A 57,671-nucleotide genomic window follows, 5' to 3' on the forward strand; every position below is an offset into this window, starting at 1 on the left:
AATGGAACACCGCCATGGAAGAACTCATCCGCGCCTACCGCGCCATGGGCAACACCCACGAAACCAACACCCTGTCCATGAACGCCCGCGACATGGCCGAAGGAGCCAAATGGGGCGCATAAACGCCGACTAGCAGCTCCACCGCATGAGGGCCAGAGATCCGGACAGGGTTTCTGGCCCTCATGCTGTCCGGCCCCGGGCTACTGTTGTACGGTCAAATGAGTTGTGTGTTCCATGATTTGGGCAAAGGGGGAGATATGCCCGATCCCTCCTCGGATGATGAGGATGCCACTCACCGCGGCGCGCAGCAGGGCCGGGGTGCCGTGCGATGGCAAGAACCGGGTATCACCAGGCCACGACCGCCTACTGTCGCTGAGGCCAGAGCCCGTGACAAGGCGCGGCGGACGCGCGAAGCCGAACGGAGAGTCGCGGAGGTCCGTGCCCAGAAGGCCGAGGACCGTCGTCGAGTGGGCGGAAACATCCTCATGGGATCTGTGGTCGTGGTGGGTATAGCGGCCGTGGTGGCAGTGGGGTACGCGATGATCGACCGCGACGAAGAAGTGGCGGCCACGTGTGTTCGCGATGGCTCGAACGCCGTTGCGCCCGAGGAGTACTGCGAACGGGGTACCGCATCCTCGGGTGGCATGTTCATTTATGCAGGCTCGCCCTACCGGTACTACTACGGCGGATCGAACCGGGGTATCGGCAGCATCGCTTCCGGTGGAAGTTTAGAGCTGCCGCGGGGCGCGACCGCTCGGAGCAGTTCGGGCACGTCGATCACCAAATCCGGTGGCTCGGGCGACGTAACGAGATCCACGTCGGTATCACGCGGCGGCTTCGGGTCCAGCAGCTCGGGAAGTTCGGGCAGCTGATGCGTCGCCAGCGTGGCCACCCGCGGCTCGGGTGGGAAGAAATCGTTGCTGCCCAAGGGATGTGCTACGGCACCCCGGCGCGGCTGGCGGACGGCAGCGACCGGCCCTATTGGGACGAGTCGGTCCACTATGTCTTCGACATGGATGAGGTGCTCTCCCTGGAGGCGACCGTCGAGGTGCTGCACTCCATGTGCCTGGGTGCCGTCGAACAGGTGATTCTCACCGGGCGCTACGGAGATTTCGGGCTACCGGAATGGACCTGGGAGCATATCGAAAAATCTTGGCGCAGAAGAGATCCACATCTATACGGCAGATTCGACCTGCGGTATGACGGGCAGCGGCCGCCGGTGCTGCTCGAGTACAACGCCGACACCCCCACCTCCCTGCTGGAAGCGGCCATCTTGCAGTGGCACTGGAAGACGGATGTCTTCCCCGATGACGATCAGTGGAACTCCCTGCACGAGCAGTTGGTGGGGCGCTGGAAGCAGATCGCCCAGCAACTCCCCAGTACTGAAACACATTTCACGTGGTCGTCGGCGGATCAGAGCGGCGAGGACAACGTGACCCTGGCCTATCTACAGGAATGCGCAGCTGAGGCCGGGCTGAACACGGTGGGTCTCCCGATCGAGGAGATCGGCTGGGATCACGACCTGAATCGCCTGGTGGATCTGGAAGAGGCGCCGATCGAATCGATCTTCAAGCTGTATCCCTGGGAGTGGGTACTCGATGACGACTTTGGCCGCCACGCGGTGGACCTGCTACCCGAGACTCTCTGGATAGAGCCGCTGTGGAAAACACTGTTGAGCAACAAGGCGATTCTTGCCGTCCTATGGGAGATGTACCCCGGCCACCCGAACCTGTTACCGGCCTACCTTGATGACCCGCACGAGCTGACGGAGTATGTCCGCAAGCCGAAACTTGGCCGTGAGGGTGCCAACATCACCGTGGTGGGAGCCGGGCACGAGACGGCCACGGGCGGGGTCTACGGCGAGGAAGGCTATGTCTATCAGCTGTTGGACCCGCTGCCCCAGTTCGACGGAATGAGGCCGGTCCTGGGCGCCTGGATTGTCGGTGACGAGTCGGCGGGGCTGGGAATCCGGGAGACCGCAGGCCTGATCACCGACGATGGCGCCGCGTTCGTTCCACACCGGATTCCACTGCGGTAGAGAAGAATAAGCACCGGCCTCGGGAAACCGAGTAACCCAGAGAGATCGGGATGGCAACCATGAACGCAGCAGGATATTGGTCGATCGTCGCGCACGGGGCGGCGGGAATCTGGTTGTACGCCGCGCTCGGCTTCGCATTGATGGTCGTCGGATTTCTAGTGTTGGACTGGACGACCCCAGGACCCCTGCGTCAGATGGTCCGCGCAGGCCTCCCCAATGCTGCCGTCGTCACCGCCGCCGGGCTGCTGTCGCAGGCGCTGGTGATTGTGCTGGCCATCTACAGTGCGTCGGGGAACATCGCCGAGGGCTTGTTCCGGACTCTGGTATTCGGGCTGATCGGCATTGCGGCCCAGACGATCTGCATCAGATTGATCGAGTGGGTAGTGGGAGTCGATGTCGGGGACTTGCTAGCGCACGAGAAGTTCGTGCCCGCAGCGGTCGTCGTCGCCGCCGCTTACCTGGCAGTCGGGCTGGTGATCGCAGCCGCCATCCTCTAGCCGGGTGCGACACGGTTCAGCTACGGCACCGTTCGCAGCATGTTTGTAACACCATTGTTCCAGTCAGTAACTTTCCGGTCGATACGGTCGCACGATGGCGTCTCCGGCAACATACGACACATCTGCCCAGGCACCTGAGGAACAGGGATATCACAAGGGGCTGAAGAACCGACAAGTCCAGATGATCGGTATCGGGGGAGCCATCGGCACCGGGCTGTTCATGGGAGCCGGTGGCCGGTTGCACAGCGCGGGACCGGGCTTGTTCTTGGTCTATGCGGTCTGCGGGGTATTCGTGTTCTTCATCCTGCGTGCGTTGGGCGAGCTGATCTTGCACCGCCCGTCCTCGGGGTCGTTCGTGTCGTACGCACGGGAATTCCTAGGCGAGAAGGCGGCATACGTCGCGGGCTGGATGTACTTCTTCAACTGGGCCGCCACCGCCATCGTCGACGTGACGGCCATCGCGCTGTACATGCACTACTGGAGTGCGTTCGAGGCGATACCGCAATGGCTCATCGCGCTCATCGCCTTGTTCATCGTGCTCACCATGAACACCATCAGCGTCAAGCTGTTCGGCGAGATGGAGTTCTGGGCGGCGCTGATCAAAGTGGTTGCCATCATGGGGTTCTTGGTCATCGGGACTGTCTTTTTGGCGGGTCGTTTCACGATCGAGGGCGCCAGCACGGGGCCATCGGTGATCGCAGACAACGGCGGCCTTTTGCCGGCCGGTCTCATGGCTTTGGTCATTGTCACCTCGGGAGTCGTCTTTGCGTACTCCGCCGTCGAGCTGGTCGGCATAGCCGCGGGTGAGACGGAGAACCCGGAGAAGGTGATGCCCCGCGCCATCAACTCGGTTGTGTTCCGCGTCGCGGTCTTCTATGTGGGTTCACTCATCCTGCTGGCGCTGCTGTTGCCCTATGGAACCTACAAAGCCGGGGAGAGCCCGTTCGTCACTTTCTTCTCCCGGATTGGCGTGCCGTACGCCGGTGACGTGATGAACTTCGTGGTGCTGACGGCGGCGCTGTCGAGCCTGAACGCGGGTCTTTACAGCACGGGGCGGATCCTGCGTTCCCTTGCGATGAACGGCAGTGCACCAAAGGTGTTGTCACGCATGACCTCCGGTGGCGTCCCATTTATGGGCATCGCGGTCACCGGCACTTTTACGCTCGTCGGGATATTCATGAACCTGGTCATCCCCGCCGAGGCTTTTGAAACCGCCCTGGATCTGGCGGCATTGGGAATCATCTCGTCGTGGGCCACCATCGTGATCTGCCAGATCCAGCTGTACCGGTGGTCGCAGCGGGGCATTCTGCAGCGAGGCAGCTTCCGGATGCCCGGAGCGCCGTACACCGGGTACCTGACGCTGGCGTTCCTGGCGGCCGTGGTGGTGCTGATGTGTTACGAGAACTGGTGGAACCTGATCGCGATCGTGGTACTCGTCCCCGTGCTGACCGCGGGGTGGTACCTCTGCCGGGGCCGCGTGCTGCAGCTCGCCCGCGACCGCATCGGGTACACCGGTGCCTATCCGGTGATCGCGCATACTCCCATGCTGGACGACCCGCCGGGCGGCAGGAACAGGTAGCACACCCGCTGCTCGCTGACGGCGCATGCGGTGCCGAGTTGGTGGGGCCATCGGAATCGTCGGCTCGCCCGGCAGGCATGCGAACCGACGCCGCTAGCGCTGCGCTTTGCAGACGTTGAGGATGGCTTGGCCCTCATTGAGTATCTGCTGTACGACCGCGTCATAGGCGGTGGCGTCGGCGCCTGCTTCACGGGTTCGTTTCACGATATCTACGGCTTGGTCGGCAAGGTCGGTCAGGTGCTGAACCCGCTCCGCGAGATTCTGATCGGACAGTTTGGGGTGGTTGCGCATACGGTTGGCCCAGTCCTGATAGGCGCTGAGCGGCGGTCCGTGGGGCCCAATCAGATCGCCTTTGGTGAGATCGCGATGCTCGTCGTCGACGTAGATCCCGAGCACGCTCAAGGCTGTGTCGCAGTCAGTGGGCTTCTCGCTGCCGTTGAAGGCAGTGAGGCCGCCGACGATGGCCCCGGCGACTGTGGCGGCGATCAGTAGACGTGACCGCGACGGGGGCTGATAGCGAGGCAGCACCGCGGGTGCGGCCTCGGGATGCGAACCTGCCGCGGCGTCGAGCAGTTGCATCTGATGCTGTACCCGGCGGAAGTGATACTCGCTCCAGCAGGTTAGTGCAGACACCGCGAGTGCGAGAAGTAAGTAGCCAGAACCCCGTCGAGCGCCGTCGCTGTAGAAGATCAACAAAGCTCCGCTGATCATCAGCAGGATCGGGAGCCACCAGAGGCGAATCAGCCAGCGGGGCATCTGCTTTCGTGTCTCGAGCATGACGCTGCCCATTTGGATCGCTGCCGCTAGCGCGGCCGGGTCGTCGGGCGGATCGCCGCGCCAGACAGCGGTGAGCGCCTGCGAACGTTGGTGCCTGTCGAGCCCGGCGACTGCAGCCGTGCAGTAGCGGTGCGGTCGTTGCTGAATACCGATCGCGAGGGCCGCGATGCCGACCACGACGGCGCCGGCCTGGAGTGCCAGCCAGCGGGGATCAGTATCGCGATCACCGAAGTACAGCAGCCAGAACGGAAGGTACAGCACCGCCGCAGCAGCCGCGGTAACCGCTAATCGCACCCACCACGGCTGCAGCAAGAATCTAGTCCCCATGGTTGCCAGTGTGCCAGATCGTCGATGCGGCCTGCACCGTGGGGCTACCACGGTATGTGGAAATGAAGTGGTCATTCAGCGATTCGGGCAAAGGTCGCGCCACCCAGTCTAGGAATCTGGCGGTGCCGTAGCCAGAAGCAGAGGCGGCGGAGCTAGAAGTGGACAAAGGCGGCTAGCGAGCAGCGTTGATCGCCTTGAGGATTCGTTGCTCGCTGACGGCACGCGCGGTACCGAGTTGTTGGGCCCACAGGCTCACCCGCAGCTCCTCGATGAACCAGGCGATATCCCGGATATCGGAATCATCGGATCGCCCGGCAGGTAGGTCACGCAGCAGGTCGTCAAAGGCGTCCTCGACGGCGTGCACTCGGTGCATCAGCCCGCGGTCGGTCTCCACCCCCTGCGACAGCCGCTCGAGTCGCTTGCCGATGGCGGTGACATAGCGCGCCAGGTCCAGCAGTCGCGCGGCGCCGGTGGCGGTGACGAACCCGATCGGGAGCAGTCCGCCGAGTTGTTCGCGCATATCGGCGATGGCATCGGATTGGGCGACAGGGGCTTTGGTGGGCAAAGCCACCTGCACCTCACTCCAGGCCGCCACTACCTTCTCGGCACGGCGCAGAATGTCGAGGGTAGTTGCCGCGAGACCCTGCGTGGCGTGGTCCCGCAGCGCGGTGAACTCTGCTCGGGTCCAGATCGGCGTGGGCGCCAGCAGATCGACCGCGGCGTCGGCACAGTCGTCGAGCAGGGCCGCAAGCGAGCCATCCGGATTTGACGAGAGCAGCAGTTTGGACCGTGGATCTAGGCCCCGTTCAACGGCTTTCATGGGTGACGGAATCGACAGGCGCAGCAGGCGCCGGGCGCCGGTGGCCATGGCGGCCCGCTGCTCGGCAGCGGTGGCGAACACCCGGATGTCCACCGAGGTACCCGCGTCGATCAGCGCCGGGAATCCGCGCACCGTGTGCCCGCCGCTGAGTTGTTCTACGGTACGGGGCAATTCGGTGAGATCCTCGGGCCAGGCGCGTAGACCGTTGCGTTCCCACTCCCCGGCCACCGCTGTTGCCACGGCCCGGCGTGTGGAGCCCGCGAGCCGTTCCTGCAATGTGTCGAGATTCTTGTCGCGCGCCACCTCGGTGCCGTCCGCGGATTCGACGACGAAAGTCATCCGCAGGTGCGGGGGCACCTTGTCGAGGTCGAAGGCATCGGTGGGCACACGGATGCCGCTGATCCGATGCAGCTCCCGGCCCAGCGCGTACACCAGGGGTTCGCTCCCGGGTTCAAGATTGGTGAGCACCGCGCGGGCGGTATCGGGTGCGGGAACGAAGTTGCGGCGCAGATCCTTGGGCAGGGAGCGGATGAGCGCGGTGATCAGCTCCTCGCGCAAGGCCGGTACGTGCCAGGCGAATTCGTTGCCTCCGAGACGGGCGAGCACCTCCACCGGGATATGCACGGACACGCCGTCGTCGGCGGCACCCGGTTCGAATCGATAGCTCACCGGCAGCGCCACATCGCCCGATCTCCACGTGTCGGGCATATCGGCGGCCGCGTCCTCGCTACGCAGCAGATCGTTGCGGGTGAACGTCAGTAGATCCGGCGTCTGGTGCCGTTGCTTGCGCCACCAGGCGTCGAAATGCCTCGCGGAGACGACATCCTCCGGAATCCGGGCCGCATAGAAGGAGTAGATCTCGTCATCGCCCACCAGGAGATCGCGTCGGCGTGCCTTGTCCTCCAGCTCGGACAGTTCCTGTAGCAGCTGGGCATTGTCGCGGACAAAGTGATGCTTGGTCTCCCAGTCGCCCTCGACGAGGGCGTGCCTGATGAACAGCTCGCGGGCGAGCTCGGGGTCGACCTCTGCGTAGCCCACACGGCGGCGCGGTACCAGCGGCAGTCCGTAGAGGGTTACCCGTTCGAAGGCCATGACGGCTCCGCGTTCGGCATCCCAATGCGGCTCACTGTGGTTGCGCTGCACCAGATCTCCAGCGATCCGCTCCACCGACTGGGGTTCGACGCGGGCCGCGATGCGCCCATAGAGCCTGCTGGTCTCCACCAGGTCTGCGACCACCACCCACCGGGGCGGCTTCTTGGTCAGCACCGACCCGGGAGCGAGCACGAACTTGGTGTTGCGCGCGCCCGAGTAGTCCCGGGTGTCGCCCTCGCGCAACCCGATATGGGATAGCAGACCGGCGGTTAAGGCGGCGTGGACGCGCGCCGGATCGGCCTGCTCTCCCGATTCCCGGATACCGAGGTCGCGCGCGATGCTGCGCAGCTGGCCCACCAGGTCCTGCCATTCCCGGATCCTCAGATAGTGCAGGAACTCGTCACGGCACGTGCGTCGAAACGCACTGCCCGAGAGCTGGCTTCGTTGCTCCTGGAGGTACCGCCAGAGATTGAGGTAGGCGCTGAAGTCGGAATGGTCATCGGCGAACCGGGCATGCTTTTGCCGCGCGGCCTCCTCACGATCTGCCGGACGCTCCCGCGGATCGGGAATCGACAGTGCGGCCGCGAGCACCAGGATTTCCCCGACGCAGCCCTCAGAATCGGCTTGCAGGATCATCCGTCCGATCCGTGGGTCGAGGGGCAGTCGCGCCAGCCGGCGCCCCAGCTCGGTGATGGCACCGTTCGCATCGAATGCGCCGAGCTCCTGCAGCAGCTGCACACCGTCGCGGATGCTGCGCTTGTCGGGCGGATCCAGGAATGGGAAGTTCTCGATATCGCCCAGCTGCAGGGCAGCCATCTGCAGGATGACGGCGGCGAGATTGGTGCGCAGGATCTCCGGATCGGTATAGCGCGGGCGAGCCTCAAAGTCCTGTTCGGAGTACAGCCGGATACACACACCCGGTGCGGTACGCCCGGACCGGCCTGACCGCTGCGCGGCCGAGGCCTGTGAGATGGGTTCGATCGGAAGGCGCTGCACCTTGGTACGCCGGCTGTAGCGGGAGATGCGTGCGGTACCGGGGTCGATGACGTACCGGATACCGGGAACCGTCAGCGAGGTCTCCGCGACATTGGTGGCCAGCACCACGCGCCTACCCGTGTGCGCCTGAAAGACCTTGTGCTGCTCGGCCGTTGCCAGCCGTGCGTACAGCGGAAGAATCTCGGTGTTATGGAAGGCGCCACGCAACGCCTCCGTGACGTCGCGGATCTCGCGCTCGCCGGACAGAAAGACCAGCACGTCTCCCGGCGGCTCGTCTTCTAGCTCGCGGACCGCATCGGAGATGGCCTCGGTTTGGTCGCGCATTTGGGTGCGGACGATCTCATGATCGGGGTCATCGGGATCGTCTCCGGAATCGCCGGGTACCGGAACCTCCAGCGGCCGGTACCGGATTTCGACCGGATACGTCCGACCCGAGACCTCCACGATGGGGGCGTCGTTGAAGTGCGCCGAGAAGCGTTGCGGCTCAATGGTGGCCGAGGTGACGATGACTTTCAGATCGGGCCGCTGCGGTAACAGCTCGCGCAGATAGCCGAGTAGGAAGTCGACGTTGAGGCTGCGTTCGTGCGCCTCATCGAGGATGAGGGTGTCGTAGCGCTGCAGCCGTCGGTCGCGCTGGATCTCCGCGAGCAGGATGCCGTCGGTCATCAGCTTGATCAGGGTGCGGTCGCTCGCCTGATCGGTGAATCTGACGGTGTAGCCGACGGTTTCGCCGAGCGGAGTGCCCAGCTCCTCAGCGATGCGCTCGGCGACGGTGCGTGCCGCCAGTCGGCGTGGCTGGGTGTGGCCGATGGTGCCGCGGATACCGCGTCCCAGTTCCAGGCAGATCTTGGGAAGCTGTGTGGTTTTCCCCGATCCGGTTGCTCCGGCGACGATGACCACCTGATGCGCGGAGATGGCTTTGGCGAGCTCCTCGCGATGTGCGCTGACGGGCAGATCCGGGTACGCGATCGTCGGGATCGCAGCGATCCGGGTGGCGACCAATGCTTCTGCCGCGGTGATCTGCTCAACAAGCTTCTCGGCATCGGCCGGGCTGCGCAGGTTCTTGATACGGCGGCCGAGCCGGGACGCGTCGCGAATCGTGAGTCCGTCGAGGCGTGCGCGCAGCTCGGCGCGGGACAATTCGGACACTCCGGCAACGATAGGCGGCGGCGTGCCCGGCCTTGGTGGCCGCCTCTAGATTCTGTCGGTAAAGCTGCCGTGAAATCCGGGAAAGTGGCGACCGGGAAGGATCGCAACGGCGAGCGCGGGGCCCTCGATGGCGGCGGCATCGAGGATATGCAGCTCTGTTCGATGTGCACCGCTGTTGTAGGCGACTGCGAGTATCCAGCCCTCGTCCTCCTCAGCACCTGGATTCTTCGGGACGAATATCGGCTCGCCTGCCACTACGCCGGGCGCGAACGTGTGGCCACGTTGCGTGTCGGTGGCGCGGTCGAGTTTCACGATCATGTTCTGATCGGCTTCCCGCTGGGCGGATAGATACGTATAGCGGTGTTCGTGGCCCGTTCGACGTTCGTCGTGCGTGGGAAATTCCGCAGGGGCCGTGGGGTAATCGGTAACATGCACTCTTCCGCCCTGAGTGATGCGCAGTCGCGTTGGCCAGCCCAGCGTGGGCGCCTGGGTGCGGAACTTCTTCAACCCGGCGGTGAGGAAGTCGAAGTCCTGGTGGCGCACGATATCCAGCACGACATCACCCCGGTCTTCGTAGGCGTTGTCGACGTGGACATAGACCAGGGGGTCGCATTCGACGATTCGGTGAGGGCCTCCCCGACGGGGGACCAACACGATTCTCATGCCCTGTTCAGGCCGGTAATCGGCACTGTCGCCCAGTGCCGTGAGGCCTAGGCCGGCCCATCCTGCGCGGATGGGATCCACGGTGATCGGTGCCAACGCGAACACCAAATATGTTGGGGTAATGGCAAAGTCGTGCTGAATGTAGATGTGATCGGTGGGGATCTTGGCGATCTGGGTCAGCCCTCCGTTTGGGTCAACCCGGAAACACCGCAGGCATGCGACGGTGGGCCCTGACAGTGAGGGCGAAACGTCCAGCCCGAAGTTGAACAGTTCGCCGGTATCCGGATCGATGCGTGGATGTGGCGAGAACCTGGAGAATCGCGGCAGCCGCCCGTCGAATGTGCAGGGCCCGATGGTGCTCAGGTCATCTCGGTCGATCTCCCAGGGCCGACCGGCGTCACTGAGTGCCAGTAACCGGTCGGCGTGGATGACGGCGTGAGTGTTCGCGGTGTCGGCGGGCTGCCGGCCCGTGTTGTCCCATAGGTGTTTTCCCTGGGTATAGACGCCGCGGATGTGCGCGCCCCGGCCGCGTGCTTCCTTGCGCCGCTTCGGTGTATCGACGAAGCGTGAGCGGAAACGCACCTCGCCGTCGGCGATCGTGAACTTCACGACTAGTCCGTCACCGTCGAACGGGTGGGCCGCACGGAACCCGCCGTGGTCCCAATCGGCGGGGCCGTTGCGATAGAGGGCGCCGCGGAGCTCCTGTGGCACTGATCCGGTCAGCGGCAGCACGGTCTCGTCGGGGGTTTCCTGTGCGGGCCGGTACATCTCGAGGGCGTCGGCCAGTTGGCTGTCGGCAAGGGTCATTACGAGCTCCTCGGGCTGAGAGTCGGGTCCATTCATATCTGCACACAGCTGTTCGCAGATATGAATGGATTGTTGCCTCGCGGCGGACCAGAAGTCAATGGCCATTCGGAAGCCATTCGGATCGCCGAGCGCCCAAGACGCGACTCGCCACCGTCCCGCGGGTAGCTTCGCACCGATGACCGCGTTCTTGTCCGAGACGGCCTTCACGGGTCGCACCGTTGTCTTGATCGGCGGGGGTACCGGCATCGGGCGGAGTGTGGCCGGGTTGGTGACCGCGGCGGGCGGCGATGTCGTGCTGGGCGGCCGTACCGCTGCCACCCTCGCCGCGGCCGCACGCGAGCTCGGGTCAAGGGCGCGTTGGCACCCGGTCGATACCTCAGAGCCGTCGAGCATCGACGAGTTCTTCACGGACATCGACGTGGTGCACGGGCTGTTCACCACCGCCGCGACCTACGTGACGGGATCGATCGCCGAGCTGTCCGTCGAGGAGGCCGCGACACCGTTCCAGTCGAAGTTCTGGGGCCAGTACCGCGCGGTGAAGACGGCGTTGCCGAAGCTTGCCGAGGATGCCTCGGTGGTGTTGATGTCGGGGGCGGCCGGCGTCCGGCCCGCCGGGAATGCCCCGGCGTATGTCGCGGCCAATGCGGCCATCGAGGGCCTGGCCCGTGGGCTCGCCCTCGAGCTGGCGCCCGTCCGGGTCAATGCGGTGTCCCCCGGCACCGTGGACGGGCACCTATGGAACCAGCGTGCGCCCGAGGTGCGCCGGCAGGCCTTTGAACACATCGCAGCGGCGTCCACCCTGGGCCGGGCCGTCACAGAAGACGAAGTGGCCCAGGCCGTCGTCTACCTGCTGCTGAACACCGGCACTACCGGCTCGACGTTGTACCCCGACGGCGGCTACTCGCTGCGCTGAGCCGGATTACACGCTCCACGCGCTCGCCAGGCCGGCCGAGACCGAAGCCGCCGCCGTCAACAAGCCGTGCCAGGTCTCCGGCTGCAGCTGTTGGATGTCCAGCGGGCCCGCGGTCGCGATATGTGGGTCATACGGAACGGCCACAATGTGGTTCGGCGAGATCCATCGGTGGAATCGGGCGACCATCGCCGCCACCAGACGTTCGGAGTTTCGGCGATCCTCGCGACTGTCATAGCCGCGGACATGGTTGATAACGACGACCATTCGGGGAATCAGGTACTCGTAGCCCTCGGAGATGAGCCATTCGATCGCCCGGACTGCGCCCTCGGCACCGACGGGGGTGGCGGCCGCCACGAGCACCACACCGTTGGCGCTGCGCAGCACGCCCGGCATCACCGGATGCCAGAAGTCCACGCCGGTATCGGTGATGAGCAGGCTGTAGAGCCGCTGCAGCCGATTGTGCGCCTGCGTGTAGATCTCCGAGTTGAGTTCCCCACGGGGACGCACCGAATGTGCGTTGGCGGCAAGCACATCCAGTCCGGTTTCCGAGTTCTGACCGACGAAGAAGCGCAGATCGAAGTTGCGCTCGGGTTCGTGCTGCGCCAGGACATCGGCGAAGGTTGAGGAGGCCGACGGGTCGATCCACGAGGCCAGGTTGGCCGACTGGCCCGGATCGGCGTCGGTGGCCAGCACCATGTCCTTGCGGCGCAGCTCGGACAGCACGGAGCCGAGGGCGGCGGTCATCATCGTCTTGCCGACGCCGCCGTTCCCGCCCAGGACCGCCAGAGAGTGGATACCCCGCCAGGGGGTGCGCACCACGGCGGTGAGCTCTCGAAGTTCGGTCTCTTCGCGGGACTCGCCGGGATTGATGGCGCCAAAACTTCCGCGGTACACCCACTTACGCCAACCAATGGAAGCAGGCCGACGCGGCGGGGGCAGCATCTCGGCACGAAGCTGGGCTCCCAAGGCGTCGCCGATGGCCGGAGGGGGATCGACACGCGGATCGTGGGGCGGGGCGGCATCGACGATGGACAAAGGGCCGCGGGGTAGCAGTTGGGGCGTCGGTTGCGGGGGCAGGGGTTCCTGTTGAGGCTGCTGCTGCGCGGCGGCTGCGGCGCGGAGTCGTTTGGCGTGCGCTCCTAGTTTGATCGGGATGATCGGGCCGGTGCGGTCGAGGATCTCGTCCTCGGAGCCGTCCGCCGGGGAATCGTTGGGCGCACTCACGGAATCTCCTCCTCCACCAGAAGCCGCTTGGCCCCAGCGTTCCGACTGCTCGTTATGAGACAGTTCGTTCTGCAGCGCGGGCAGCATGAAACCCGTTGGTCGCATACGAAAGTCTCTTATGCACGTTGGTCGGAAGGCGAGGGCTGTTACCCACCCGTGTCTGAATCGGCATCAAATGGAACGCGGTTGGTATGTACTCGGTATGGCCGCCGTATCAGCAGGTCACGTCCACGTACATGGTCTTGGTGGTCGTGGTGGTGGTGAAGACGCCCGGACGCTTGTTGCTCGGTAGGCCGTAATCGGACCGAGTGGTGCTCTGTCCGGGACGGACGCTGCTGGCGGTGCACTGGTTGAGGGCCTTGGACCCGGTCTTGCTGACGATCACGCTGTAACCCTGTGCCTGAAGCTCGCTGACGGTCTGCTGGGCGTTCGAGCCGTCGGTCTGGGCGGACGCGGTGCCCAGGGCGAAGCCGAGGGGCGCGAGTGCGAGAGCGGCGGCGGCGGTTCCGGCGATGATGTACTTCTTCATGATTTCTCCTGTGCCAGTAAGGCTTTGAGTTGGATCACCGGGCTGCTTGGTGATACTGCAACGATGCGGCGTGGCGGCGGGAAAGTCTGTCGGGCAAGTGGCCGATCAGGGGGATGATGTTGATGTCCACCAATTGGGGGACACGCCCCGATTTGGCGTGCCAAGCTTGCGTTTGTGCAGGTGAGCGCCGAGCTGGTGCGGGTAGTGGTGGGTGACGATCACCCGCTCTTCCGTGAGGGCGTGGTCCGGGCGCTGACCGGTAGCGGCCAGATAACGGTGGTGGCGGAGGCGGAGAACGGTGCCAGCGCGCTGGCGCTGATCAGAGAGCACCTGCCCGATGTCGCGCTTGTCGACTACCGGATGCCGGAGCTGGACGGGACCCAGGTGGCGGCCGCCGTACAACGCGATGAGCTGCCCACCCGGGTGCTGCTGCTCTCGGCTCACGATGACGCGGCGATCGTGTATCACGCCCTGGAACAGGGCGCCGCGGGTTTCCTGTCGAAGGAGTCCACGCGCGCAGAACTGGTCAGCGCGGTGCTCGAGTGCGCGCGGGGCCGCGATGTGGTGACAGCGAGTCTGACGACGGGCCTGGCCGGCGAGATCCGCAGGCGCGCACAGCGCACGGGCCCGTCGCTGAGTGCGCGGGAACGTGAGGTGCTGCGGATGATCGCGGACGGCAACACCGTGCCGGCAATGGCCAAGGTGCTGTTCCTGGCTCCGTCCACGGTGAAGACCCATGTGCAACGGTTGTACGAGAAACTCGGTGTCGGCGACCGCGCGGCGGCTGTGGCCGAGGCCATGCGTCGCGGGCTATTGGAGTAGCCATGGCGATCCAGCTGGACCGGGTGGCCGACTACTTCACCGCCGAACCCATGCGAGTGTCAGCCTGGCTGCGGCTTCCGTTGATAGTGCTGATCGTGCTGCTCGGGTCGAACCCCAATATCGAAATGTGGCATGACGGCGTGTATTACGGCGTGCTCGCTGTGTACACGGTGTCGGCGATCGTGTGGGTGGCAATCGCGGTTCGTGGACACGTCCCACTGTGGGTGGCCCCCGCCGCCACCGCCGTCGACATCGCCGCCGTGGTGGCGCTATGCGTTGCCTCCGGCTACGGCACCTCAGAATTGCTTCCGGTGTTCTTCCTGCTACCCGTTTCAGTGGCATTTCAAGAACGTCCGGCCGTGACGGCTATCCTTGGAACAATCACCGCTGCAGGGTATTTCGGCGTTCTGGTGTTCTACACCAGGAACGGCAACCTGGACAGCATTCCCGGCGACGAATACGTCACCGTCGCAACATTGTTGTGGTTGGCGATCGTCACCGCTGGGATGTGCTTTGTCCTCAAACGCCGTTCCGAACATGTAGGACAGCTGTTGCACACGCGTGAGCAGCTGGTACTGGAGGCAATGCGCGCCGACGAGCGCCATAACCGTGCAGTCGCCGAACAATTGCACGACGGCCCGCTGCAGAACCTGCTGGCGGCGCGGCTGGAGATCGAAGAAGTGCTTGAACGCCAACCGGATCCGGTGCTGGAGGCGGTGCATTCCTCGTTGCGGGAGACGGCTGCGGCGCTACGCGGGGCCGTGTCCTCGCTGCATCCGCAGGTGCTCTCCGAGCTGGGATTGTCGGCGGCGATTCGTGAGCTGGGGCGGCAGTATGCGGCGCGGGGCACAGTCGAGGTCAGCACCGAATTACAGGAGGTGGGCAGCCCCTCGGTGCAACCGCTGGTTTACCGCGCGGCCAAGGAGTTGTTAACCAATGCCGTGAAACACGGCCGTGCCAAGAACATCCACATGGAGCTCGCTCGGGATGGAAATCTCATCACCCTCGTCGTCGCGGACGACGGCAGCGGATTCGATCCCAGAGGCCTCACCGCATCGGTCGCCGACGGGCATATCGGACTAGCCTCGCTGACCGTTCCCATTGATGCCTCCGGTGGCAGTGTCACCATCACCTCGGCACTGGGCTCGGGCACCCGGGTATCCGTCGCGGTGCCCGCCGACATGGCCTCATGAACGAGGGTGCCCGGCGTCAAATTATGGCACCGTGAGGGAGGTGCCCCGGCCGCAAGAGATGGGGCCTCAAGAGATGGAGAACAGGTGTACGACCTCGTCATCATCGGTTCCGGCAGTGGAAACTCCTTACCCGACGACCGTTTTGCGGATCAGCAGATCGCGATCGTCGATCGCGGTGTGTACGGGGGCGCCTACGGCGGCACCTGCCTGAACGTCGGATGCATTCCCACTAAGATGTTCGTCTATCCGGCAGACCTGGCGGATGAGGCCCGAGACGGGCCCCGACTCGGTGTCGATAGCTCGGTGAGCGGGACCCGATGGGCCGATATCCGTGGACGCGTATTCGGCCGGATCGACCCGGTCGCGGAGGGTGGTCTGCGCTACCGCGTCGAGGACTGCCCGAATATCACCGTATTTCAGCAGGAAGCGCGGTTCATCGCGCCGGGATCCGATACCGAGGGCGACCCGATCCATCGTCTCCAACTGTCGGACGGGACGATTCTGGAGGCAGGGCAGGTGGTGATCGCCGCGGGCTCGCGTCCGGTCATCCCGCCGGTTATCGCCGACAGTGGCGTGTCCTTCCACACCAACGACGACATCATGCGTCTGCCGGAACTGCCCGGTCGGGTGGTGATCGTGGGCAGTGGCTTCATTGCCGCCGAGTTCGCGCATGTGTTCAGTGGCCTGGGGTCGGCGGTGACGGTGATCGCGCGCGGCCCGCGGTTGTTGCGGGCACAGGACGAGACGATCTCGCAGCGTTTCACCGATGTGGTGGCGGCGCGGTGGGACGTGCGCCTGAACACAGAAGTTGTGGCAGCCCGCGAGATCGATAGCGGCGGTGTCGAAGTGGACCTCACCGACGGGTCGACGGTGACGGGCGATGTCCTGCTGGTCGCGACCGGACGCTCCCCCAACGGAGACCAGCTGGATGTGGCGGCGGCGGGGTTGACGCTCGACGAGGAGGGACGCGTGCCGGTCGACCAGTACCAGCGCACACCGGTGCGCGGCATTTACGCCCTGGGCGACGTGAGCTCGCACTATCTGCTCAAGCACGTCGCCAACCACGAAGCCCGGGTGGTGCAGGCGAATCTGCTCGCCGGCTGGGATTCCCCGACCACGGCCAGCGACCATCGGTTCGTGCCGGGCGCGGTGTTCAGCCGCCCGCAGGTGGCGTCGGTGGGATTGTCGGAGGACCAGGCCCGGCAGCGCGGGATCGACGTGGCGGTCAAGGTCCAGGCCTACGGGGATATCGCGTACGGGTGGGCGATGGAGGACACCGAGGGTCTGTGCAAGCTGGTTGCGGACCGCGCGACGGGCCTGCTGGTCGGTGCGCACATCGTCGGTTACCAGGCGTCGGCGTTGATCCAATCGTTGATCACCGCGATGAGCTTCTCGATCCCGGTGCGCGATATGGCGCGCGGGCAGTACTGGATACACCCGGCACTGCCCGAGCTGATCGAGAACGCACTACTCGGACTGGAGCTCTAGACGAGCGTGACGAGGACTGCTCAACGCCCGTGGCTGGTTATCGGTTCAGCGGTGCCTCGTTGTTCATGGTGGAGTACCAGTAGGTGAGCGCGGCGGCAGCGAATTCTATGGCGGCGGCCGCAACGAAGACGTTGTGCGGAATGCCGTTTGCGACCATCGACACCACCCGGGCAGTGGCGAGCAGGCCCATGGTTAGTGCGAGATATTTCAGCAGGGCGGAAGGAATCGGCGAGGTGCGTACCGCCCAGACATACGCGGCGCCAAAGGCCACTAAAAGCGCTCCAGCAGCCCGGGTTTCGCTGTCGAGCGTGGCATTCATCGCTCCGCCTCCGGGGATCGTGGCGGCGGGGAACAGGATTCGCCCTGCGCCGAGTGCGATGAGCGCGAGACCGACTATCCAGCCGAGTGTCTTGAGGGTTCTGATGATCATGTGAGTCTCCTCGTCGGGTTGATATGTGTTGGCCGGGGCTGCCGCGGCTCGTCGCTCTGAACGCGGATCATCGCGGTGACCTCCGCGGCGCGGGCGATGTCAGCTGCATTGGGTTGTCGTTTCGGGTCGAGTTGCACGCTGTGGTACTTCGCGTCGCGGGGAACAAGCTTGATGTGACGTGTCAGATGTTCGGTGATGGCCGGGCCGTAGGTCACCTGTGCGGTGCCGTTGCGCCACCGGCCGCGGATTGTCGCTGCGACAGCTGCGCCGCCGCGCAGGTTGATCCACCAGGGGGAGTCGGTGAAACACACCAGATCGTTGTCATCGCGCGAATAACTGACCGGCACTCGATACGCCGTGCCCGTGCGGCGGCCAGTGATTGCCAACAGCATGGTGTTGTGGCTCATCGTCCAGTGCAGCGGACTTTGCAGCAATGCGCGGACTGCGATGTTGATGGGCTCGGGAATGGTGGGGTGATCGTTCACTCGGGGGTACCTCACTGAGTTGTCAGGATGGTTTTGAGAGCGTCTCCGTAGCAGTGCTCGCGTAGCGCGGCGGGGGCGTCGTCGAATGAAGCCTCGTTGGTGGTGACCAGCTCTGGCTGGAACCTGCCAGTCACCATGAGGTCAAGGACGTCGGGGATGTGCGAGCGGATGTGGCTGCGGCCGATGTGTAGCGTCAGATTGCGCATGTACCCCGCTTGAAGGGGTATGTTGCCGCGCCGGTGCATCGACCACACGCATGTGCAGATCCCATCGGGGGCGGTGTGCCGCAATACGTTTCGCAGTCCGGCTGGGGTGCCGGTGGCGTCCACCGTGAGCGCTGCCACGGGCCAGTCCCGCGGGTGTCGCGGATCGAGAGTCTGGAACCCCAGGGCCGCGGCGCGTTCTTGAAATGCGGGCCTGGCATCGACGACGCTGATATGCGTGGCGCCGAGCGCGCGGGCGAACAGGGCAGCGAACAGCACCGTGGCCGAGGTCAACGGATCCTTGTCGTCGATACGGCCCACGAGCAGAACCTGCGTGTCGGGGTCCGCCGCTAGTAGCCCGGGCAGGTGTGGGGCGATCTGTCGGTAGGCATCACAGATGTTGTCGGCCACGCCTGTCGCCGCAGTCGGCGCGAGGCCCGCCGGCAGGCCGACAAGCATCGCGTCGGCGAAAGGCACCGCCATCAGGTCCGCTAGGGCCCCGCCCCACAAGCCACCGGATAGCCCGAACCCGTACATCGATGTCGGTGGCACCGATAGACAGTTGGCGGTATGACCGCGTCGGCACGCCGTGCATTGGCCGCAACTGATCTGGAACGGAACGACAACCCGGTCGCCGACACGTACCCCGCTCACTTCGGCTCCGATCTGCACGACTTCGGCGACGGCCTCGTGTCCGAGATGCAAGGGCAGTGGAAAGATGCTGCGGCCCAACATCATCGCCCGGTCAGCGTCGCATGTCGCGACGGCAATCGGACGGACCAGCGCACCAAGTGGGCCGGGAGGCGCCGGGCTGGGCACCGCACGCCACCGCAACGCGCCACCGGGTGAGGCGATTAGCCCTCGCATCCGGGTGTGGCCGGGTCGACGGGCCACGCGCACGGCGTTCGCGATTCGGTTGGCCCGCATCGTGACATCACGCTCCAGGCCCACGCGTGCGGCCGACAGCACGTTCGGGGACAACAACCGTGCGTAGTGACCGGCTGCGGTGCGGGGCCGGATCAGTCCACCGCGATTATCGGGCACCGGGCCGCGCGCCCGTTCGTTTCTGAAACGCCATCGTTCTAGTTTGATATTAGGAACCACGCCGTGTCAAGATAATAGAGTGCAGCCATTGGTTCGGCCATATCGGGGCGTGACACCGCAACAGCGGATCGAACAGCGGCGCACGCAGCTCATCGATGCGGCGGTCGATCTGTTTGGGACTGTCGGTTACCGGGCGGCCACCGTCGACGACCTCTGCGCACGCGCCGGTCTTTCGAAACGCTACTTTTACGAATCCTTTTCCAGCAGTGAGGAATTGCTACTAGCCAGCTATCAACGGTGCACGGATGAGATCCTTGAGGCCATGGTCCGTGCCGTCACGGAGGCGGGCACCACCGTCGATGACCAACTGCGTGCGGCACTGTCCGGCTACTTCGGTGCCATCGAAGCCGACCAGCGGCGCGCCCGCATCACGCTGCTCGAAATCCTCGGAGTCAGTCCAGCCGTTTCCGCCGCGTATGTGGCTCAAACCGAACGATTCGCCTACACAGTCCAGGCACTGGCCCCGGACGTCTTCGCCGCCGGCGAGCTCCCCACCGAACAGCTGCATCTCATCGCCCAGGGCATCATCGGCGCCATCACCACGATCGCCGCCCAGTGGCTACTCGAAGACCGCCGCCGCCCCTGCACGCAACTCATCGATGCCAGCCACCTACTGGTTCTGGCCGTGTTGGACGGACTGCCTACCGCGGTGACATAACCACGCAGTGCAGGACCTGACCGCCGCAACCGGCACGCAATCCTGCATATGACGCACGAGGAAAGGGCACAGACATGGAAACGGTTACCGTGCAACGCACTATCGCCGCCCCGCGCCAGGCGGTATTTGATTGGATCAGCAACGCGCACAACTACACTCGAATACGCGGCATCTTTCATGAGCACGTTGCCGAGCCTGGCGAGACGGCACGCTACGGACTCGGCGCTGTCCGGATGTTGGTCGGGGTATTCGGAGTGTTTTGGGAACGCATCACCGCCTACACGCCACCGGAAGTGTTCGATTACCACGTCTACCGCGTGTTTCCCCCCGCGCGCCACGAGAACGGCCGGGTCAGTTTCGCCGAGGTCGACGGCGGCACGCACGTTGTATGGACCTCAAGCTTCGAATTGCGGGTTCCGCTACTCGGGGCATTTCTTACCCGTGCGATTGCGCGGCCACTTTTTACGTATGTCTTCAACCGCGCACTGGATCTCGCCACCGACGACCTCACTCGGCGGCCCAGGCAACGAGCGTGATTCCTGGAGGTTTTGTCCCACCTGACTCCCCACCCATGTCACATCCGAGCGGTCGGTGGTGTCTTAAAGGCTATGACTAATCGTACTGGGAATTCGGTTCAGGGCTATCGGTGGTTCGGAGACTTGGAATCGCCTCTTCTTCGTTGGGGACTTCGCATCGTTGGTGTTGCCTTCATTGCGTACTCGTTCGCGGCGATGCCGCTGCTTGCGATGACCCCACTTGGCGACGAGCACGGCAGCACGATGGGGCACCTCGTTTCGTGGGGCAGCAGCGGTCTTGAGTACCAGGTGATGCTCTGCGCGGTTAACATTGGCATGGGCATTTACCTGGCGTTATCGGGAAACGACCCTGTCAAGTATCGGTATGTGATCGACGTTTTCCTTGTATCGCAGAGTCTGCACATGGTTTCGATGTTCGCGATGGGTTTCATCTCGCCTGCGCATCGCATGCACCTGATCGGCGATGTCCCGGTGGCTACTCTGAGTGTGGTCGTTGTAGCCCTTGTTTGGTTGCCAGTGCGTAAGAAAGCTTCGACGGCAGCCGGTAGGGATTGTCGCCGTGAACATCTGGAAGTGGCCTAGGGCCGGCCACGCCGCAATACCGGACATAAATCCGAGCGAGTGGCCGGTGGCTTCCGATCGCCGACGGCCGTCGATTCGGGTTGATCACAACAGAATTCTGGGCGAGAGGCTTGAGCTCTAGCGCCAGCGGGATCAGCCGGCCATGAACTCGTCATAGGCAGTGGCCAGGCCTGCCGGTAGCACGGTGACATTGCATTCGCGCTGGGCGTTGCCGATCGGGGCCAGAATTCCGCGTAACTCGTGGTACTCCGTGGGATGAGCGGTGAAGTACGTGCGGATGTTGGCGGCCGCCTCGGGCCGGGACTGGTTGGGAGCGGCATCAAACACCGTGCGTGCATCCGGGTGGGCGTCTAGGTACCCGCGGGCCGCGATGGTGGTGGAGTCGACGGTGTCGGACAGTCTTTCGCGGCTGCAGTCCGGTGCCGCGAATGCGGCCGGTGCCACCACGATTGTCGCGGTGAGTCCTGCGATAAGGCTGACTGCGCTGGTGAGCGCGATCTGGCGTAGACGTGCACGGTGGAACTTCATGGCATCTCTCTTTGGGTCAGTCGTGCACTGATCCCCGACCTTGTTCCCGGCCTAGTTTACACTGTACGCAGTATGCGCTAGCGGTCAAATAGTCGCGAGCGGGACCTCTGCGGCGATCAGGTCCAGGAGTGCGGGATACCGCTTGGCCTCCTTGTGGTTACCCGGCTTACCGCTGCTGACGACGCCAACGGACAGCGCACGCGCAGGGTCCGCCCATACCGCGATGTCCACCAGTCCGGTGTGGCCGAACGCGGCGGGTGAATTGCGTCCGAACGGACCGAATCGCTTGGAGCCCAACATGTATCCGGTCCCCCAGCGCATCGGCATGCCGCCGGTCGCCATATCGGGGCGCAGACGTCGGGCCGGTGCCGCCGCGGCGCGGATCGTCTCGGGTGACATGATCCGCACACCATCGAGTTCCCCTCCGCGGCGCAATATCTCGGCGAATCGGGACAGCTCGTTCGCGGTGGAGACGGTGTTGGACGACGGTATTACGCCGGTGAGGAAGAACGGCTGGTTCGACATCGGGATGATCTCGTGCATGGTCCCGCCGACGACCGCCCGGAAGGCCGCACGCATGGGTGCGGGCAGCGGCTTGCCAGTCGGGTGACTCGGTGCGACCAGCGGCACGTCCTCCGGCGCCACACCGTAGTTGGTCCACCGAAATCCAAGGGGATCAAGGATTTCTGTGGCGAGGATGTCGCGGATGCTCTTGCCGGTCGCACCGAGCACGATCTCGCGTATCAATGGTCCCCAAGTCAGTGCGTGGTACATGTGCACCAGCCCGGGCCGATACAACGGCCGCAGCTGACCGAGCTGCTCGCGGGTGTACTCGCTGTCGTTCATCCGGCTGATGTCCGGCCGCGGCCCGGTGGGGATGGGGATGCCCGCGCTGTGCGTCATCACGTGTCGGACAGTGATGCGATCCTTGCCGCGGCTGGTGAAGGTGGGCAGGTATTCGCAGACACGATCGTCGAGCGATAGCGCGCCCCGTTCGACCAGCAGGTGGACCACCGTCGTCGACATGGCCTTGGCTGCCGAGTACACGCAGAACGGTGTGTCGGTGGTGACGGGGATCTTCTCGGCGTCGGCCGGATCGTCGGGCCCATTGCCCCAGCCGTGCCCGATCGCGCGGTTGAGGATCACCTTCCCCTTGTGCCGCAGACACACCTGGATCGCCGGGTGCATACCCGCCTGGTACCAGTACCGGGTGGCCTGCCAAATCCGTTCGACGGCGGCCGGGTCGATCCCGGAGTGATCCTCGTCGGCCGTGTTCGTCACCGAGTCCAGGTCGGCCGGAACTCGTATACGTCCGTCTTCGGTCATGGTGTCCTTCCTACCCCGACCCGGTGACCGGACTCAGAAGCCCAGGTCGCGGCCGATGAGCTCCTTCATGATCTCGTTGGAGCCCGCCCAGATCTTGGTTACCCGCGCGTCCATCCAGGCCCGTGCGACGCGGTATTCCTTCATGTAGCCGTAGCCGCCGTGCAGCTGCACGCACGCGTCGATGACCTCGTTCTGCACCTGGGAGGACCACCATTTGGCCTTGGCGGCGTCGATCGCGGTGAGCTCGCCCTTGCTGTGCGCCAGCACGCCCTGATCGACATACACCTGTGCCGCTTCGAGTTTGGTGACGAGCTCGGCGATGAGGAACTTGTTGTACTGCAGGCTGCCGATCTGCTGGCCGAAGGCCTTGCGCTCTTTGGCGTATGCGATGGTCTCCTCGAGCACTCCGGCCGCATGGGCGATATTGGACACCGCGCAGCCCATCCGCTCCTGGGGCAGCCGCTGCATCATGGCGACGAATCCCTGGTTGACCTCGCCGATGACGTTTTCGGCGGGTACCCGGACATCGGTGAAGAACAGCTCGGCGGTGTCGGCCTCGGGCTGGCCGACCTTGTCCAGCTTGCGGCCGCGTTCGAACCCGGGCATGCCCTCCTCTACCGCGAACAGGGTGATGCCCTTGGCCTTCAGCTCGGGCGCCGTGCGCGCGGCGACGATGACGAGATCGGCGCGTGAGCCGTTGGTGATGAACGTCTTGGAGCCGTTGATGACCCAGTCGTCACCATCCTTGACGGCGGTCGTCTTGAGGGCGGCAAGATCGGAGCCACCGGACGGCTCCGTCATCCCGATGGCGGTGATCATCTCGCCGCTACAGAACTTGGGCAGCCAGCGTTGCTTCTGCTCGTCGGTGGTCAACTCGACCAAGTAGGGCGCCACGATGTCGAAATGAATCGACATCGAGGAGGCTAGGGCGGCGCTGGAGCGGGCCAGCTCCTCCTGCAGGACCGCGTTGTAACGGTAGTCTCCGGCACTGCTGCCGCCGTACTCCTCGGGCACGTCGAGCCCCAGGTAGCCCTGCTTACCGGCCTCTTCCCAGAGCTCCCGATCGATATAGCGCTGCTCGATGAAACTCTCGGCGCGCGGCTCGACGTGACGCTGTACGAATGCCTTGACCGACTCCCGGAACGCCTCGTGGTCCTCGGTGTAGATGGTGCGTTGCATGGTGTTATCGAAGCACGCGTCTAAATTCGGGTGCTGAGGTGTTGGGTGGGGTGATAGGCATGGAGACCATGAAGCTGCCCGTCATTGCCGGTCTCGTCGCCCTGACCGCGGGCTGCGGTGCGCCCTCCGAGGGGCGTGACCAGCTCGAACGCACTCCCCCGACGATCACCTCCATGGCCGGTCAGCCGGAGTGGACGCAACCGCGTGCGCCGATTCGGGTACATGGGGACACGTATTACGTCGGGACCGAGGGCATCAGTTCGGTGTTGATTCGGACGGATGACGGTCTGGTCCTGCTGGACGTGGGCATGCCACAGTCGGCGCCGGTGGTCGAGGAGAACATCCGCGCGCTGGGGTTCGCCGTCGAGGACGTGAAGTACGTCCTAACCTCCCACACCCACTACGACCACGTGGGCGGTGTCGCGGCGGTGGTCCACGACAGCGGCGCCACCGCGGTATCGAGCCCCTCCGGTGCCAAATCGCTGCGCGACGGGCATGTGGCTGCGGATGATCCGCAGGCTTCCGATGGCGCGAACGCCGCCTTCCCCGCGGTCGAGCGGGTGCGGGAAGTCGCCGACGGAGAGGTGGTGCAACTCGGAAATACTGCCGTGACGGCGCATTTCACTCCGGGTCATACACCGGGTGGTGTCAGTTGGACCTGGAAATCGTGTGAGGGTGATCGGTGCCTCAACATGGTGTATGCAGACAGCCTCAATGCCGTGGCGACAGGGGATTTCCGCATCACTCCGCTGGAGGCGCAGTTCCGGCGGAGCATCCAGACCGTGCGCGACCTACCTTGCGACATCCTGTTCTCTGTCCATCCGGAGCAGGCGGGCGATATCGAGAAGCTGAACAGGCTTGCCGTGGAGCGTGATCCGAACCCGATGATCGACCCGAAGGCGTGCGGGGCGCTTGCCGATAAGTTCGACGCAAAGCTGGACCAGCGGATCACCGAGGAGCAAGCCGGTCGCTGATACGTCGGTGCGCCAAGGCGAGCCCGTCGAGAAGGTATGAGGGCTAGGCTTCCGCAGCATGATCATCGCAGGACTGGTGCTGACGGGAATTGCCGCGCTTATCCACGTATACATCTTCTATCTGGAGTCGATCGCCTGGACCGGTGAGAAGACTCGGAAGATCTTCGGTGTCCGCACCCTTGAGGAAGCCGAGGTCACCAAACCGCTCGCCTTCAACCAGGGCTTCTACAACCTGTTCCTGGCGATCGCCATCGCGGTCGGGACGGTGTTCTGGGCGCGGGGTTGCACGGCGGTCGGCGCCACGCTGGTGTTCACGGGCGCGGGATCCATGGTCGCGGCCGGTTTGGTGCTGTTGATCTCGTCCCCGGACAAGGCCTCGGCCGCCTTGAAACAGCTGGTGCCGCCGCTTCTCGGAATAGTTTGTCTGGCAGTGGGATTGGCTCTGTAGTCCGTTAGATCGGATCGGGTCCGGTGGCGACCGGACGCTCCGGGTCGCTCGACCACTCCGACCAGGATCCTGGGTACAGGGTGGCCGCATATCCCGCGACGGCCAGCGCGGCGATCTGGTGGGTCGCGGTGACCCCTGAACCGCAGTACACCGTCACGGGGCCTTCGCCGGCGCCGAGTGCATTGAACCGTTCGCGGAGCTCAGCCGGTATGCGGAAGGTCCCGTCCGCATTGATATTTTCGGCCGTCGGGGCGGAGACGGCACCGGGGATATGTCCGGCGCGCGGGTCCAGAGGCTCTTCGTCTCCGCGGTAGCGGGCCGAAGCGCGGGCGTCCAGAATGCGGATGTCGCCCCACTTCGATTGGACGGCAACCTCGTTGATATCGACAGAGGCCAGCCCGTCGAGGGAGGTGATGGTCACGTCGCCGGGCTCGGCGACGACGGCTCCTGTCGCTATTCGTCCCCCGAAGCGCTGCCAGGCCGCCCAACCCCCATCGAGAATCCGGACATCGGACACCCCGGCGGCACGCAACAGCCACCAGGCACGTGAGGCCGCTTGCCCGTTCCAGTCGTCATAGACGACCACGGAGTCGCCGCCGTTGAGACCCCAGCGGCGGGCGCTGGTTTGGAAGGCATCCGGCGTGGGCAGCGGATGGCGTCCGCGACCCGCGGCTGAGTGGTCCGCCAGGTCGGCGTCGAGATCCACGAATACCGCACCGGGAAGGTGGCCTTCCAGATAGGCCGGGCGGCCATCGGGTTGCATGACGGTCCAACGCACGTCGAGCAGCCGGACGTCAGAGAACCGGTCAGCGAGTTCGGCGGCCGAGATGAGCACGTCCATCTCTCCACCATAGATCCGTGGAAAGTCGATTTTCGATGAGAAGTTAGCGCTGCGTGCTGCCCGCGTCCACCGGCAGCGCCACCGAGGTGATGTACCGGGCCTCCTCTGAGGTGAGGAACAGCGATGCGTTGGCGACGTCCAGGGGTTCCACCCACGGCACGTCGAGCATGTTCATGGTCTTCGCGGCCTGAGCGAACTCCTCCCGGGTGGGCTCTTCGAGATCCGGCCGGAACATCCGTCGTACGTGGTCGTTCTGAATCATCGGGGTATCCACGTTGGTCGGATGGACGGTGTTGACCCGGATCTTGTGTGGAGCCAGCTCTGCGGCCAGCGAGCGCATCAGCCCGACGACCCCGTGCTTGGCCGCGACATAGTGCGATACCCCGATGAGACCACGTAGTCCGGCGATGGAACTGACAAGCACCATCGAGCCGCCGCCGCGGGCAATCAGATGCGGGATGGCGGCTCGGGCGGTGTGCCACACCCCCGTCAGATTGACATCGAGCATTGTCTGCCAGGTACTTTCGGTCATCTCAGACAAGGTGGCACGCGAGGTGATGCCGGCGGTCGCACAGACGATGTCCAGTCCGCCGAACGCGGTGACCGCATCGGTGACAAAGGTCTCGAGGCTGCGCAGATCGCGCACGTCGACCACACCTGGAATGACTCGGCGTCCCTCGGCCTCCACGAGATCTGCTGTCTCGTCGAGATCTTCACGTGTCGCGGGCGGGGTGACGGTGGTGTGCACGGGCGCACAGATGTCGAGAGCGATGATGTCGGCCCCCTCCTGCGCAAACCGCACCGCCTGTGCACGCCCGATCCCCCGGGCGGCACCCGTCACGAGGGCAACCTTGCTTGTCAGTCGTCCCGTCACATCGGACCTCCATGTTCTTCGCGCAAGCGGCTCATCACACCTTCTGCGTCAATCCGGCGTCGACCACCAGCTGGGTGCCGGTGATGTACCGCGCTTCGTCGGAGGCCAGGAAGACCACCGCATTGCTGATATCCACCGTCTCCACCCACGGCACAGGCAACAAGGTGCGGGCGGCCAGGGCCTCGGCAGCGTCCTCCTCGGTGGGATGCGCCAGATCCGGACGCAGCCGGGCGATGACTGCGGGGTTGAGAATCATCCCGGTATTAACCGCACCCGGATGCACCGTGTTCACCCGAATATTTAGCGGCCCAAGCTCGTTGGCCGCTGTGCGAGCCAGGCCGACGACGGCGTGCTTGCCGGCGGTGTAGTGGGCGGTGTTGGGAGTGCCCTTGAGGCCGTTGGTGGAACTGATGATGACGACCGAACCACCGGACGTCAGGTGCGGAATTCCCGCCTGGATGGTGTGCAGGACACCCGTCAGGTTCACGTCGAGCGAGCGTCGCCAGGCATCTTCGGTCAGTTCCCAGGACGGCCCGAGGCTTTCGTATATTCCGGCGTTGGCAACGACGATGTCCAGTCGCCCGAGCACCTCCACGCCGACGTCGACGGCCTGTGTGAGCGACTCCGGATCGCGCACATCGGCGAAAGCAGGGACGCAGCGGCGACCGCGGTATTCAATCTCTTTGACTGTGTCGGCGAGCTCGGTGGAGCCGGGCAGGTCGATCGCGATGACGTCGGCACCTTCCTCGGCCAGACGTTCACAATGCGTGCGGCCCATGCCTTTACCGGCACCGGTGACAACCGCGACCCTTCCGGCCAATCGTGTCACGCGGTGCTCCCGCTCAGGATGAAGCCCTTGTAGCCGCTGGCGGCGACATCGGCGCAGATGGTTCCGTACACGCCGAAGCCGCCGATGAAGGGCATGAAAACCCGTGGCTTGCCGGGAATGTTCGCACCGAGATACCACGAGTTGGCCTTGGGGAACATGGTGGCTGCCGCGCGCTCATTGCACTCGGCCACCCAGTCCGTGACAGCCTGCGGCTCGGCCTCCACGGTCGAGAAGTCATGCTCCACCATGTGTTTCAGTAGATCGCCAATCCAGTCAACATGGTGCTCGGCGCCGAGCACCATGTTGGCGAGCACAGATGGACTGCCCGGTCCGGTGACGATGAACAGATTGGGAAAGCCGTCGACCCCAAGACCCAGGTAGGTGCGAGGACCCGCATGCCAGGTGTCCTTGAGCGGGTGCCCGTCTCGGCCCCGGACGTCGATCCGATTGAGGGCTCCGGTCATGGCATCGAACCCGGTGGCGAAGATGATCATGTCGAGGCCGTAGTGGTTTTCGGTGGTGGCGATTCCGTGGACATCGATCGACTCGATCGGCGCCTCTCGAAGATTTATCACATTCACGTTGCCCCGATTAAACGTCTGAAAGTAATTGGTATCAGTGCAGATTCGTTTGGTGCCGATTGGGTGGTCCTTGGGGATGAGGACATCGGCGACGGCGGGATCGTCGATGACGGCGCGCACCTTCTCTTCGAAGAAGGCCCTAGCCTCGTCGTTGGCGTTTAAATCGATCGTCTGATCAGGGAAGGTCTTTCCGAACAGGACTCCACCGAGATCCCAGCGCTTCTCGAAAGCTGCACGTCGTTCTGGTGCGGAGATTTCCAAGGTCTTCTTGGGATAGACCTGATGCGGGGAGCCGCCGCCGCTCTCCCGGGACTGCCGTCGCCGCTGGTCATAGGTGGCCTTCAGTTCGGCGCGTTGCTCGGGGGCGATATCGGTATTTCCGGCGGGGACACTGTAATTGGCGGTGCGCTGGAAGACTAGGAGCTCCTTTGCCGTCTCGGCGACGACCGGTACCAGCTGGATACCCGATGACCCCGTTCCGATGATCCCAACCCGCTTATCGGTGAAGTCGACGTCGGCGGCCGGCCAGTGCCCGGTGTGGTACAGCTCGCCGGCGAACGTATCGCGGCCCGGGATGTCGGGTGTGTTCGCGGTGGAGAGCGCGCCGGTGGACATCACGCAGAACCGCGCGGTCACCTCTTCGCCCCGGTCGGTGCGAACAGCCCAACGCGTGCTCTGTTCGTCCAGGGTCGCCGAGATGACCCGGGTATTGCAGCGGATGTCGCGGCGCAGATCGAACCGGTCGGCGACGTGGTTGATGTATCGCAGGATCTCTTCTTGGGTGGCGTACTTCTCGGTCCAGTCCCAATCCTGTTGCAGTTCATCGGAAAACGAATACGAGTAGTCGATGCTCTCCACATCGCAACGCGCGCCCGGGTAGCGGTTGAAGAACCAGGTGCCGCCCACATCGGAGCCTGCTTCGAACACGATCACCGATAGGCCCTGGGACCGCAGCCGCTGTAGGGCGTACAACCCCGCGAAACCGGCGCCAACCACCACCACGTCGAAGTTCTTCACGACGGTGAGATTAGGTTGGGGCGGCCTCGGACCGCGGGTGCATTCCCAGTGACCGGTCAATCGGATTCAACGGACCGCTGATCGGGAAAACGTCCTATGGGGGTGCCTCCACGGGCGCACTATCGAGCGCATGACCGAACGCGTAATCGATCGCATCAACGATATCGCCGACCAGCTGCGTGAACAGGCGTGGGAGGCGGAGAAGCTGGGCCGGTTGCCGGACGAGACCGCCAAGATGCTCAAGTCCGCGGGCTCTATCCGGCTGCTGCAGACCAAGAAGTACGGCGGCTACGAGGTGCATCCTCGGGAGTTCGCCGAAACCGTCATGACCACAGCGTCATTGGATCCGGCCTCCGGCTGGATCTGCGGTGTGGTGGGGGTGCATCCCTGGCAGGTCGCATTTGCCGACCCCAAGGTCGCGGAGGAGATGTGGAGCGAGGACCAGGACGTCTGGATGGCCTCCCCCTACGCACCGACGGGTATCGCCAAGCCCGTCGACGGTGGATACGTCTTCAACGGGAGGTGGCAGTTCAGCTCCGGCACCGATCATTGTGACTGGATCATCCTCGGTGCCCTACGAGGCGACGCCGACGGGAAGCCGCTGATGCCGCCGAAGATGCTGCACATGATCCTGCCGCGCAAGGACTACGAGATCGTCGAAGACTCCTGGAATGTGGTGGGACTACGGGGTACGGGCTCCAAGGACATCGTCGTCAAGGACGCGTTCGTGCCTTCGTATCGCGTTATGGACGGTGACGAGGTGATCGACGGCACCGCGCAGCGCAAAGCCGGGATGACCGACACGCTGTACCGGATGCCATGGTCCACGATGTTCCCGTTGGGCATCAGCTCGGCGGTCATCGGTATCGCCGAGGGCGCTTTGGCCGCGCATCTGGATTATCAGCGGGAGCGTGTCGGGGCTCAGGGCACGGCCGTCAAGGACGATCCGTACGTGCTCTTCGCGATCGGTGAGGCCGCCGCGGATATCAACGCCGCTCGTCAGGAGATCCTCGCGAACGTCGACAAGATTTGGGACATGGTCGATTCCGGCAAGGAGGTGTCCTTCGAGGACCGTGCCGCGGGCCGTCGTACCCAGGTTCGTGCGGCGTGGCGCGCCGTGATGGCCGTCGACCAGATCTTCTCTCGCTCCGGTGGTAACGCGATGCGGTTGGACAAACCGCTGCAGCGGTACTGGCGTGACGCCCACACCGGTCTCGCCCACGCAATTCACGTGCCCAGCACGGTGTTCCACGCCTCGGCACTCAGCTCGCTGGGCGTCGAGCCGCAGGGTCCACTGAGGGCGATGATCTGATGGCCGAGCTGAAAAGCCTGGGGTACATCACGGTGCAGACCCAGGACATGGACCGTTGGCGGCATTTCGCCTTGGAGATTCTCGGCTTCGCCGAGGGCAGCGGCCCCGATCCCGACGCGCTGTATCTGCGGATGGATGAACGCGCTGCGCGCATCGTGGTGGTACCGGGTGACTCGGACCAGGTTATGACGGTCGGCTGGGAGGTGCGTGACGGGGAGGCGTTGCGCGACGTCGTGCGGGCGGTCGAGGCGTCGGGTACCGCCGTCAAACAGCTGTCCGTCGAGGAGGCCGATGCCCGGCGGGTCGAGGAGGTGGTGACTTTCACCGATCCCGTCGGCACCACGCTCGAGGTGTTCCACGGCCCGGTGCTGGACCATAGCCCCGTGGTGACGCCGTTCGGCGCCCGGTTTGTAACCGGCGTTCAGGGCCTCGGTCACGTGGTGCTTCCGGTCACCGATCCAAACGGTGCCTTCGCCTTCTATACCGAGGTGCTGGGATTCCGGCCTCGGGGAGCGTTCCGGATACCCGCGCCACCGGAATTCGGCCCGATGCGCGTGCGATTCCTGGGGATCAACGAGCGTCATCACAGCTTGGCGCTGTGCCCGGCGCCCCACGGGGGTGCGCCGGGACTGGTGCATGTGATGGTCGAGGTGGACAGCCTCGACGCGGTAGGTCAGGCCCTGGATCGAGTGCTCAAGGACGAGTACTCGCTCTCTTCCACCTTGGGACGGCACACCAACGACAAGATGGTGTCTTTCTACGTCCGGGCGCCCGGCGGTTGGGATATGGAGTTCGGCACCGAAGGCATGCGGGTCGAAGAAACGTCGTACACCGCCGCGGAAATCACCGCGGACAGCTATTGGGGCCACGACTGGTCGGGCAGTGAGCCGCTGGCGGCCATGTAGCCCCCTTCTCTCTCGCGAACAGACGCTTAGTGCACGCAAATCGCAGGATGCGCGTGCACTAAGCGTCTGTTCGCGTTTGGGGATCACGCGGGGTTGTGTCGCCGGACACACCCATGGTACAAACAGTCATATGACTAATAGTCATATGTGACCGAGACCCCAATGCCGTGGGAGGGCACCATGACCGACGATCTTCGCGCGAGCGGCTCATCCATGACCACCATCACCGCCGAGTCGGCCACCCCGAGCGCGGTCATCGACCGGGTATCTCTGCTGCTTGATGCCTTTGACGGCCCAGGCCGGCTCACGCTGGCGCAGCTCGTCCGCCGTACCGGCCTCCCTCGCTCCTCCGTGCACCGCATGCTGGAGCGGCTGGTGCAGCTGCGCTGGCTGCGACGCGACGGCCGTGACTATGAGCTGGGCACGCGGCTGGTGGAGCTCGGCTCCCTCGCGGTGCACCAGGACCGGCTGCACGCGGCGGCGCTGCCGATGCTGCACGAGCTGCATCGCGCCACCGGGCTAGTGGTCCACTTGTCGATCCTCGACGGCACGGACGTCGTCTACCTGGAGAAAATCGGTGCGGGGATGGGCGCCGCCGTCGCCACCCGCATCGGTGGTCGGCAGCCGGCGCACTGTACGGCCTCCGGCAAGGCGATCCTGGCGTATCAGGGTGAGACGCTCGACGGGTTCACCGCGCTGGCCCGCAAGACGCGCTATTCCATCGGCTCGGCAGCTCAACTGCGGCCGGAGCTCGACAAGGTTCGTGGACACGGCGTCGCCTTCGATCGCGAGGAGCTGCAGCAGGGCATCGGCTGCGTAGCGGCCCCGATTGGAAGCGTCGGCGATGCCGTTGCCGCGGTGTCGGTCTGTGGGCCGATAACCCGGATGACTTTCGATCAACGACTGGTGGCGCCGTTGCGTATGACGGCAATGGGCATCTGGCGCAATGTCGAGAACGGTCCGACCCGGGTGGCCCCGACCCTGCAGCCGATCCGGCCGCTGCGCCCCGCCCCCGCTCGCCGCGAGATCTCTGCGCGCACGTTGCAGTACGCGTGACGCTCGATCCACAAATCGCGGCTCTGCTTCCGGCGCTGAACGAGGGGTTCCCGCGTGTCGAGACGATGACGGGAGTGAAGGCTCGCGCTGCCATTCGTGCCCGATACGCTCCCCCCGCCGCGCTCTTGCCGATGCGCACGGTGACCGACGAGACAGCCTCCGGGCCCGGCGGTGAGATACCGATCCGGGTGTACCGCCCCGATGTGTCGGGCCCGCTGCCCACCGTCGTCTTCGCTCATGGCGGTGGATTCGTGTTCTGCGATATGGACTCTCATGATGGGCTGTGCCGACGGCTGGCCGGACAGATGCCCGCGGTGGTCGTGTCGGTCGACTACCGGCGCGCCCCGGAACATCGATGGCCGACGGCCGCGCAGGACATGTTCCTCGCGACGTGTTGGGTGGTGCGCAATGCCCGCGCGCTGGGAGGCGACCCCAAGCGTGTGATCGTCTGCGGTGACAGTGCCGGAGGGAACCTTGCTGCGGTCACCGCACTGATGGCGCGCGATATGGGAGGACCGGCGCTAGCAGGTCAGGTCCTCATCTATCCGGTGTTGGACGCGGACTTCGACACCCCTTCCTACCGGGAGTACGCGAAGGGCTACTACAACACCCGCGCCGCGATGCAGTGGTATTGGGACCAGTACCTCCCCGATTGCGCTCTGCGCACCCACCCGTATGCGGCGCCGCTGCGCGCGGATCTGTCGGGCCTGCCTCCGGCGGTGGTGGTGACGGCTCGGTATGACCCGCCGTGCAGCGAGGGCGAGGCCTATGCCCGTGCACTCAAGGAGGCTGGAGTTCCGGTGCGATATCGGAGGTATGACAACGCCATTCACGGATTCATGACTATGTCGAGCCTGAACCTGGCGGGCACCGCGATCGAGCGGCTGTGCCGCGATGTTGATGAGCTGCTGACGAAGCCCTAGATGCCGTACTCCTCGGCGAGGACGGGGAGGCGTCCGCTACGTGCGGCGTCCAGAATCGAGCCACGCAATTCGGTACAGACCAGGAACAGCCCCGTGCAGTTCCGTCGCTGCAGACACCGGGACTCCGCCTCGGCGTTCCACTGCACGCTGGTCTGTTGCCAGCTGCTCTTGCGTGCCAAAACCTCTGCGCCACACAGCTGGCAGCCGACAGAAACCATCGGTGAGTCCGCCAGGCGGTTGTCGGCGCGGATCACGATGATGCGCTCCCGGCCATCGCGGCGAGGTTCTCCTCGATCTGCGACTTCCAGGCTTCTCCGGGGCGAGTGGTGTCCACCTCATACTCGAACCGGTCGACCATCTCGGCCGCGACATCCTCGGTATCCACATAGAACTGCTGGTACCAGCGCCGCAGCTGATACACCGGACCGTCCTCCTCGCAGAGCAGCGGATTGTCGATGCGCGCCTTGTTCTTCCAGATCTGCACATCCTGCTCGAACCCGATCTTTACCCAGTCGCCCAGTGCGACCGCAGCGCCCATGGCGGCATCATCCGATAGCCCATCGGACTTCTTGACGATGATTCCGTACTGCAGCACAAAGGAATTCGCATCGATGGGGTAGTGGCAGTTGATAAGGATGGAGTTCGAGTCATACCCCACGAAGTGGTAAGTGAGATCATCGATCATGAAGGACGGCCCGTAGTAGGACGCGACAGAGGTTTGCCCGATCATTTCCACGCCCTCGGGGCTGGGTATGTCCGGGCGGGTGCCGCCGTTCATGTACTGCGTGGCGACGGAGCCTTCGAAGATGTTCTTGAAGTACGTAGGCAGCGCACCGTGCACGTAGAAGAAGTGCGCCATGTCCACCACGTTGTCCACGATCTCGCGGCAGTTGGTATTGACAACCGTTGTGTACCAATGCCAGTCGGTCCACTCGTCGCTGTCGGCACCCGCGATGCGCGGAATCGTGACATTCTCCGGAGGCGGATTGCCCTGTGGGTCATTCCAAATAAACAGCATGCCGTCCTGTTCGAGGGTGGTCCAGGTGGCGGTGCGGGCAAGCTTCGGAGTACGTCGGCTGTAGGGCACTTTTTTGCAGCGTCCGTCGCCACCCCAACGCCAATCATGGAACGGACAGGCGATCTCGTCACCCTTGACTTCGCCCTGGCTGAGGTCGCCGCCCATGTGCCGGCAGTAGGCATCCAGCGCGCTGATCTTGCCCCCCGCGCCACGGAAGACCACGAGCTTCTGACCGAAGGCGTTGATGGAGTGCGGCTTTCCATCCCCGAAGTCCTTGATAAGACCAAGGCAGTGCCAGCCGCGGGCGAACCGGGTTGGTGCGGTGTCTGCCTCGATGCACCGGATTTTGACGGTATCGCTATCTGACTGGGCTGTCGTCATAGGGCTGTTTGTACAGCGAATTCATACCCGCAGCAGGGGGTTGTTCCGCTCACCGGACATCGGCCTGCGCCTGCACATTTGGTCTCCCGCTGGGAGGGAAACCTGTGCCGTGCCCAGGGCCCGGCGGCTTAGCCTCGCTCCCGTTCACCCGAATTCGACGGAGGTACGCACAGATGGCGACAGCACCCCAGGGGCTGATCCCTGCTGGAACCGTCGCGGATGACACCGCGGTCGATCTGCTGGTGGTTGGTGCCGGGACAGGCATGGCCGCCGCGTTGACGGGCAGCGAGCTCGGTCTGTCGGTGCTGATCGTCGAGAAATCTCATTTCGTGGGTGGGTCTACGGCCCGCTCCGGCGGAGCCCTCTGGCTCCCGGCCAGTCCGGTGTTGGAGGCCGCCGGAACGGGTGACACCCTGGAGCGTGCGCGTACCTACCTGCGAGCGGTGGTCGCCGGGAGTGCGCCGGATGCGCGCAGCGACGGGTTCCTTGAGCACGAATCGGCGACTGTCGACATGCTGACGCGGTTGACGCCGATGCGCTTCAGCTGGTGTCGCGACTACGCGGACTATCACCCCGAGGAGCCCGGTGGCAGCCCGGCCGGGCGTACCTGCGAGTGCCGTCCCTTCGACGCCTCCGTACTGGGGGCCTACCGCGGTCGGCTGCAATCGGGCGTCATGGAGCCGCCGTCGGTGCCGATGCCGGTTACCAGTGCCGACTATCGGTGGATGAATCTGATGACTCGATTGCCACGTAAAGCCTTGCCAATCATCGCGAAACGAGTCGCACAGGGAGTGGGTGGGGCGTTACTCGGTCGGCGCTATCTGGCGGGTGGGCAGGCGCTGGCCGCGGGGTTGTTCGCCGGGGTGCTGCGCGCCGACATTCCGGTCTGGACCGACACATCGCTCGTGCGCCTCACCACCGAGGGGCAGCGCATCACCGGTGCGGTGGTTACCCACGAGGGTCGCGAGATCACGGTGACGGCGAAGCGCGGCGTGGTACTGGCGGCCGGTGGCTTTGACCACAACATGGAGATGCGCCACAAGTTCCAGTCGGCAGCGCTGGGAAAGAACATGAGCCTGGGCGTCGACACGAACACCGGCGATGCCCAGCGGATCGGCCAAGATTTGGGTGCGGCAATTGATTCCATGAATCAGGCGTGGTGGTTCCCGGCTGTCGCGCCACTGCCCGGTGGGGATCCGAAGGTGATGCTTGCGGAGCGGTCGCTACCGGGATCGTTCATCGTCGATCAGACCGGAAAGCGTTTCATCAACGAGGCCGTCGATTACATGTCATTCGGGCAGCGGGTGTTGGAACGGGAGCGCGCCGGCGACCCGGTGGACTCGATGTGGATCATCTTCGATCAGCGATACCGCAACAGTTATGTCTTCGCGGGGCAACTGTATCCGCGTATGCCCATACCCAGTGAATGGTTTGACGCCGGTATCGCCTATCGCGCAGATAGTTTGGCCGACCTAGCGTCGACAATAGGGATACCGCAGGGCGAGTTCCTGGTCACGGTGCGGCGATACAACGAATCCGCGGACGCCGGTGATGATATGGACTTCCACCGCGGCCGCAGTGTGTACGACCGCTACTACGGTGACCCGACGGTGGCCCCGAATCCGAATCTGCGGCCACTGCGGAAGGGTCCGTTCTATGCGGTGCGCATGGTGCTCAGCGACCTGGGCACCTGCGGCGGCTTGCGCGCCGACGAACGCGCCCGCGTACTACGTGAGAACGGTAGCGTCATGGAGGGGCTGTACGCGATCGGCAACACGGCCGCCAATGCCTTCGGCGCCACCTATCCGGGCGCGGGGGCGACGATCGCTCAGGGCCTGGTATACGGCTACATCGCCGCGCATGATGCGGCGGCGCGATGATTAGTCCGACGGATCCGTTTGCGTAGAAAGCTTTTCGGCGTCTACCTGCTTTTCGACCTCGCGCCAATAACCTGGGACGAGGCGAGGCGTTCCGCCGTCCGGGTCGGCTTTGTCGAATTCCTCGGCGGCCTCGGCAAGATCGTCGATCATCATCAGCGCGAGATCGCGTTCGGCCGCGTAGTAGCGCTCTGCCCACTTGAGCGCCACGCGTGAATACGCCCAGGCGGGCTGGGCCGCAGCACCATCGGAATCCAGTGCCGCACGCCGTTGCATACTTTCGGAGTATTCAACGTGTCGTTCCAGTATTTCCTTGAGCCGGGCGGGATCAGTGAGGTGACCCTGCATGACGCGCAGCACCACACTGTGTTTGAGGACCTGCGGCTCAGCGGGAGTCTCGTTGGCCCACTGGGTCATCGCCGCCGTACCAGCGGGCGTGATCTTGTACAGCCGACGGCTGCGGGCGCCGTTGTCGTGATCGACCCGCGAGGTGGCGTATCCGATCTTCTCTAGTTTCCGCAGCTCCGAATAGATCTGGCTGAAGGAGGGGCTCCAGTAGAAGTAGCTGATACTCCAGTCCGCCCACTTCTTGATGTCATAGCCGGACACTTCTTCCTCATAGGAGAGCATGCCGAGGATCGTCCAGCTGGTGGCAGCTAGATTCGGCTCATCGGGTGAACCGGTCCCTGCCATTGGGCAAGGGTAGCAACGTGACAAACCACCGAGGCTCCTCCGGGCCGCTCAGCGGGAGGCCGGCGTCTGTGTCAACATGACTGATATGGACCAGCAAGAATGGCAGCCGCTCGGCGCGTTGATATATCGGGTGTCGGCGGCCCTTCGGTCGGAGATGACGGCGGCGTTGGCGCCGCTGAATCTGCCATTCCCTCAGTACATCTGCATGCGGGTGTTGTCCAAAAATCCCGGCTGGTCCAATGCGGATCTGGCTCGCGCTCTGGATGTAACCCCGCAGTCGATGAACACGGTCTTGCAGGCGCTGCAGGATTCGGGATTGGTGGCCAGGCCGGATACCGTGGCCTCCGGCCGTGCGCGCCCGGCACAGCTGAGCCGGTCCGGAGCCGCACTACTCACGCGGGCAGAAGTGCTGGCGCGGGATGCCGAAGAGCGGCTGTTGTCGGACATCTCGGAGGGGCAGCGCCAAGGCCTCTTCGAAACCCTGCAAGCGATAGCCGGTGACGACGGTTCCACCTGCTGATCGTGGTGACTCGGCGAAGCCCGGGAGTAGGTTCAGGGTCGTGACGAAGATGGCGGTGGGCGCCGCGATGGCCCTGATAGCGGTGCTTAGTGCGTGTTCGACGCCGCCCCCCGTCGGTACCCCCGAAGCCACCTCGGTCACGTTGTCGCCGGAACGCCGGACCGCCGAGGGCGCGATCATCGTCACCCCGGATAACTTCGTCCGAGCCGAATCGGACCGGTACTTCGGGAACATCGTGAAGGATGGCGGTCTCGGCGTCTTCCATCACGTTCGCGAACTGTCGCCGCTGGACAACCAGCTGGTAATCCGGCAGAACCGTGACACGCTCTATTCCTCGGCCGTGTTCGACCTCGACGCGGGGCCGGTGACCATCTCGATGCCAGACCCGGGACAACGGTTCATGTCGCTGCAGCTCATCACCGAAGATCATTACGTACCGGGTGTCTTCTACGGCAAGGGCGAGCACACGGTCACCAAGGAGGAGGCCGGTACCCGATACCTCGCCGCCGCGGTGCGGACCCTGGTCAATCCGGGAGATCCCTCAGACCTCACACAAGTCCATGCTCTGCAGGACGGTGTGACGGTGCGGCAAGACAGTGTGGGGAGCTTCGAAACTCCCAAGTGGGACAGTGCAAGTCAACAGAAGGTGCGCGCCGGGCTGCTCCAGCTGGCCGCGACACTCCCCGATACCAAGACGATGTTCGGCACCAAGGACTCCACCGACCCCGTCCGCCATCTCATCGGTAGCGCTTCGGCATGGGGCGGTAACCCCGAGAAGGATGCCCTCTATCTCAACGTGAACCCCGCCAGGAACGACGGCACCACTGTTTACAGACTCACTGTCGGGCAGGTACCTGTCGATGGGTTCTGGTCTGTCACCGTGTACAACAAGGACGGATACTTCACCGTAAACCCGCGGAATGCCTACTCCCTCAACAACATCACCGCGCAGCGTGATTCCGGCGGCAGCACTACCATGCAATTCGGCGGATGCGCGGACTCCACGGTGAACTGCCTGCCCATCACGCCGGGCTGGAACTACCTGGTGCGCCTGTACCGTGCACAGCCGCAGGTTCTCGACGGCCGATGGGCGTTCCCTGAAGCGCAGCCCGTCGCATAGTCAAACCTATTGTGGTGTAACGAGCTTTTCGATCTGCTGGGCAACCTCAGCGCGGATATCGGCATCGGACATATCGTCGAGGCCAAGACCCGCCCGCAGGCTCGGGCCCATCAACCGCCAGCCGAGCTGTAGCGCTATCGCGTGCGCGGCAGCCAACCGTGCATCGCGATCGTCGGTGTGCCCGGGGCGTATCTGGTCGAGCAGCCACTCCATCCCGGGCTTACGTTCCTGGAGTTCCTCGATGGGAAAGCCGTCGAGAGTAGAGCGGATCATCACGCGCAACTGAAGATCATGCGCTGCCTCCAGTTCCTCGAGGGGGGCCCCGGACTCGCGCACGGCTACGGCGGAGTCGGCTAGGTGCTGCAGGGTGTCTGCCAGCAGTTGACGCTTGCTTCCGAAGTGTCGGTGGACAAGGCCATGATTTACGCCCGCACGGGTGGCCACCTCGCGGATGGACGTTGCCGCAGGGCCCTTTTCGGCGAAAAGTTCGGAAGCCGCGTTCAGGACGGCTTCGACGACCTCCTCCTTACCGACGGGCCGTGCGTCCGTTGCCTCCGGTGTAGTCATGTGTGTACAGTAGCGGATGACCGAGGTGTAGTCAGTTGACTACACGGGATGCCGAACAGATGGGATAGGTCATGAGCAGCGATTTCCGTGTAGTGAAGCTGGGCGAGAACATCGGCGCCCGAATCGAGGGAGTGCGCCTCGGAGAGGTGGACGCCGAGCTCGCAGGCGCCATCAACGAGGCAATGCTGGAGCACAAGGTGGTCTTCTTCCGTGGCCAGCACCACCTCGACGACGTGTCGCAATTCGCCTTTGCGCAGAGCATGGGCGTCCCGACCTCGGCGCACCCCACACTGAAATTCGACGGGGAACGCGTCATGCGGCTCGATTCCGAGGAGGGCGGCCGCGCCAACCAGTGGCACACCGACGTCACCTTCGTGGACCGAATCCCCAAGGCGTCCATCCTGCGGGCGGTCGAGCTTCCGCCGTACGGTGGAACCACCACCTGGACCTCGACGGTCGCGGCCTACCGACAGCTGCCCAAGCCGTTGCGGGATCTGGCGGACAACCTATGGGCGATGCACAACAACCAATTCGATTACGCCCAAATCGATCCCGGTAAGTTGGCGGCGTTGTTGGCCAAACCGGGCGTCGGGTCGAAGTATGCGAGCGAGTTCGGGGCCACGCACTTCGAGGCGCACCATCCGGTAGTCCGCGTGCACCCGGAGACCGGCGAAAAGGCGCTGCTACTGGGTAACTTCGTCAAGCGCATTCTGGACGTGAATGCCGGCGAGTCCCAGGCACTGTTCCGTATGTTCCAGGATCGGATCACCTGGTTGGAGAGCACCATTCGGTGGAACTGGGAGCTCGGCGACGTTGCGATGTGGGACAACCGGGCCACCCAGCACTACGCCATCTCCGACTACGGCGATCAGCGGCGCCGGATGCACCGGGTCACCCTCGCTGGTGATGTGCCCGTCAGCGTCAGCGGGGAAAGCAGCCGAGTGATCGCCGGGGATGCCAGCGACTACTCGGTGATCGACGACCCGAGGCGGCTGGTGGCGTAGCTCTCGAACCGTGGCCCCTCTTGCCATCGCTACTAACGTAGCGCTACATTTGTAGCATAATGATGGCTTGAGGAGGTCGCGGTGATCGAGGTAGGGATCGTTGGGGCAGGCCCGACCGGGCTGATGCTGGCCTGCGAACTCGCGATGCGCGGTGTGAGCTGCCGGATCTTCGAGCGCCGGAGCACCGCGCCGAACATCACCAGAGCGTTCGCCGTACACGCCAGAACCCTGGAACTGTTGGATGCACGTGGCCTGGCCGAGCAGGTGCTCGCGCGCGGAAACGTGATGTCTCAACTGGCCCCGGCACCCGGGGTGACTGTAGATCTCAGCAAGCTCGACTCCCCGTTCCCGATGATCGCCATGGTCGCCCAAAGCGGAACCGAGGCGGTTCTCGAACAGCGAGCCCGGGAGTTGGGAGTCGAGATCGTGCGCGGGGCAGAGCTGGTGGGGCTGGAACAGGGTGAGCTGGTGCACATGCGGTTCGTCGACGGCAACACCGAATCCGCCAGGTACGTCGTCGGATGTGATGGCGCGCATAGCGCGGTACGGAGCCTCATCGGGGTGGACTTCGTGGGAGACCAATACGAGACCCACATCATGCTGGCCGATGTCCGACTGGACCCACCGGAGAACTCCCCGATGTTCGCGCGGTTCAACAGAGAAGGATTGATGCTCGTTCTTCCTTTCGAAGACGGCTACTTCCGCGTCATCGGATGGGATCTGAAACACGAGGACGTCCCCGTCGAAAAGCCTTTGGAATTGGACGAGATTCGATCGCTTGCGCGCCGGGTTGGCGGCAGCGACTACGGCATCCGTGAGCCACGATGGATGTCGAGGTTCCTCTCCGAGCGACGGCAGGCGGCGAAATACCGCGTGGCCCGGGTGTTTCTAGCCGGGGACGCCGCCCACGTGCACTCCCCCATCGGCGGGCAGGGCATGAACACCGGGATCCAGGATGCGATGAACCTAGGCTGGAAGCTCACCGCAGTGCTTCGCGGGCAGGCGTCCGATAGCTTCCTCGATACCTATCAGGCCGAACGGCATCCGGTGGGAGCGCAGGTCCTCGCGCTCACCGACGGATTGACGACGCTGGCCTTGAGCCGGTCTCGCGTACGCCAGGTGGTTCAACCGATGCTGCTGCGCGGGCTGCTGACAATCCCGCCGATCCGCGATCGCTTCCTGGGGCGGGGCACGGGTATCGGAATCGCGTATGCGCACAAGCGCGGAGACCACCGGCTGGTGGGCACGCGTGTGCGCAACTCTGGTGTGACACCAAGGCTTTATGAGGTCATGCGGGACGGGAAGTTTGTTCTGCTGGACGGAACCGGCGGCGCGTTGGGCGAAGCGGCCGGCCCGTGGTCGGACAGTGTGAATGTGTTCCCGCTAAGTCCCGACCCGAAGGGACCTTCCGCCGTTCTGGTGCGACCCGACGGCTACGTTGGATGGGCATCCGACGCCCAAGGTGCCCCAATGTTGCAGCAGCTGCCTTCTGTGCTGAACCAGTGGCTCGGCGCCCCGCAGGCTGCACCGAGGCAATAGGAGAGGCTGTGCCACCCGCTAATACCGAACGACGATCGGCGCTGGCGGACGTCGCGATCACAGTGCTCGCGGAGCGAGGCCTGAAGGGGCTGACGCACCGCGCCGTGGATGCCGCCGCCGGTGAACCCGTGGGGACCACGTCGCGGTATTTCCGAACGCGCGAAGCGCTTCTGCAAGGTGTGGTGGAGCAGTGCGCGAATCAGTTGGTGCAGCAGCTCGAAGGCGCGACCGGGGTAGATATCGGCTCGTTGTCGATGGATGACCTTGTCAACCGGCTGGTTCAGCTGATTGACCAGGCAATGACAGCCAATCGGGCGCGCACCCTGGCGATGATGGAGCTCTTCGTGGAGGGCACGCGCTCAGCTGATATATGGCCGCCGCTTGCGGAAGCGGCGGGTGCGGTGTTGCCGGTACTGCGCGCCCTGTTGGAATCCGCCGGACTGCGACCGACCGAGCGCGATGTCGCGGGCCTGTACTCCACCGTCAACGGCCTGATCCTCACACTGCTGACGCACTCGGTAGATGCGCTCGGCCTCGGTTCGGACCCGTCACCGGATCAGTTGGTGCGTACGGCAATTCGTGGACAACTGGCCACGGTGAGGCGCCGTTAGGCCCGGCGCCTGCCCAGGAAGAACGCGGCCGCCGCACCGAGAAGTGCCGATACCACCGCGATTCCGCCCGCGATCCACCATGACGGACCGCCCGAGGCATCGGGGCTCTTGGGCCCGAGTAGCGCACCGACGATCGTGTTGAAGTTGTCGGTCTGATCGGTGAGACCGGAGACGTTCGCGGCACCCGGGCCGTAGGCGGCGATACGCACCTGGGTTCCGGTGTGCGTCTGCGACTCTCCCTCCGGCGCGGTGGGATACATGATCCGCATGGTGGCGCCGTCGGCCGTCTTCACCGCAACAGACAGTGCGGTCGGGTTATTGAAGTCCTCGGGAACGATCAGCGAGGAGTGCCCGTGATCGGCGGTGACGATTACCAGGGTGTTGCCGTCCTTGCGGGCGAAGTCCAGTGCGGTGGCGACGGCCTCGTCGAGGGCGATGGTCTCCCCGATCTGACCACAGATGTTGGCCGCATGGTCCTGCTTGTCGATCGACGCCGACTCCACCTGCAGGAAGAATCCCTTGTCTTTACCCCTCTTCGAGTTCACCAGCAAGTCAATGGCTTTGGACGTCATCGCGGACAGCTGCGGTTGATCCTTCGGTAGCTCGGGGTTGGGCCGGCAGGTGGTCGCGGGCAGCTTGCCGCCGTTGGGGACCGCTGCGGGCACCTTGTCCCATTGCACCGGCAGGTTGCCCTTTCCGAACACTCCCAGCACCGGATTGTCGAGGCTGTCCACCTTGTTCAGATCGGCTGCGGTGGTGGGCAGCTGATACCCGGCGGCCTTCGCAACCTCCAGCGAGGTCTTGCCTTTGTGCTCGCCGCCGGTGATGGATTCATCGAAGTACTTGCCGCCGCCGCCGAGGCTGATATCGGCACGGGTGGCCACCAGCTGTTCGGAGATGGAGCCCTTGCCACCGTTCTCGATCGCGTTCCCCGCGCACTTCTCCACGGTTTCTTTGGGGCCCTTGCAGTCCCGATCCGTGACATGCGCCGTGAGCACTGCCGGGGTGGCGTCCTGCAGCTCCGCAGTGGTGACGTTTCCGGTCGCGAAGCCCTGCTTCTGCACGATCTCGAGGATCGTGTCCAGCGGCTTGCCGTCGAGGTCGACCGAGATGGCGCCGTTGTAGGTCTTGGTTCCGGTGGCCCAGCCGGTGCCGGAGGCGGCAGAGTCGGTCACATAGTCCGGCTTGCCCCTGTCGGACCCGTCCTTGGTGAGCGCGAAGGTCGTGTACTCGCCGGTGATCGGCAGCGCATCGAGCCCGGGAAGCGTTCCGGCGGCGCCATGCTGGTAGTTGCGCGCCGAGGTGATCTCCGAGGTACCCATGCCATCACCGATCAGCAGGATGACGTTCTTGGCGTCCCGGCCCTCCACGGAATCCCGCAGATCCGCTGTCTTATCGCCGTCACGGCCGCCCGCGGTGCGGTTCGCACCGCCGGTTTTGGCGATATCGCCGGCGGGCACCTCGGGAGAGTCCGAGGGCGGTGCGGCTGTTGCGGACGGAGCCAGCGCCAGGATGAGTGCGGACGTGAGGACCGTGGCTGCGTGCGAGATGCGCATCGGGACAGTTTCCAGGGAACCGATGAACGGCCGGTGAACCGACACGGTCACGGCGGAGACGCACTATTCGGTGGGCAGGTCCAGCACCAGACGCCCTTCACCACGCGAGACGCAGGTCAGGAGCTGCCCTTCCTCGCGCTGCGATTCGGTGAGAATCTGATCGCGATGGTCGACGGATCCGGCGAGCACATTCACCTTGCAGGTACCGCAGAAACCCTGCTGGCACGAGTAGGCCACATGCGGCAGCCGTTCCTTGATGACGTCCAGCGCGGTGCGATCGGCGGGCACCTCCAGCACGGGTCCACCCGGGCCCAGCTGCACCTCGAACGGATGGCCGTCCACCACGGGCGCGGCGGCGAAACGCTCGAAATGTAGTTCCACAGAAGGCATTTCGAGTAGCCGTCGCTGCAGTACCCCGAGCATCGGCGCGGGCCCGCAACAGTACACGGCGTCGTTCTCCCCCACATCGGGCAGCAGATCGTCCGCAGTCGGCAGCCCCGACTCGACGTCCGTCCGCACGATGACCCGATCACCAAACCGCTTGAGCTCGTTGAGGAAGGGCATGGAATCGCGGTGCCGCCCGGTGTACACCATGGTCCAGGGCTTACCCAGCTGCTCGGCGAAGGCGATCATCGCGAGAATCGGCGTGATGCCGATACCGCCGGCGACAAAATGGAGCTTGCGCGGCCCGGGCTGGGTCATGGCGAGCGGGAATGCGTTACGCGGCCCCAGGATCGATACGGTCGTGCCGATCTGCAGCTCGTCATGCACCTCGACCGAGCCGCCGCCACCATCGGGGATGCGGCGCACGGCGATTCGGTAGCGGAGGGGATCCGTCAGGTCGCCGCACAGCGAGTATTGGCGCATGCGCCCTGATGGCAACAGCAGGTCCAGATGCGCGCCCGGATGCCATGGTGGAAGCCGCTCCCCGTCGGGACTGGCCAGCACCAGGCTGACCACGTTGTCGTCGGTGGCTTCCACCCAGCGGTCGGCGATCACCAGATGCAGGGTCCGGTCGACGTGATTCTCCGGCGGCTTTTTGAGGATCAGCAGTGCGCCGATTGCGCGTACGGCGAGGGGGAACAGCGCCGTCGCGACCGCAATCGTGGGGGATACCGGCAGGGTGCCGTACAGCGTCGGCGGCAGTGGCGGCCGCGTCCGCTTGGGGGTCGGCTGCGTCTTTCGGCGGATACGGTCGAACATCAGTGGCCGACCGCGGCCTTCGCGGCCGGTGAGGTGCTCAGGTACGCCACGGCTTGCGCGGTGCTGCCCACCTGATCGGGTGAGAAGCCCGGGCGCATGAACTCCAGCGCCGACTTGGCCAGCTCGCGCCAGCGAAGGAACGCGCCGCGCTTCATGGCCTTGTTCATCTGCCGCAGCACCCCGAAAACGCCGTAGTTCGGTAAGGACGGATCCTGGCGAACCAGGAACTTGGTGTAACGCAGCATCACACCGACAAGCAGGATGGTCGCCAGCACGAAGGTCAGCATCATGTGCCCGCGGCGGATCTGGAAGTAGCTGGCCACGTCGTAGGCGACGCTACGGTGCTCGACCTCCTCGGCGCCGTGCCAGCGGAACAGGTCCACCATCTCCGCGTCGGCGTCGAACTTCTCGAAGGGATGGTTGAGCACCCAGTCGCCGAGCACGGCGGTGAAGTGCTCGATACCCGCGATAAGGGCCAGCTTCTCCACCATCACCCGGTAGCGAAGCTTCTCACTGCGCAGCTCGTTGGTCCGCTCCAGCATGTGGGTGACGTACTCGATCTGCTCAAGCGCCGGGCGGACGTTGATGTCGTTCTTCTCCAGGAAGTCGCCCAGCACCTTGCTGTGTGTCTCGGCGTGCACGGCCTCCTGGCCCATGAACCCGATCATCGCCTCGCGGATCTTGTCGTCCTTCACATACGGCAGTGCGCGGGTGAAGGTGTCCACAAAGGCCCGTTCCCCTTCCGGCAGCAGGAGATTGAAGGCAGAGATGAAATGCGACACGATTGGCTCGTTGGGGATCCAGTGCAGCGGGGTGTGGCTGGTGTCGAACTGGACGTTGCGCGGCCGCAGCACGACCTCGCCGGGCTCGGTGGGTACGACGTGTAGACCAGTGGCTTGAGTTGTGTTGCGGGCCATGGCTCTCTCCTATTTGTTGAGCTTATCGCTGACGCGGCCCCAGAAGAACCGGTTCAGCGCTGGGGCCAGACGGCTGAAGTGGTACTGCATATGTGCTTCCGGGGTGACCGGGACGATCGACTTGCCCTTGGTGACGGCGTTGACAATCTGTTTGGCGACCCTCTCGGGGCCGTATCCGCGTTTGGCGTACAGCCCCGCCCCCTGCTGCTGCCGATTGGCCTCGTCTTCGGGCGACAACCCCGAAAACTGGGTGGTGCGAATGATGTTCGTGTTGACGATGCCTGGGCAGATGGTGCTCACCTTCACCTTGTCGCGCCCGAGCTCACCACGCAGCACGTCGGAGAACATGAATACGGCTGCCTTGCTGGTCACGTAGGCGCTCATTTCGGGGAGCGGCGTATAGGCAGCGGCACTGGAGATGTTGACGATATGACCGCGCTTTCGTTCGGCCATCCGCGGCCCGAAGGCGCGGCAGCCGTAGACGACTCCGTTGAGATTGATGCTCAGGACCCGCTGGAAGTCGGCAGAAGGGGTGTCAAAGAACCTGCCGGCCTGACCGATGCCGGCGTTATTGATCAAGACGTCCGGCACACCGTGGTTGGCGCATACATCGTCGGCGAATGCGGTCACGACAGCTTCGTCGGAGACGTCCAAGGCATACGAATGAGCGGTGCCGCCTGATTTCTCGATGAGTCCGACGGTCTCGTTCGCGGTGTCGAGGTTGATATCGGCGACGACGACGCGTGCGCCCTTGCGGGCGAACGCCAGCGCCGTTTCACGGCCGATACCGCTTCCGCCGCCGGTCACTACTACCAGGCTGTTGCGCTGTGCGCTGCCGGATGTCATGCATCCTCCGAGTCCCGCGCACCAGTGCGCTTACGTGATGGAGGAGATTGTAAATCACCTGCACAGGAGGAAAAAAGACGTGACGCCCATTACGGGGTTCCCGGGGGTTTATCGAGGGGAAACATGCGTTGACCTACGCATTGAGAGCACCGCACCGCAGGGTGTCGCGCCATCTAACCACCCGAGTTGGCGTACTACGGGGTTCCTGACATATCGTTTTGATTACTTGTCGCGTCGGGGCACGAGATCCGCTGGTCAAAGGTGTCCGGTGGGTGCCTCATCGTCACCGCGAGCACACCCAGCAGACGGCCGAGAAGGACGCTACAGACAAGGGCCAACGGGCCAGCCGCGGGATTCCAGCACCGTTCCGCGTCGGTCTGTGCGGCACCTTCGAGGAGGGCATTGACGGGTGCATCCACGCGATGCACCCGGCCAGGCCCCGGAGATGAGACGAGCAGCCATGCCACACCCCGCGACCGGGCTCTACAACCCGGCCTATGAGCACGATGCGTGCGGTGTCGCCATGGTCGTGGATATGCACGGCCGGCGCAGCCGCGACATCGTGGACAAGGCCATCACCGCACTGCTGAACCTGGAGCACCGTGGTGCCGCGGGAGCCGAGCCGAATAGCGGTGACGGCGCAGGAATCCTGCTGCAGATCCCGGACAAGTTCTTCCGTGCCGTCGTGGACTTTGAGCTGCCCGCCGAGGGCAGCTACGCCACCGGTATTGCTTTCCTGCCCCAGGGGTCCAAGGACGCCGCCGCCGCATCCGAGGCCGTCGCGAAGATCGTCGAGGCAGAAGGTCTGACCGTCCTGGGTTGGCGTGAGGTTCCCCATGACGATTCCTCGCTGGGTGCCCTCGCCCGCGACGCCATGCCCACCTTCCGGCAGCTGTTCATCGCCGGCGCCTCCGGCATGGACCTGGAGCGGCGCGTCTATGTCGTGCGCAAGCGCATCGAGCATGAGCTCGGTAATCAGGGTTCCGGCCGGGGCAGCCTCGGTGAGGAAACCGTCTACTTCCCAAGCCTTTCCGGTCGCACCTTCGTTTACAAGGGCATGCTGACCACCCCGCAGCTGCGGGCGTTCTATCTCGATCTGCAGGACGAGCGGGTCGAGAGTGCGCTGGGTATCGTGCATTCGCGCTTCTCCACCAACACCTTCCCGTCCTGGCCGCTGGCGCACCCGTACCGCCGGGTGGCGCACAACGGCGAGATCAACACCGTCGCAGGCAATGAGAACTGGATGCGGGCCCGCGAGGCGCTCATCACGACCGATGTCTTCGGCGGTGACGCCCAGCTCGACAAGATCTTCCCGATCTGTACGCGCGGTGCCTCGGACACGGCGCGGTTCGACGAGGCACTGGAACTGCTGCACCTGGGCGGCCGCCCCCTGCATCACGCGGTGCTGATGATGATTCCCGAGGCGTGGGAACGGCACGAGTCCATGGACCCTGCGCGCCGCGCCTTCTACGAATACCACGCCTCCCTCATGGAGCCATGGGACGGACCCGCCTCGGTCTGCTTCACCGATGGCACCATCGTCGGGGCCGTGCTCGACCGCAACGGCTTACGGCCGTCCCGTGTTTGGGTGACCAACGACGGGCTCGTCGTGATGGCCTCCGAGGCAGGTGTGCTGGACCTGGATCCGTCCACCGTCGTGCAGCGCACGCGTCTGCAGCCCGGCCGCATGTTCCTGGTGGACACCACCCAGGGCCGCATCCTCGACGACGAAGAGGTCAAGGCCGAGCTCGCCGCCGCCGAGCCGTACCAGAAGTGGCTCGACGAGGGCCTGGTTCGACTGGAGCAGCTGCCCGACCGTCCGCACCAGCACATGCCGCACAACCGGATCGTGTTGCGCCAGCAGGCTTTCGGATACACCTACGAGGAGCTCAACGTTCTGGTGTCGCCGATGGCGCGCACCGGTGCCGAAGCGCTCGGGTCCATGGGCACCGACACTCCGATTGCGGTGCTGTCCAACCGTTCTCGGATGCTGTTCGACTACTTCCAGCAGCTGTTCGCACAGGTCACCAACCCCCCGCTCGACGCCATCCGCGAAGAGGTGGTCACCAGCCTCGGTGGTGTGATCGGCCCCGAGGGCGATGTGCTCAACCCGACGCCCGAGTCGTGCCACCAGATCCTGCTGCCGCAGCCGGTGCTGCACAACGACGAGCTGGACAAACTGATCCACCTCGATCCCGCCGACGAGGTCAACGGACGCCCCCACGGCTTCTCCAGCCGAGTGATCCGCTGCCTGTACCCCGTCGCCGAGGGCGGTGCCGGGCTGCGGACGGCGCTGGAATCGGTGCGTGCCGAGGCGTCCGCGGCCATCGCCGACGGCGCGCAGGTACTCATCCTGTCCGACCGTGAGTCGGACGACCAGATGGCTCCCATTCCTTCGCTTTTGGCAGTTTCCGCGGTGCACCACCACCTGGTGCGTGAGCGGTCGCGCACCAAGGTCGGCCTGCTGGTCGAGGCCGGCGATGCCCGCGAGGTGCACCACATCGCGGCGCTGGTGGGCTTCGGTGCCGCCGCCGTCAACCCCTACATGGCGTTTGAGTCCATCGAGGATCTCATCGACCGCGGCATGATCCCCGGTGTGGACCGCGACAAGGCGGTCCGTAACTACATCAAGGCGGCAGGCAAGGGTGTGCTCAAGGTGATGTCCAAGATGGGCATCTCCACGCTGGCCTCCTACACCGGCGCACAGCTGTTCCAGGCCATCGGCCTGTCGCAAGAGCTACTCGACGAGTACTTCTCCGGATTGTTCTGCCCCACAGGAGGTATCGGTCTCGACGAGATCGCCGCCGATGTGGCATCGCGTCACCACCTGGCCTTCTTGGAGCGCCCGGAGGAGTGGGCGCACCGTGAGCTTGAGGTCGGCGGCGAGTATCAGTGGCGCCGTGAGGGCGAGTACCACCTGTTCAATCCGGACACCGTTTTCAAGCTGCAGCACGCGACCCGCTCCGGGCAGTACTCGGTATTCAAGGAATACACCGCTCTGGTCGACGACCAGAGCGAGCGCATGGCCTCGTTGCGCGGCCTGCTGAAGTTCAAACCAGGTCTGCGCCAGCCGGTTCCGCTGGACGAGGTGGAGCCTGCCAGCGAGATCGTCAAGCGGTTCTCGACGGGTGCGATGAGTTTCGGCTCCATCTCCGCAGAGGCGCACGAGACGCTGGCGATCGCCATGAACCGACTGGGGGCCCGATCGAACTCCGGTGAGGGCGGCGAGGATCCGCGACGGTTCACTCCCGACGAGAACGGTGACTGGCGCCGCAGCGCCGTCAAGCAGGTGGCCTCCGGCCGGTTCGGCGTCACGTCGCACTACCTGAGCAACTGCACCGATATCCAGATCAAGATGGCCCAGGGAGCCAAGCCCGGTGAGGGCGGCCAGCTTCCCGCGCACAAGGTGTATCCGTGGGTGGCCGAGGTGCGTCACTCGACGCCGGGCGTGGGGCTCATCTCGCCTCCCCCGCACCACGACATCTACTCGATCGAGGACCTGGCGCAGCTGATCCACGACCTCAAGAACTCCAACCCGCAGGCACGCGTGCACGTGAAGCTGGTGAGTGAGAACGGTGTCGGCACGGTGGCCACGGGCGTCTCCAAGGCGCACGCCGATGTGGTGCTCATCTCCGGGCATGACGGCGGAACGGGCGCCACCCCGCTGACCTCGATGAAGCATGCCGGTGCGCCATGGGAGCTGGGCCTGGCCGAGACGCAGCAGACGCTGCTGCTCAACGGTCTGCGTGACCGCATCGTCGTACAGGTCGACGGCCAGCTCAAGACCGGCCGCGACGTGATGATCGCGATGTTGTTGGGTGGTGAGGAGTTCGGTTTCGCGACCGCTCCCCTGGTGGTCTCCGGCTGCATCATGATGCGCGTGTGCCACCTGGACACCTGCCCCGTTGGGGTGGCCACCCAGAACCCGGTGCTGCGTAAACGATTCAACGGCAAGCCGGAGTTCGTGGAGAACTTCTTCCTGTTCATCGCGGAAGAGGTGCGTGAGCTCATGGCCGAGCTCGGTTTCCGCACCGTCAACGAGGCGGTGGGACAGGTCACCGCGCTGGATATCGAGCGCGCGGTGGCGCACTGGAAGGCCAGCAAGATCGACCTGACTCCGGTGCTGACCGAGCCGGAATCGGCGTTCATGAACCAGGACCTGTACTGCAGTGGTTCGCAGGATCATGGCCTGGAGAAGGCGCTGGATCAGCAGCTCATAGTGATGAGCCGCGAGGCGCTGGACCGTGGCAACCCGGTGAAGTTCGAGACGCTGATCACCAACGTCAACCGCACCGTCGGCACCATGCTGGGCCACGAGGTGACGAAAGCCTATGGTGGCGAAGGTCTTCCCGATGACACCATCGACATCACCTTTACCGGCTCGGCCGGTAACAGCTTCGGTGCGTTTGTCCCGCGCGGCATCACCCTGCGGCTGTTCGGCGACGCCAACGACTATGTCGGCAAGGGCCTGTCCGGCGGACACATCGCGGTGCGCCCGTCGCGTGAGGCGCCGGAAGGCTTTGTGGCCGAGAAGAACATCATCGGCGGCAACGTCATCTTGTTCGGTGCCACCAGCGGTGAGCTGTTCTTGCGCGGTGTGGTGGGGGAGCGGTTCGCGGTCCGCAACTCCGGTGCTTCCGCCGTCGTCGAGGGTGTGGGCGACCACGGCTGCGAATACATGACCGGAGGTGCGGTAGTGGTGCTCGGCCCGACCGGACGTAACTTTGCTGCGGGCATGTCGGGCGGCGTGGCTTATGTCTACGACCCCGACAAGCAGTTGATGGACAATCTCAACGACGAGATGGTGGATCTTGAGGCGTTGGATCCCGACGATGAGCAGGTGCTGCGCAGCTTGATCGAAAAGCATGTGGCGGCGACAGATTCTGCCGTCGGACAACGCATTCTGGCCGACTGGAGCGGCCAAAGCGACTCCTTCGTCAAGGTGATGCCTCGCGACTACCGTCGCGTACTGTTGGCCATCGCCGATGCGGAGCTGACCGGAGGCGATGTGAACGAAGCGATCATGGCGGCAGCTCGTGGGTGACCCAAGCGGCTTTCTGAACCACACCACGCGTGAACTGCCCAAACGGCGTCCTGTGCCGCTGCGGCTTCTCGACTGGAAAGAGGTCTACGAAGACTTCGAGCACGAGGCGCTGCAGACGCAGGCATCGCGCTGCATGGACTGTGGAATCCCGTTCTGCCATCAGGGCTGCCCTCTGGGCAATCTGATTCCCGAGTGGAACGACATGGTGTACCGCGGGAACTGGCGCGAGGCCATCGAGCGGTTGCACGCCACCAACAACTTCCCCGAGTTCACCGGCCGGCTCTGCCCGGCGCCGTGTGAGGCGTCCTGCGTGCTGGGTATTAACCAGGACCCGGTGACCATCAAGCAGGTCGAGGTCGAGCTCATCGACAACGCCTTCGAGAACGACTGGGTTAAGCCCATCCCGTCCGAGGTGAAAACCGGTAAGAAGGTCGCGGTTGTGGGCTCGGGACCCGCGGGATTGGCTGCGGCACAGCAGCTCACCCGAGCTGGACACGATGTCACCGTGTACGAGCGGGCCGACCGCATCGGCGGTCTGCTGCGGTACGGCATCCCCGAGTTCAAGATGGAAAAGCATCACGTCGACCGGCGTCTGGACCAGATGCGGGCCGAGGGCACTGTTTTCGAGGCCGGAGTGAACGTTGGAGTTGATATAACAGCGGATCACCTCCGTTCAAACTTTGACGCGGTGGTACTGGCAGGCGGGGCGACCGCAGCGCGCGATCTGCCCGTCCCGGGGCGTGAGCTCGAAGGCATCTACCAGGCCATGGAGTACCTGCCGTGGGCCAACAAGGTGCAGCATGGCGATCCCGTCGTGGACGAGGACGGCCAGCCGCCCATCACCGCAAAAGGTAAGCGCGTCATCATCATCGGTGGTGGCGATACCGGTGCGGACTGCTTGGGCACCGCCCACCGGCAGGGTGCGGCGAGCATCCAGCAGTTCGAGATCATGCCCCGCCCGCCCGAGATTCGGTCCGAGCGTGACCCGTGGCCGACCTACCCGACATTGTTCCGGGTGGCCTCCGCACACGAAGAGGGCGGCGAGCGGATCTACGCCGTCAATACTGAGCGGTTCCTCGGTGAGGCTGGCAAGGTGACCGGTCTGCGGGCCCACGAGGTTGTCTTCAACGCCGGCAAGTTCGAGAAGGTCGAGGGCTCGGACTTTGAGCTGGAGGCCGATATCGTCTTCCTGGCAATGGGATTCGTCGGACCGGAGAAGCCGGGCCTGATCCAGGACCTGGGCGTCGAGCTGACAGACCGCGGGAACGTGGCGCGCAACGACGCGTTCGCGACGTCGGTGGACGGCGTGTTTGTGGCGGGGGACATGGGGCGCGGCCAGTCGCTGATCGTGTGGGCGATTGCCGAGGGCCGCTCCGCCGCCGCTGCAGTGGACGCATACCTCGTCGGCGAGACGGCGCTGCCTGCGCCGATCAAGCCGACCGCCGCACCGCAGCGCTAGTTTCTCCGACGCTCGACGCTCGACGCTCGACGCTCGACGCTCGACGCTCGACGGTTGGGCTCCGCTTACGTGAGGGTTCGGCCGGTTGAATTGGGCCGGGCCGGCACACCGTGATGCTTCATGCCGTGATGATCCCCGAGGATGTTGCGGTCGAGCAGGTCCGACGCGATCCGTCCCAATGCCCAACGATCCGGACCCAGGGTTGTCGCTCAATTCGGTGGGGAGAGCCGATCGGTGCTACGGGTTGGCCGAACTGGACGCCCTTCCTGTTACACAGCCACTAAAAAGATGCGTTGCCGGGGCCGCCGAGATCAGTAGCTCCGAATGATTTTAATCCGCGTTACCAGATATGTTTGCCTGACGTCAGCGTTTACACGTGAGATCGACAAGAATTTGCGTTATGCTACTGACCGGTTCTGAAAGATTGCCGATGCAGGAGATGTTCTCGTGCCCAACACACCCGCCGCGAAGACATGGGTTGGCCGAATTGCCTGGTCATTGATCCGTCATCCCATGAAGAGTCATGGTTTCCCCGCTAAGAACGAGCGATTGATTACTCCCGAAGAGATGCTGCGCTTCAGTCACTGAGCGTTGCTAACGGCAGTCTCCCGCGTGTTGGGGCGTTGACACGCGGTGTTCCTTATAATCGTTATAGACCTGTAACCAGGGTTCATGGACGCGGTAGCCCCGCTCCGGTTGGATTCGTCCAACGGGAGGGGATGAGGCTGAGGAACATAGGCACTGCAGCTATGGCGGTACTGGTTGGATGCGGCGTGATGCTATTCCTGCGCCGGGCAGGCCTAAACCCGCAGCGTCAGCACTTGAGGGCCGTCCTCGGTGATGGCGATGGTGTGCTCGGAATGCGCGCCGCGCGTTCCGTCGGCCATCCGCAACGTCCACCCGTCCGGATCGACGGTGAGCCGGTGGGTTCCGCGCCCGAACCACGGTTCCAGCGCCAGCGTCAGACCGGGCTCCAATTTCAATCCCCGTCCTGCCGTTCCCTTGTTCGGGACGTGCGGATCCTCGTGCATGGTGCGCCCCAGGCCGTGCCCACCGAAATCGGTGTTGATCCGATACCCGGCGCCCTCGGCCACCCCGGCGACCGCCGCCGAGATATCTCCGAGCCGGTTACCCGGCCGAGCCGCCGCGATCGCCGCATCCAGCGCCGCCCGGGTGGTGTCGATCAGCCGCACATCCTCGGGATCGGGGACGCCGACAATCAGGCTAACCGCGGAGTCGGCCACCCAGCCGTCGATGCTCACCGCGAAATCCATGCTCAGCAGATCGCCATTAACCAGCATGTAGTCGTGCGGAAGCCCATGCAGTACGGCGTCATTCACCGACAGGCAGATGACGTTGCGGAACGGACCGCGCCCAAACGAGGGGGAGTAGTCCCAGTAGCAGGACACCGCTCCGCGTTCGGCGACCATGTCGCGCGCCCGCTGCTCAAGGTCAAGCAGGTTCACACCTGGCTCGGCGAGCGCCGACAACTCGGACAACACCGAGGCGACGAACCCTCCGGTCACTCGCATGCGCGCGATCTCCCCGGGTGACTTCAACTCGATCACGCGAACCTCCTCAGCGGTATTTAAATACCACCTTAGGGCTTTCGGTATTTAAATACCAAGACTAAGGTCGAGAGCATGGTTCGTCTGCCGCTTACCGCCGAACAACTCGCCGCGGGTAAGCGCTTGGGCGGGCTGCTGCGTTCCGTCCGGGCCGACAGCCCCCTCGACGACATCGCCCGTTCCGCCGGCATTTCACCGGAGACGCTGCGCAAGATCGAGACGGGGCGACTACCGACTCCGGCCTTCGGTGTCGTCGTCCAACTGGCCATTGCATTGGGCCTCGACCTCAACCACGTCGCTGCCGTCTGGCAAGACCAGGCGGACCTCAGCGCGGTCTCCTGACTGGAGTGGAAAACCCCGTGGCCGTTCACTTCGACGCGGAATAGGCTCACGGCCATGGATCCAGTTGCGGCCCTTCGGGAAATCGCCTACTACAAGGAGCTCGGCCGCGAAGAATCGCGCCGCGTGATGGCCTACCGTAAGGCCGCCGATGTCATCGCCGCGCTCACTCCCGACGAGCGAGAACGCCACGGCGCCAACAAGACCTGGAAAGGCCTGACCGGGCTGGGCCCCAAGACGGCCACCGTCGCAGCCGAGGCCTGGGCGGGCAAGGTTCCGGCCACCCTCGAACAACTGCGGGCCAACGCGAAAAGCACGGGCGGCGGCAGCATGCGAAAAGCGCTTAAGGGTGACCTGCACCTGCACTCCAACTGGTCAGACGGATCTGTACCCATCGCGGAAATGATGAGCACCGCAAAGGCGCTCGGACACGAGTACTGTGCGCTCACCGACCACTCGCCACGTCTGAGGGTCGCCAACGGCCTCTCCGCTGAACGGCTCTGTGCCCAGCTGACAGTCATCGACGAGCTGCGAGATCAGATGGCGCCCATGCGAATCCTCACCGGCATCGAGGTTGACATCCTCGACGATGGCGCACTAGACCAGGACCCCGAGCTCCTCGATCAGCTCGACATCGTTGTCGCCAGTGTGCATTCCAAGCTCGCGATGGACTCCGCGGCGATGACCCGCCGCATGATCGCCGCCGTCACCAACCCGCGCGTCGACGTGCTCGGGCACTGCACGGGACGGCTGGTGGAGGGGGAGCGCGGTATCCGAGGCGAGTCGGCATTCGATGCCGCTGAGGTCTTCCGGGCCTGCCGTGACTCCGGCACCGCCGTCGAGATCAACTCTCGCCCGGAACGGCGTGACCCGCCGCGTCGGCTGCTCGACCTCGCGCTGAACATCGGCTGCGACTTCTCCATCGACACCGATGCGCACGCGCCGGGGCAGCTGGAGTTCTCCGGATACGGATGCGAACGCGCGCTGGAGGCCGGGGTTCCGGAGGAACGGGTGATCAACACCCGGCCCGTGGAGCAGCTGTTGGCCAGAACCCGGAAGAGCCGCTAAGCGCCTATTGACACTATGAACACATTCGCGCAAAGTGTTCAAACGTGAAGCTCGTGAAGACGACCGGCCCGCGTGGTGAAGTACCCGAACCAATCGTCGCGGCCGTCGCTCAGACCCTGGTCCGCTCGGGAATTCAACGGTTCAGCCTGTCGGCCGCTGCCGATGAGGCCGGTGTCTCGCGCGGAACCATCTACAACTGGTTTGGCGGCAAAAAGGAAGCCATCGACGTCGCCGTCGGCTTCATCGCGAGCGCCTTCATCGAGCTGTTCGCCGGGGCCGTGAGCGCCAAGACCACGCTCACCGACCAGGTCGGCGAGGCCGCGGTACGCATCAGCGACCACCGGGCCTGGTCGGATCGTCTGGACCCGACGCTGCATGTCTCCAACGTCCTGGAACTGGTCCTCGACGAGTGCGGCGACGATCTGATGCGCCGGTCCGTCGAGTTCTGGGTGCCCCAGGTCGAGGCCGCCCGGGACCGCGGCGAGATCGGCGGGGACGTCGACGCCACCGAGGCGGCCGAATGGATTATGCGAACCCTGATGAGCATCGAAGTGCTGCCTGCCATCTCTCTCGACCTGAAGGACCCGGCCGCGGTGCGCGACTACTTCTCCCGATTCATCCTGGGCGGACTGTCCG

The 57,671-nt window shown here is 64.5% G+C and carries 52 protein-coding genes and 1 pseudogene (1 of these 53 running past the window's edge); 29 read left to right on the forward strand and 24 right to left on the reverse strand.

The features are described from left to right. The 5 genes and pseudogenes from MLB1_RS13640 to MLB1_RS13660 form a co-directional block, all read left to right on the forward strand. Positions 1-122 (forward strand): annotated as a pseudogene (locus tag MLB1_RS13640) (WXG100 family type VII secretion target); the annotation flags it as partial. Positions 123-257: 135 nt separating this feature from the next. Continuing rightward, a complete protein-coding gene (locus MLB1_RS13645; protein WP_180750394.1) occupies positions 258-872 on the forward strand; it encodes a hypothetical protein in 615 nt (204 codons plus the stop codon). Beyond that, on the forward strand, positions 872-2,038 hold the full coding sequence (locus tag MLB1_RS13650) for a glutathionylspermidine synthase family protein (protein WP_180750395.1): 1,167 nt from the start codon (positions 872-874) through the stop codon (positions 2,036-2,038). Before MLB1_RS13645 ends, MLB1_RS13650 begins: the two co-directional genes overlap by 1 nt. 59 nt (positions 2,039-2,097) lie before the next feature. Next, on the forward strand, positions 2,098-2,535 hold the full coding sequence (locus MLB1_RS13655) for a DUF350 domain-containing protein (RefSeq protein ID WP_180750396.1): 438 nt from the start codon (positions 2,098-2,100) through the stop codon (positions 2,533-2,535). Between the two features lie 94 nt (positions 2,536-2,629). Beyond that, complete coding sequence (locus tag MLB1_RS13660; protein ID WP_180750397.1) at positions 2,630-4,114, forward strand: amino acid permease; 1,485 nt, start codon at positions 2,630-2,632, stop codon at positions 4,112-4,114. Positions 4,115-4,207: 93 nt separating this feature from the next. On the opposite strand, the gene MLB1_RS13665 is transcribed toward MLB1_RS13660, so the two are convergent. From MLB1_RS13665 to MLB1_RS13675, 3 genes are all read right to left on the reverse strand, one after another. After that, a complete protein-coding gene (locus MLB1_RS13665; RefSeq protein WP_180750398.1) occupies positions 4,208-5,218 on the reverse strand; it encodes a hypothetical protein in 1,011 nt (336 codons plus the stop codon). 172 nt (positions 5,219-5,390) lie between these two features. Beyond that, positions 5,391-9,275, reverse strand: coding sequence for an ATP-dependent RNA helicase HrpA (gene hrpA / locus MLB1_RS13670; protein WP_180750399.1), 3,885 nt, complete (start codon positions 9,273-9,275; stop codon positions 5,391-5,393). Positions 9,276-9,320: 45 nt separating this feature from the next. Next, on the reverse strand, positions 9,321-10,745 hold the full coding sequence (locus MLB1_RS13675; RefSeq protein ID WP_255485949.1) for a carotenoid oxygenase family protein: 1,425 nt from the start codon (positions 10,743-10,745) through the stop codon (positions 9,321-9,323). Positions 10,746-10,920: 175 nt separating this feature from the next. On the opposite strand from MLB1_RS13675, the gene MLB1_RS13680 reads away from it, so the two are divergent. Further along, positions 10,921-11,658: an SDR family oxidoreductase gene (locus MLB1_RS13680; RefSeq protein ID WP_180750400.1), complete on the forward strand. Its 738-nt coding sequence runs from the start codon at positions 10,921-10,923 to the stop codon at positions 11,656-11,658. A gap of 6 nt (positions 11,659-11,664) precedes the next feature. Here MLB1_RS13680 and MLB1_RS13685 read toward each other — a convergent pair whose 3' ends face one another. Both MLB1_RS13685 and MLB1_RS13690 read right to left on the reverse strand, forming a co-directional pair. Continuing rightward, entirely contained in the window at positions 11,665-12,882 is a 1,218-nt protein-coding gene (locus MLB1_RS13685; protein ID WP_180750401.1) for a MinD/ParA family protein, read from the reverse strand. Positions 12,883-13,096: 214 nt separating this feature from the next. Continuing rightward, a complete protein-coding gene (locus tag MLB1_RS13690) occupies positions 13,097-13,411 on the reverse strand; it encodes a hypothetical protein (protein WP_180750402.1) in 315 nt (104 codons plus the stop codon). A gap of 195 nt (positions 13,412-13,606) precedes the next feature. On the opposite strand from MLB1_RS13690, the gene MLB1_RS13695 reads away from it, so the two are divergent. From MLB1_RS13695 to MLB1_RS13705, 3 genes are all read left to right on the forward strand, one after another. Then, positions 13,607-14,233, forward strand: a complete 627-nt coding sequence (locus MLB1_RS13695) for a response regulator transcription factor (protein WP_180750815.1) — start codon at positions 13,607-13,609, stop codon at positions 14,231-14,233. Between the two features lie 2 nt (positions 14,234-14,235). Next, the gene (locus MLB1_RS13700) at positions 14,236-15,426 is read left to right on the forward strand and encodes an ATP-binding protein (protein ID WP_180750403.1); all 1,191 of its coding nucleotides are present in this window, start codon (positions 14,236-14,238) and stop codon (positions 15,424-15,426) included. Positions 15,427-15,510: 84 nt separating this feature from the next. Continuing rightward, positions 15,511-16,914, forward strand: coding sequence for a mycothione reductase (locus MLB1_RS13705; protein ID WP_180750404.1), 1,404 nt, complete (start codon positions 15,511-15,513; stop codon positions 16,912-16,914). Positions 16,915-16,951: 37 nt separating this feature from the next. Here MLB1_RS13705 and MLB1_RS13710 read toward each other — a convergent pair whose 3' ends face one another. From MLB1_RS13710 to MLB1_RS13720, 3 genes are read right to left on the reverse strand one after another with little or no spacing between them, the layout of a single operon-like run. Further along, the gene (locus MLB1_RS13710) at positions 16,952-17,344 is read right to left on the reverse strand and encodes a DUF4345 domain-containing protein (RefSeq protein ID WP_180750405.1); all 393 of its coding nucleotides are present in this window, start codon (positions 17,342-17,344) and stop codon (positions 16,952-16,954) included. Then, the gene (locus MLB1_RS13715; protein WP_180750406.1) at positions 17,341-17,829 is read right to left on the reverse strand and encodes a nitroreductase/quinone reductase family protein; all 489 of its coding nucleotides are present in this window, start codon (positions 17,827-17,829) and stop codon (positions 17,341-17,343) included. The genes MLB1_RS13710 and MLB1_RS13715 overlap by 4 nt, the downstream gene beginning before the upstream one ends. Positions 17,830-17,840: 11 nt before the next feature. After that, the gene (locus MLB1_RS13720) at positions 17,841-19,076 is read right to left on the reverse strand and encodes an alcohol dehydrogenase catalytic domain-containing protein (protein ID WP_180750407.1); all 1,236 of its coding nucleotides are present in this window, start codon (positions 19,074-19,076) and stop codon (positions 17,841-17,843) included. Between the two features lie 109 nt (positions 19,077-19,185). On the opposite strand from MLB1_RS13720, the gene MLB1_RS13725 reads away from it, so the two are divergent. The 3 genes from MLB1_RS13725 (at position 19,186) to MLB1_RS13735 (ending at position 20,912) form a co-directional block, all read left to right on the forward strand. Then, positions 19,186-19,794: a TetR/AcrR family transcriptional regulator gene (locus MLB1_RS13725; protein WP_219603104.1), complete on the forward strand. Its 609-nt coding sequence runs from the start codon at positions 19,186-19,188 to the stop codon at positions 19,792-19,794. Between the two features lie 74 nt (positions 19,795-19,868). Beyond that, a complete protein-coding gene (locus MLB1_RS13730) occupies positions 19,869-20,330 on the forward strand; it encodes an SRPBCC family protein (protein ID WP_180750409.1) in 462 nt (153 codons plus the stop codon). A gap of 72 nt (positions 20,331-20,402) precedes the next feature. Further along, entirely contained in the window at positions 20,403-20,912 is a 510-nt protein-coding gene (locus MLB1_RS13735; protein WP_180750410.1) for a hypothetical protein, read from the forward strand. Between the two features lie 132 nt (positions 20,913-21,044). On the opposite strand, the gene MLB1_RS13740 is transcribed toward MLB1_RS13735, so the two are convergent. From MLB1_RS13740 to MLB1_RS13750, 3 genes are all read right to left on the reverse strand, one after another. After that, positions 21,045-21,440: a hemophore-related protein gene (locus MLB1_RS13740; RefSeq protein ID WP_180750411.1), complete on the reverse strand. Its 396-nt coding sequence runs from the start codon at positions 21,438-21,440 to the stop codon at positions 21,045-21,047. A gap of 84 nt (positions 21,441-21,524) precedes the next feature. Beyond that, positions 21,525-22,766 (reverse strand): lipase LipE, encoded by a 1,242-nt coding sequence (gene lipE / locus MLB1_RS13745; RefSeq protein ID WP_180750412.1) that lies wholly within the window; start codon positions 22,764-22,766, stop codon positions 21,525-21,527. Between the two features lie 33 nt (positions 22,767-22,799). Beyond that, positions 22,800-23,945 (reverse strand): acyl-CoA dehydrogenase family protein, encoded by a 1,146-nt coding sequence (locus MLB1_RS13750; RefSeq protein ID WP_180750413.1) that lies wholly within the window; start codon positions 23,943-23,945, stop codon positions 22,800-22,802. A 59-nt stretch (positions 23,946-24,004) separates the two neighbouring features. On the opposite strand from MLB1_RS13750, the gene bla reads away from it, so the two are divergent. Then, positions 24,005-24,919, forward strand: coding sequence for a subclass B3 metallo-beta-lactamase (bla, locus tag MLB1_RS13755; RefSeq protein WP_219603105.1), 915 nt, complete (start codon positions 24,005-24,007; stop codon positions 24,917-24,919). Between the two features lie 58 nt (positions 24,920-24,977). Continuing rightward, entirely contained in the window at positions 24,978-25,367 is a 390-nt protein-coding gene (locus MLB1_RS13760; protein ID WP_180750414.1) for a DUF1304 domain-containing protein, read from the forward strand. A 4-nt stretch (positions 25,368-25,371) separates the two neighbouring features. Here MLB1_RS13760 and MLB1_RS13765 read toward each other — a convergent pair whose 3' ends face one another. Genes MLB1_RS13765 through MLB1_RS13780 form a run of 4 tightly spaced genes read right to left on the reverse strand, consistent with a single transcriptional unit; the run spans position 25,372 to position 29,509 of the window. Continuing rightward, positions 25,372-26,208: a sulfurtransferase gene (locus MLB1_RS13765; RefSeq protein WP_180750415.1), complete on the reverse strand. Its 837-nt coding sequence runs from the start codon at positions 26,206-26,208 to the stop codon at positions 25,372-25,374. Between the two features lie 43 nt (positions 26,209-26,251). Further along, positions 26,252-27,082 (reverse strand): mycofactocin-coupled SDR family oxidoreductase, encoded by an 831-nt coding sequence (locus tag MLB1_RS13770; protein WP_180750416.1) that lies wholly within the window; start codon positions 27,080-27,082, stop codon positions 26,252-26,254. A 34-nt stretch (positions 27,083-27,116) separates the two neighbouring features. Beyond that, complete coding sequence (locus MLB1_RS13775) at positions 27,117-27,911, reverse strand: mycofactocin-coupled SDR family oxidoreductase (RefSeq protein ID WP_180750417.1); 795 nt, start codon at positions 27,909-27,911, stop codon at positions 27,117-27,119. After that, positions 27,908-29,509, reverse strand: a complete 1,602-nt coding sequence (locus MLB1_RS13780) for an NAD(P)/FAD-dependent oxidoreductase (RefSeq protein ID WP_180750418.1) — start codon at positions 29,507-29,509, stop codon at positions 27,908-27,910. The genes MLB1_RS13775 and MLB1_RS13780 overlap by 4 nt, the downstream gene beginning before the upstream one ends. 130 nt (positions 29,510-29,639) lie before the next feature. On the opposite strand from MLB1_RS13780, the gene MLB1_RS13785 reads away from it, so the two are divergent. From MLB1_RS13785 to MLB1_RS13800, 4 genes are all read left to right on the forward strand, one after another. Further along, positions 29,640-30,821, forward strand: a complete 1,182-nt coding sequence (locus MLB1_RS13785; protein ID WP_180750419.1) for an acyl-CoA dehydrogenase family protein — start codon at positions 29,640-29,642, stop codon at positions 30,819-30,821. Further along, positions 30,821-31,726, forward strand: coding sequence for a biphenyl-2,3-diol 1,2-dioxygenase (gene bphC, locus MLB1_RS13790; RefSeq protein WP_180750420.1), 906 nt, complete (start codon positions 30,821-30,823; stop codon positions 31,724-31,726). Before MLB1_RS13785 ends, bphC begins: the two co-directional genes overlap by 1 nt. A 162-nt stretch (positions 31,727-31,888) precedes the next feature. Then, positions 31,889-32,782 carry an IclR family transcriptional regulator gene (locus tag MLB1_RS13795; RefSeq protein ID WP_371750635.1) on the forward strand — a complete coding sequence of 298 codons (894 nt, stop codon included), beginning with the start codon at positions 31,889-31,891 and terminating at the stop codon, positions 32,780-32,782. Further along, positions 32,779-33,705: an alpha/beta hydrolase gene (locus MLB1_RS13800; protein WP_180750421.1), complete on the forward strand. Its 927-nt coding sequence runs from the start codon at positions 32,779-32,781 to the stop codon at positions 33,703-33,705. Before MLB1_RS13795 ends, MLB1_RS13800 begins: the two co-directional genes overlap by 4 nt. Here the strand turns inward: MLB1_RS13800 and MLB1_RS13805 are convergent. Continuing rightward, positions 33,702-33,959, reverse strand: coding sequence for a ferredoxin (locus tag MLB1_RS13805; RefSeq protein WP_180750422.1), 258 nt, complete (start codon positions 33,957-33,959; stop codon positions 33,702-33,704). The two genes, MLB1_RS13800 and MLB1_RS13805, sit on opposite strands and share 4 nt — an antisense overlap. Next, entirely contained in the window at positions 33,956-35,104 is a 1,149-nt protein-coding gene (locus MLB1_RS13810; RefSeq protein WP_180750423.1) for a Rieske 2Fe-2S domain-containing protein, read from the reverse strand. The genes MLB1_RS13805 and MLB1_RS13810 overlap by 4 nt, the downstream gene beginning before the upstream one ends. A gap of 173 nt (positions 35,105-35,277) precedes the next feature. On the opposite strand from MLB1_RS13810, the gene MLB1_RS13815 reads away from it, so the two are divergent. After that, on the forward strand, positions 35,278-36,984 hold the full coding sequence (locus MLB1_RS13815) for a 3-ketosteroid-delta-1-dehydrogenase (RefSeq protein ID WP_180750424.1): 1,707 nt from the start codon (positions 35,278-35,280) through the stop codon (positions 36,982-36,984). On the opposite strand, the gene MLB1_RS13820 is transcribed toward MLB1_RS13815, so the two are convergent. Then, the gene (locus MLB1_RS13820) at positions 36,985-37,674 is read right to left on the reverse strand and encodes a PadR family transcriptional regulator (RefSeq protein WP_180750425.1); all 690 of its coding nucleotides are present in this window, start codon (positions 37,672-37,674) and stop codon (positions 36,985-36,987) included. It lies immediately after the preceding gene. 85 nt (positions 37,675-37,759) lie between these two features. Between MLB1_RS13820 and MLB1_RS13825 the strand changes: the two genes are divergently transcribed. Both MLB1_RS13825 and MLB1_RS13830 read left to right on the forward strand, forming a co-directional pair. Then, positions 37,760-38,194: a MarR family transcriptional regulator gene (locus tag MLB1_RS13825; RefSeq protein ID WP_180750818.1), complete on the forward strand. Its 435-nt coding sequence runs from the start codon at positions 37,760-37,762 to the stop codon at positions 38,192-38,194. Positions 38,195-38,243: 49 nt separating this feature from the next. Beyond that, entirely contained in the window at positions 38,244-39,314 is a 1,071-nt protein-coding gene (locus MLB1_RS13830) for a DUF1254 domain-containing protein (protein WP_255485972.1), read from the forward strand. Between the two features lie 6 nt (positions 39,315-39,320). Here MLB1_RS13830 and MLB1_RS13835 read toward each other — a convergent pair whose 3' ends face one another. Further along, a complete protein-coding gene (locus MLB1_RS13835) occupies positions 39,321-39,881 on the reverse strand; it encodes a TetR/AcrR family transcriptional regulator (protein ID WP_180750426.1) in 561 nt (186 codons plus the stop codon). A gap of 71 nt (positions 39,882-39,952) precedes the next feature. On the opposite strand from MLB1_RS13835, the gene MLB1_RS13840 reads away from it, so the two are divergent. From MLB1_RS13840 to MLB1_RS13850, 3 genes are all read left to right on the forward strand, one after another. Continuing rightward, the gene (locus MLB1_RS13840) at positions 39,953-40,885 is read left to right on the forward strand and encodes a TauD/TfdA family dioxygenase (RefSeq protein ID WP_180750427.1); all 933 of its coding nucleotides are present in this window, start codon (positions 39,953-39,955) and stop codon (positions 40,883-40,885) included. Positions 40,886-40,966: 81 nt separating this feature from the next. Next, complete coding sequence (locus tag MLB1_RS13845; protein ID WP_371750623.1) at positions 40,967-42,424, forward strand: FAD-dependent monooxygenase; 1,458 nt, start codon at positions 40,967-40,969, stop codon at positions 42,422-42,424. An 8-nt stretch (positions 42,425-42,432) separates the two neighbouring features. Next, a complete protein-coding gene (locus tag MLB1_RS13850) occupies positions 42,433-43,035 on the forward strand; it encodes a TetR/AcrR family transcriptional regulator (protein ID WP_180750428.1) in 603 nt (200 codons plus the stop codon). Here MLB1_RS13850 and phoA read toward each other — a convergent pair. The 4 genes from phoA to MLB1_RS13870 form a co-directional block, all read right to left on the reverse strand. Further along, on the reverse strand, positions 43,032-44,591 hold the full coding sequence (phoA, locus tag MLB1_RS13855; protein WP_180750429.1) for an alkaline phosphatase: 1,560 nt from the start codon (positions 44,589-44,591) through the stop codon (positions 43,032-43,034). The two genes, MLB1_RS13850 and phoA, sit on opposite strands and share 4 nt — an antisense overlap. 63 nt (positions 44,592-44,654) lie before the next feature. After that, positions 44,655-45,794, reverse strand: coding sequence for a PDR/VanB family oxidoreductase (locus tag MLB1_RS13860; RefSeq protein WP_180750430.1), 1,140 nt, complete (start codon positions 45,792-45,794; stop codon positions 44,655-44,657). Next, positions 45,794-46,711 carry a metal-dependent hydrolase gene (locus MLB1_RS13865; RefSeq protein ID WP_180750431.1) on the reverse strand — a complete coding sequence of 306 codons (918 nt, stop codon included), beginning with the start codon at positions 46,709-46,711 and terminating at the stop codon, positions 45,794-45,796. The genes MLB1_RS13860 and MLB1_RS13865 overlap by 1 nt, the downstream gene beginning before the upstream one ends. 9 nt (positions 46,712-46,720) lie before the next feature. Then, positions 46,721-47,557 (reverse strand): SDR family NAD(P)-dependent oxidoreductase, encoded by an 837-nt coding sequence (locus MLB1_RS13870; protein WP_180750432.1) that lies wholly within the window; start codon positions 47,555-47,557, stop codon positions 46,721-46,723. Positions 47,558-48,017: 460 nt separating this feature from the next. Between MLB1_RS13870 and gltB the strand changes: the two genes are divergently transcribed. Beyond that, positions 48,018-52,601, forward strand: a complete 4,584-nt coding sequence (gene gltB / locus MLB1_RS13875) for a glutamate synthase large subunit (RefSeq protein ID WP_180750433.1) — start codon at positions 48,018-48,020, stop codon at positions 52,599-52,601. Next, the gene (locus MLB1_RS13880; protein ID WP_180750434.1) at positions 52,594-54,060 is read left to right on the forward strand and encodes a glutamate synthase subunit beta; all 1,467 of its coding nucleotides are present in this window, start codon (positions 52,594-52,596) and stop codon (positions 54,058-54,060) included. The genes gltB and MLB1_RS13880 overlap by 8 nt, the downstream gene beginning before the upstream one ends. A gap of 800 nt (positions 54,061-54,860) precedes the next feature. Here the strand turns inward: MLB1_RS13880 and map are convergent. Continuing rightward, positions 54,861-55,628 (reverse strand): type I methionyl aminopeptidase, encoded by a 768-nt coding sequence (gene map, locus MLB1_RS13885; RefSeq protein WP_180750435.1) that lies wholly within the window; start codon positions 55,626-55,628, stop codon positions 54,861-54,863. Positions 55,629-55,703: 75 nt separating this feature from the next. Between map and MLB1_RS13890 the strand changes: the two genes are divergently transcribed. The 3 genes in view from MLB1_RS13890 to MLB1_RS13900 are tightly spaced (at most 54 nt apart) and all read left to right on the forward strand, a layout consistent with a single transcriptional unit that may run on beyond the window. After that, the gene (locus tag MLB1_RS13890) at positions 55,704-55,970 is read left to right on the forward strand and encodes a helix-turn-helix transcriptional regulator (RefSeq protein ID WP_180750436.1); all 267 of its coding nucleotides are present in this window, start codon (positions 55,704-55,706) and stop codon (positions 55,968-55,970) included. A 54-nt stretch (positions 55,971-56,024) separates the two neighbouring features. Further along, positions 56,025-57,035 (forward strand): PHP domain-containing protein, encoded by a 1,011-nt coding sequence (locus MLB1_RS13895; protein ID WP_180750437.1) that lies wholly within the window; start codon positions 56,025-56,027, stop codon positions 57,033-57,035. 44 nt (positions 57,036-57,079) lie between these two features. After that, positions 57,080-57,671, forward strand: partial view of a TetR/AcrR family transcriptional regulator gene (locus tag MLB1_RS13900; RefSeq protein ID WP_180750438.1) — the 5' portion only. It continues 17 nt past the right edge of the window; the window shows 592 of its 609 coding nt (coding positions 1-592); the start codon lies at positions 57,080-57,082; its stop codon lies beyond the right edge, outside the window.

Origin of the sequence: Mycobacteroides sp. LB1 (assembly GCF_013449725.1) — a bacterium.
GTDB lineage: Bacteria > Actinomycetota > Actinomycetes > Mycobacteriales > Mycobacteriaceae > Mycobacterium.

What these genes read in the sequence shown, in the direction of transcription:
- MLB1_RS13645 (WP_180750394.1), top strand. Translation starts at nt 258, where the DNA reads ATGCCCGATCCCTCCTCGGATGATGAGGATGCCACTCACCGCGGCGCG.
- MLB1_RS13650 (WP_180750395.1), top strand. Translation starts at nt 872, where the DNA reads ATGCGTCGCCAGCGTGGCCACCCGCGGCTCGGGTGGGAAGAAATCGTT.
- MLB1_RS13655 (WP_180750396.1), top strand. Translation starts at nt 2,098, where the DNA reads ATGAACGCAGCAGGATATTGGTCGATCGTCGCGCACGGGGCGGCGGGA.
- MLB1_RS13660 (WP_180750397.1), top strand. Translation starts at nt 2,630, where the DNA reads ATGGCGTCTCCGGCAACATACGACACATCTGCCCAGGCACCTGAGGAA.
- MLB1_RS13665 (WP_180750398.1), bottom strand. Translation starts at nt 5,218, where the DNA reads ATGGGGACTAGATTCTTGCTGCAGCCGTGGTGGGTGCGATTAGCGGTT.
- MLB1_RS13675 (WP_255485949.1), bottom strand. Translation starts at nt 10,745, where the DNA reads ATGACCCTTGCCGACAGCCAACTGGCCGACGCCCTCGAGATGTACCGG.
- MLB1_RS13680 (WP_180750400.1), top strand. Translation starts at nt 10,921, where the DNA reads ATGACCGCGTTCTTGTCCGAGACGGCCTTCACGGGTCGCACCGTTGTC.
- MLB1_RS13690 (WP_180750402.1), bottom strand. Translation starts at nt 13,411, where the DNA reads ATGAAGAAGTACATCATCGCCGGAACCGCCGCCGCCGCTCTCGCACTC.
- MLB1_RS13700 (WP_180750403.1), top strand. Translation starts at nt 14,236, where the DNA reads ATGGCGATCCAGCTGGACCGGGTGGCCGACTACTTCACCGCCGAACCC.
- MLB1_RS13710 (WP_180750405.1), bottom strand. Translation starts at nt 17,344, where the DNA reads ATGATCATCAGAACCCTCAAGACACTCGGCTGGATAGTCGGTCTCGCG.
- MLB1_RS13730 (WP_180750409.1), top strand. Translation starts at nt 19,869, where the DNA reads ATGGAAACGGTTACCGTGCAACGCACTATCGCCGCCCCGCGCCAGGCG.
- MLB1_RS13735 (WP_180750410.1), top strand. Translation starts at nt 20,403, where the DNA reads ATGACTAATCGTACTGGGAATTCGGTTCAGGGCTATCGGTGGTTCGGA.
- MLB1_RS13740 (WP_180750411.1), bottom strand. Translation starts at nt 21,440, where the DNA reads ATGAAGTTCCACCGTGCACGTCTACGCCAGATCGCGCTCACCAGCGCA.
- lipE (WP_180750412.1), bottom strand. Translation starts at nt 22,766, where the DNA reads ATGACCGAAGACGGACGTATACGAGTTCCGGCCGACCTGGACTCGGTG.
- MLB1_RS13750 (WP_180750413.1), bottom strand. Translation starts at nt 23,945, where the DNA reads ATGCAACGCACCATCTACACCGAGGACCACGAGGCGTTCCGGGAGTCG.
- bla (WP_219603105.1), top strand. Translation starts at nt 24,005, where the DNA reads ATGGAGACCATGAAGCTGCCCGTCATTGCCGGTCTCGTCGCCCTGACC.
- MLB1_RS13760 (WP_180750414.1), top strand. Translation starts at nt 24,978, where the DNA reads ATGATCATCGCAGGACTGGTGCTGACGGGAATTGCCGCGCTTATCCAC.
- MLB1_RS13765 (WP_180750415.1), bottom strand. Translation starts at nt 26,208, where the DNA reads ATGGACGTGCTCATCTCGGCCGCCGAACTCGCTGACCGGTTCTCTGAC.
- MLB1_RS13785 (WP_180750419.1), top strand. Translation starts at nt 29,640, where the DNA reads ATGACCGAACGCGTAATCGATCGCATCAACGATATCGCCGACCAGCTG.
- bphC (WP_180750420.1), top strand. Translation starts at nt 30,821, where the DNA reads ATGGCCGAGCTGAAAAGCCTGGGGTACATCACGGTGCAGACCCAGGAC.
- MLB1_RS13795 (WP_371750635.1), top strand. Translation starts at nt 31,889, where the DNA reads ATGCCGTGGGAGGGCACCATGACCGACGATCTTCGCGCGAGCGGCTCA.
- MLB1_RS13810 (WP_180750423.1), bottom strand. Translation starts at nt 35,104, where the DNA reads ATGACGACAGCCCAGTCAGATAGCGATACCGTCAAAATCCGGTGCATC.
- MLB1_RS13815 (WP_180750424.1), top strand. Translation starts at nt 35,278, where the DNA reads ATGGCGACAGCACCCCAGGGGCTGATCCCTGCTGGAACCGTCGCGGAT.
- MLB1_RS13820 (WP_180750425.1), bottom strand. Translation starts at nt 37,674, where the DNA reads ATGGCAGGGACCGGTTCACCCGATGAGCCGAATCTAGCTGCCACCAGC.
- MLB1_RS13825 (WP_180750818.1), top strand. Translation starts at nt 37,760, where the DNA reads ATGGACCAGCAAGAATGGCAGCCGCTCGGCGCGTTGATATATCGGGTG.
- MLB1_RS13830 (WP_255485972.1), top strand. Translation starts at nt 38,244, where the DNA reads ATGGCGGTGGGCGCCGCGATGGCCCTGATAGCGGTGCTTAGTGCGTGT.
- MLB1_RS13835 (WP_180750426.1), bottom strand. Translation starts at nt 39,881, where the DNA reads ATGACTACACCGGAGGCAACGGACGCACGGCCCGTCGGTAAGGAGGAG.
- MLB1_RS13840 (WP_180750427.1), top strand. Translation starts at nt 39,953, where the DNA reads ATGAGCAGCGATTTCCGTGTAGTGAAGCTGGGCGAGAACATCGGCGCC.
- phoA (WP_180750429.1), bottom strand. Translation starts at nt 44,591, where the DNA reads ATGCGCATCTCGCACGCAGCCACGGTCCTCACGTCCGCACTCATCCTG.
- MLB1_RS13860 (WP_180750430.1), bottom strand. Translation starts at nt 45,794, where the DNA reads ATGTTCGACCGTATCCGCCGAAAGACGCAGCCGACCCCCAAGCGGACG.
- MLB1_RS13865 (WP_180750431.1), bottom strand. Translation starts at nt 46,711, where the DNA reads ATGGCCCGCAACACAACTCAAGCCACTGGTCTACACGTCGTACCCACC.
- MLB1_RS13870 (WP_180750432.1), bottom strand. Translation starts at nt 47,557, where the DNA reads ATGACATCCGGCAGCGCACAGCGCAACAGCCTGGTAGTAGTGACCGGC.
- gltB (WP_180750433.1), top strand. Translation starts at nt 48,018, where the DNA reads ATGCCACACCCCGCGACCGGGCTCTACAACCCGGCCTATGAGCACGAT.
- MLB1_RS13890 (WP_180750436.1), top strand. Translation starts at nt 55,704, where the DNA reads ATGGTTCGTCTGCCGCTTACCGCCGAACAACTCGCCGCGGGTAAGCGC.
- MLB1_RS13895 (WP_180750437.1), top strand. Translation starts at nt 56,025, where the DNA reads ATGGATCCAGTTGCGGCCCTTCGGGAAATCGCCTACTACAAGGAGCTC.